Annotated in this window: 53 protein-coding genes and 1 riboswitch (1 of these 54 running past the window's edge); of the genes, 19 read left to right on the top strand and 34 right to left on the bottom strand. The window is 63.4% G+C overall.

Annotated elements, in window-relative coordinates; translation table 11 throughout:
* Positions 1–166 precede the first annotated feature (166 nt).
* The 4 genes from AC1Q6X_RS09115 to hppD form a co-directional block, all read right to left on the bottom strand.
* Entirely contained in the window at positions 167–2,890 is a 2,724-nt protein-coding gene (locus AC1Q6X_RS09115) for a TonB-dependent receptor plug domain-containing protein (protein WP_492496551.1), read from the bottom strand.
* A gap of 165 nt (positions 2,891–3,055) precedes the next feature.
* Positions 3,056–4,555, bottom strand: coding sequence for a S41 family peptidase (locus AC1Q6X_RS09120; RefSeq protein WP_492496553.1), 1,500 nt, complete (start codon positions 4,553–4,555; stop codon positions 3,056–3,058).
* Positions 4,556–4,679: 124 nt separating this feature from the next.
* Positions 4,680–8,276, bottom strand: coding sequence for an indolepyruvate ferredoxin oxidoreductase family protein (locus AC1Q6X_RS09125; protein WP_492496555.1), 3,597 nt, complete (start codon positions 8,274–8,276; stop codon positions 4,680–4,682).
* A gap of 358 nt (positions 8,277–8,634) precedes the next feature.
* Positions 8,635–9,762: a 4-hydroxyphenylpyruvate dioxygenase gene (gene hppD, locus AC1Q6X_RS09130; RefSeq protein ID WP_070313026.1), complete on the bottom strand. Its 1,128-nt coding sequence runs from the start codon at positions 9,760–9,762 to the stop codon at positions 8,635–8,637.
* A 125-nt stretch (positions 9,763–9,887) separates the two neighbouring features.
* Between hppD and AC1Q6X_RS09135 the strand changes: the two genes are divergently transcribed.
* A complete protein-coding gene (locus AC1Q6X_RS09135) occupies positions 9,888–10,412 on the top strand; it encodes an Lrp/AsnC family transcriptional regulator (protein ID WP_070220829.1) in 525 nt (174 codons plus the stop codon).
* On the opposite strand, the gene AC1Q6X_RS09140 is transcribed toward AC1Q6X_RS09135, so the two are convergent.
* The 4 genes from AC1Q6X_RS09140 to AC1Q6X_RS09155 all read right to left on the bottom strand — a co-directional run bounded on the left by AC1Q6X_RS09140 (position 10,404) and on the right by AC1Q6X_RS09155 (position 14,990).
* Complete coding sequence (locus AC1Q6X_RS09140; RefSeq protein WP_070220830.1) at positions 10,404–11,108, bottom strand: GNAT family N-acetyltransferase; 705 nt, start codon at positions 11,106–11,108, stop codon at positions 10,404–10,406. The two genes, AC1Q6X_RS09135 and AC1Q6X_RS09140, sit on opposite strands and share 9 nt — an antisense overlap.
* Before the next feature lie 87 nt (positions 11,109–11,195).
* Entirely contained in the window at positions 11,196–12,293 is a 1,098-nt protein-coding gene (locus AC1Q6X_RS09145) for a multifunctional CCA addition/repair protein (protein ID WP_492496558.1), read from the bottom strand.
* Between the two features lie 12 nt (positions 12,294–12,305).
* Positions 12,306–13,022, bottom strand: a complete 717-nt coding sequence (locus AC1Q6X_RS09150) for a glutathione S-transferase family protein (RefSeq protein ID WP_070220832.1) — start codon at positions 13,020–13,022, stop codon at positions 12,306–12,308.
* 12 nt (positions 13,023–13,034) lie between these two features.
* Positions 13,035–14,990: a lytic transglycosylase domain-containing protein gene (locus AC1Q6X_RS09155; RefSeq protein ID WP_492496560.1), complete on the bottom strand. Its 1,956-nt coding sequence runs from the start codon at positions 14,988–14,990 to the stop codon at positions 13,035–13,037.
* Positions 14,991–15,055: 65 nt separating this feature from the next.
* Between AC1Q6X_RS09155 and AC1Q6X_RS09160 the strand changes: the two genes are divergently transcribed.
* A complete protein-coding gene (locus tag AC1Q6X_RS09160) occupies positions 15,056–15,655 on the top strand; it encodes a 5-formyltetrahydrofolate cyclo-ligase (RefSeq protein WP_492496562.1) in 600 nt (199 codons plus the stop codon).
* Positions 15,656–15,669: 14 nt separating this feature from the next.
* On the opposite strand, the gene metF is transcribed toward AC1Q6X_RS09160, so the two are convergent.
* From metF to metK, 4 genes are all read right to left on the bottom strand, one after another.
* Positions 15,670–16,500, bottom strand: coding sequence for a methylenetetrahydrofolate reductase [NAD(P)H] (gene metF / locus AC1Q6X_RS09165; RefSeq protein WP_492496564.1), 831 nt, complete (start codon positions 16,498–16,500; stop codon positions 15,670–15,672).
* Positions 16,487–16,843 carry a phage holin family protein gene (locus tag AC1Q6X_RS09170; RefSeq protein ID WP_034783534.1) on the bottom strand — a complete coding sequence of 119 codons (357 nt, stop codon included), beginning with the start codon at positions 16,841–16,843 and terminating at the stop codon, positions 16,487–16,489. The genes metF and AC1Q6X_RS09170 overlap by 14 nt, the downstream gene beginning before the upstream one ends.
* Before the next feature lie 195 nt (positions 16,844–17,038).
* Positions 17,039–18,463 carry an adenosylhomocysteinase gene (gene ahcY, locus AC1Q6X_RS09175; protein WP_070289496.1) on the bottom strand — a complete coding sequence of 475 codons (1,425 nt, stop codon included), beginning with the start codon at positions 18,461–18,463 and terminating at the stop codon, positions 17,039–17,041.
* 24 nt (positions 18,464–18,487) lie between these two features.
* Positions 18,488–18,556, bottom strand: a riboswitch (S-adenosyl-L-homocysteine riboswitch).
* 126 nt (positions 18,557–18,682) lie between these two features.
* Complete coding sequence (gene metK / locus AC1Q6X_RS09180) at positions 18,683–19,849, bottom strand: methionine adenosyltransferase (protein WP_070220840.1); 1,167 nt, start codon at positions 19,847–19,849, stop codon at positions 18,683–18,685.
* Positions 19,850–20,037: 188 nt separating this feature from the next.
* On the opposite strand from metK, the gene AC1Q6X_RS09185 reads away from it, so the two are divergent.
* From AC1Q6X_RS09185 to dapF, 3 genes are read left to right on the top strand one after another with little or no spacing between them, the layout of a single operon-like run.
* Complete coding sequence (locus AC1Q6X_RS09185) at positions 20,038–20,907, top strand: lysophospholipid acyltransferase family protein (RefSeq protein ID WP_492496567.1); 870 nt, start codon at positions 20,038–20,040, stop codon at positions 20,905–20,907.
* A complete protein-coding gene (locus AC1Q6X_RS09190; protein ID WP_070289494.1) occupies positions 20,904–21,779 on the top strand; it encodes an LpxL/LpxP family acyltransferase in 876 nt (291 codons plus the stop codon). Before AC1Q6X_RS09185 ends, AC1Q6X_RS09190 begins: the two co-directional genes overlap by 4 nt.
* An 11-nt stretch (positions 21,780–21,790) precedes the next feature.
* Positions 21,791–22,654, top strand: coding sequence for a diaminopimelate epimerase (dapF, locus tag AC1Q6X_RS09195; protein WP_070289493.1), 864 nt, complete (start codon positions 21,791–21,793; stop codon positions 22,652–22,654).
* Between the two features lie 24 nt (positions 22,655–22,678).
* On the opposite strand, the gene AC1Q6X_RS09200 is transcribed toward dapF, so the two are convergent.
* A complete protein-coding gene (locus AC1Q6X_RS09200) occupies positions 22,679–24,181 on the bottom strand; it encodes a tetratricopeptide repeat protein (protein WP_492496569.1) in 1,503 nt (500 codons plus the stop codon).
* A gap of 416 nt (positions 24,182–24,597) precedes the next feature.
* Here AC1Q6X_RS09200 and AC1Q6X_RS09205 point away from each other — a divergent pair, with 416 nt between their 5' ends.
* From AC1Q6X_RS09205 to AC1Q6X_RS09240, 8 genes are all read left to right on the top strand, one after another.
* The gene (locus tag AC1Q6X_RS09205; RefSeq protein ID WP_070289491.1) at positions 24,598–25,686 is read left to right on the top strand and encodes a porin; all 1,089 of its coding nucleotides are present in this window, start codon (positions 24,598–24,600) and stop codon (positions 25,684–25,686) included.
* A 163-nt stretch (positions 25,687–25,849) separates the two neighbouring features.
* The gene (locus AC1Q6X_RS09210; protein WP_492496571.1) at positions 25,850–26,527 is read left to right on the top strand and encodes a DUF484 family protein; all 678 of its coding nucleotides are present in this window, start codon (positions 25,850–25,852) and stop codon (positions 26,525–26,527) included.
* A gap of 7 nt (positions 26,528–26,534) precedes the next feature.
* Positions 26,535–27,482: a tyrosine recombinase XerC gene (locus AC1Q6X_RS09215; RefSeq protein WP_070289489.1), complete on the top strand. Its 948-nt coding sequence runs from the start codon at positions 26,535–26,537 to the stop codon at positions 27,480–27,482.
* A 136-nt stretch (positions 27,483–27,618) separates the two neighbouring features.
* A complete protein-coding gene (locus AC1Q6X_RS09220; protein WP_492496573.1) occupies positions 27,619–28,725 on the top strand; it encodes a CobW family GTP-binding protein in 1,107 nt (368 codons plus the stop codon).
* A gap of 481 nt (positions 28,726–29,206) precedes the next feature.
* The gene (gene dksA / locus AC1Q6X_RS09225) at positions 29,207–29,659 is read left to right on the top strand and encodes an RNA polymerase-binding protein DksA (RefSeq protein ID WP_034753066.1); all 453 of its coding nucleotides are present in this window, start codon (positions 29,207–29,209) and stop codon (positions 29,657–29,659) included.
* 221 nt (positions 29,660–29,880) lie between these two features.
* Entirely contained in the window at positions 29,881–30,417 is a 537-nt protein-coding gene (gene hslV, locus AC1Q6X_RS09230) for an ATP-dependent protease subunit HslV (protein WP_492496576.1), read from the top strand.
* Positions 30,418–30,454: 37 nt separating this feature from the next.
* On the top strand, positions 30,455–31,807 hold the full coding sequence (gene hslU / locus AC1Q6X_RS09235; protein WP_070220905.1) for an ATP-dependent protease ATPase subunit HslU: 1,353 nt from the start codon (positions 30,455–30,457) through the stop codon (positions 31,805–31,807).
* Between the two features lie 14 nt (positions 31,808–31,821).
* A complete protein-coding gene (locus AC1Q6X_RS09240; RefSeq protein WP_070220858.1) occupies positions 31,822–32,016 on the top strand; it encodes a hypothetical protein in 195 nt (64 codons plus the stop codon).
* 65 nt (positions 32,017–32,081) lie between these two features.
* Here the strand turns inward: AC1Q6X_RS09240 and AC1Q6X_RS09245 are convergent, their stop codons facing one another.
* Positions 32,082–32,696, bottom strand: coding sequence for an outer membrane protein (locus tag AC1Q6X_RS09245; protein WP_070220860.1), 615 nt, complete (start codon positions 32,694–32,696; stop codon positions 32,082–32,084).
* Positions 32,697–32,864: 168 nt separating this feature from the next.
* On the opposite strand from AC1Q6X_RS09245, the gene AC1Q6X_RS09250 reads away from it, so the two are divergent.
* Positions 32,865–33,650 (top strand): helix-turn-helix domain-containing protein, encoded by a 786-nt coding sequence (locus AC1Q6X_RS09250; RefSeq protein WP_070313031.1) that lies wholly within the window; start codon positions 32,865–32,867, stop codon positions 33,648–33,650.
* On the opposite strand, the gene AC1Q6X_RS09255 is transcribed toward AC1Q6X_RS09250, so the two are convergent.
* The 17 genes from AC1Q6X_RS09255 to gpmA form a co-directional block, all read right to left on the bottom strand.
* Positions 33,623–35,881 (bottom strand): patatin-like phospholipase family protein, encoded by a 2,259-nt coding sequence (locus AC1Q6X_RS09255; protein WP_492496579.1) that lies wholly within the window; start codon positions 35,879–35,881, stop codon positions 33,623–33,625. The genes AC1Q6X_RS09250 and AC1Q6X_RS09255 overlap by 28 nt on opposite strands.
* Before the next feature lie 68 nt (positions 35,882–35,949).
* A complete protein-coding gene (locus AC1Q6X_RS09260) occupies positions 35,950–36,516 on the bottom strand; it encodes a type II secretion system protein N (RefSeq protein WP_099408037.1) in 567 nt (188 codons plus the stop codon).
* Between the two features lie 16 nt (positions 36,517–36,532).
* Entirely contained in the window at positions 36,533–37,753 is a 1,221-nt protein-coding gene (gspF, locus tag AC1Q6X_RS09265; protein WP_492496582.1) for a type II secretion system inner membrane protein GspF, read from the bottom strand.
* A gap of 10 nt (positions 37,754–37,763) precedes the next feature.
* Complete coding sequence (gspE, locus tag AC1Q6X_RS09270) at positions 37,764–39,185, bottom strand: type II secretion system ATPase GspE (protein ID WP_070313032.1); 1,422 nt, start codon at positions 39,183–39,185, stop codon at positions 37,764–37,766.
* A 10-nt stretch (positions 39,186–39,195) separates the two neighbouring features.
* Complete coding sequence (gene gspD, locus AC1Q6X_RS09275; protein ID WP_492496584.1) at positions 39,196–41,427, bottom strand: type II secretion system secretin GspD; 2,232 nt, start codon at positions 41,425–41,427, stop codon at positions 39,196–39,198.
* A complete protein-coding gene (locus AC1Q6X_RS09280) occupies positions 41,424–42,200 on the bottom strand; it encodes a type II secretion system protein N (RefSeq protein WP_070313033.1) in 777 nt (258 codons plus the stop codon). Before AC1Q6X_RS09280 ends, gspD begins: the two co-directional genes overlap by 4 nt.
* Complete coding sequence (locus tag AC1Q6X_RS09285) at positions 42,197–42,745, bottom strand: type II secretion system protein M (RefSeq protein WP_492496586.1); 549 nt, start codon at positions 42,743–42,745, stop codon at positions 42,197–42,199. Before AC1Q6X_RS09285 ends, AC1Q6X_RS09280 begins: the two co-directional genes overlap by 4 nt.
* On the bottom strand, positions 42,742–43,971 hold the full coding sequence (gspL, locus tag AC1Q6X_RS09290) for a type II secretion system protein GspL (RefSeq protein ID WP_492496588.1): 1,230 nt from the start codon (positions 43,969–43,971) through the stop codon (positions 42,742–42,744). Before gspL ends, AC1Q6X_RS09285 begins: the two co-directional genes overlap by 4 nt.
* 19 nt (positions 43,972–43,990) lie before the next feature.
* Positions 43,991–44,965 (bottom strand): type II secretion system minor pseudopilin GspK, encoded by a 975-nt coding sequence (gspK, locus tag AC1Q6X_RS09295; protein ID WP_099408042.1) that lies wholly within the window; start codon positions 44,963–44,965, stop codon positions 43,991–43,993.
* Positions 44,962–45,585, bottom strand: a complete 624-nt coding sequence (locus AC1Q6X_RS09300) for a PulJ/GspJ family protein (RefSeq protein WP_070220880.1) — start codon at positions 45,583–45,585, stop codon at positions 44,962–44,964. The genes gspK and AC1Q6X_RS09300 overlap by 4 nt, the downstream gene beginning before the upstream one ends.
* The gene (gene gspI, locus AC1Q6X_RS09305) at positions 45,585–45,962 is read right to left on the bottom strand and encodes a type II secretion system minor pseudopilin GspI (RefSeq protein ID WP_070289523.1); all 378 of its coding nucleotides are present in this window, start codon (positions 45,960–45,962) and stop codon (positions 45,585–45,587) included. The genes AC1Q6X_RS09300 and gspI overlap by 1 nt, the downstream gene beginning before the upstream one ends.
* Positions 45,962–46,456: a GspH/FimT family pseudopilin gene (locus AC1Q6X_RS09310; protein WP_046681998.1), complete on the bottom strand. Its 495-nt coding sequence runs from the start codon at positions 46,454–46,456 to the stop codon at positions 45,962–45,964. The genes gspI and AC1Q6X_RS09310 overlap by 1 nt, the downstream gene beginning before the upstream one ends.
* Before the next feature lie 12 nt (positions 46,457–46,468).
* The gene (gspG, locus tag AC1Q6X_RS09315) at positions 46,469–46,921 is read right to left on the bottom strand and encodes a type II secretion system major pseudopilin GspG (RefSeq protein WP_070220887.1); all 453 of its coding nucleotides are present in this window, start codon (positions 46,919–46,921) and stop codon (positions 46,469–46,471) included.
* Between the two features lie 94 nt (positions 46,922–47,015).
* On the bottom strand, positions 47,016–47,777 hold the full coding sequence (locus AC1Q6X_RS09320; RefSeq protein WP_492496592.1) for a HesA/MoeB/ThiF family protein: 762 nt from the start codon (positions 47,775–47,777) through the stop codon (positions 47,016–47,018).
* 8 nt (positions 47,778–47,785) lie between these two features.
* Complete coding sequence (locus tag AC1Q6X_RS09325; RefSeq protein WP_070220891.1) at positions 47,786–49,279, bottom strand: S41 family peptidase; 1,494 nt, start codon at positions 49,277–49,279, stop codon at positions 47,786–47,788.
* A 47-nt stretch (positions 49,280–49,326) separates the two neighbouring features.
* The gene (locus AC1Q6X_RS09330; protein WP_492496943.1) at positions 49,327–50,790 is read right to left on the bottom strand and encodes a murein hydrolase activator EnvC family protein; all 1,464 of its coding nucleotides are present in this window, start codon (positions 50,788–50,790) and stop codon (positions 49,327–49,329) included.
* A gap of 76 nt (positions 50,791–50,866) precedes the next feature.
* Complete coding sequence (gpmA, locus tag AC1Q6X_RS09335) at positions 50,867–51,613, bottom strand: 2,3-diphosphoglycerate-dependent phosphoglycerate mutase (RefSeq protein WP_070313039.1); 747 nt, start codon at positions 51,611–51,613, stop codon at positions 50,867–50,869.
* 106 nt (positions 51,614–51,719) lie between these two features.
* On the opposite strand from gpmA, the gene AC1Q6X_RS09340 reads away from it, so the two are divergent.
* The 5 genes from AC1Q6X_RS09340 (at position 51,720) to AC1Q6X_RS09360 (ending at position 54,716) form a co-directional block, all read left to right on the top strand.
* A complete protein-coding gene (locus tag AC1Q6X_RS09340) occupies positions 51,720–52,136 on the top strand; it encodes a rhodanese-like domain-containing protein (protein WP_046681994.1) in 417 nt (138 codons plus the stop codon).
* 27 nt (positions 52,137–52,163) lie between these two features.
* A complete protein-coding gene (grxC, locus tag AC1Q6X_RS09345; RefSeq protein ID WP_492496595.1) occupies positions 52,164–52,430 on the top strand; it encodes a glutaredoxin 3 in 267 nt (88 codons plus the stop codon).
* A 160-nt stretch (positions 52,431–52,590) separates the two neighbouring features.
* Positions 52,591–53,064: a protein-export chaperone SecB gene (gene secB / locus AC1Q6X_RS09350; protein WP_010394167.1), complete on the top strand. Its 474-nt coding sequence runs from the start codon at positions 52,591–52,593 to the stop codon at positions 53,062–53,064.
* A gap of 82 nt (positions 53,065–53,146) precedes the next feature.
* Entirely contained in the window at positions 53,147–53,608 is a 462-nt protein-coding gene (locus AC1Q6X_RS09355; RefSeq protein ID WP_070223762.1) for an SH3 domain-containing protein, read from the top strand.
* A gap of 67 nt (positions 53,609–53,675) precedes the next feature.
* Complete coding sequence (locus tag AC1Q6X_RS09360) at positions 53,676–54,716, top strand: NAD(P)H-dependent glycerol-3-phosphate dehydrogenase (RefSeq protein WP_492496598.1); 1,041 nt, start codon at positions 53,676–53,678, stop codon at positions 54,714–54,716.
* An 18-nt stretch (positions 54,717–54,734) separates the two neighbouring features.
* Here the strand turns inward: AC1Q6X_RS09360 and AC1Q6X_RS09365 are convergent, their stop codons facing one another.
* The 3 genes in view from AC1Q6X_RS09365 to AC1Q6X_RS09375 are tightly spaced (at most 21 nt apart) and all read right to left on the bottom strand, a layout consistent with a single transcriptional unit that may run on beyond the window.
* The gene (locus AC1Q6X_RS09365; protein WP_230504142.1) at positions 54,735–55,079 is read right to left on the bottom strand and encodes a cupin domain-containing protein; all 345 of its coding nucleotides are present in this window, start codon (positions 55,077–55,079) and stop codon (positions 54,735–54,737) included.
* A gap of 15 nt (positions 55,080–55,094) precedes the next feature.
* A complete protein-coding gene (locus AC1Q6X_RS09370; RefSeq protein WP_070223756.1) occupies positions 55,095–55,787 on the bottom strand; it encodes a DUF2461 domain-containing protein in 693 nt (230 codons plus the stop codon).
* Between the two features lie 21 nt (positions 55,788–55,808).
* A protein-coding gene (locus AC1Q6X_RS09375; RefSeq protein ID WP_071650259.1) for a Do family serine endopeptidase crosses the window boundary here: on the bottom strand, positions 55,809–56,405 show its 3' portion. It continues 564 nt past the right edge of the window; the window shows 597 of its 1,161 coding nt (coding positions 565–1,161); its start codon lies off the right edge, out of view; it ends in the stop codon at positions 55,809–55,811.

Genomic DNA, 56,405 nt, shown 5'->3' on the forward strand with positions numbered 1-56,405 from the left:
AAGTACAAAACGCCCGATGCGGTGCATCGGGCGTTTGTGCAGCAATAAATACTGTCAACCTATTTTAGGACTGGACACCTCCAACACCGCAAAGGCTGGGGTCAGACCCTCAATGCCGCTGACTCAGAGACTTGCGCCAACGTTCGCGGGGGTCTGGCCCCGGGTTTCAGCTACCGAAGTGGTAATTGAATTCGACCCATCCCTGGCGTCCCTGCGGGCTGTAGCTGCCCACCGGATAGTACGGCCAGCCGCCGCTGTCGTCGCGCTTGATCTTGTCGAATACGTTGTTGACGATCAGCGACAAGGTGGCTCGGTCGTTGATGCGGTACACGGTGCTGATGTTGGCCAGCGCCGTCGGCGTCAGATAGGCTTTGCCGGCGGCGTTCGGGATCTTGCTGTAGCGGCTGACCAGCAAGGTGTTCGACCAGTCGCCAGCGCTCCAGTTCACGCTCAGGTTGAGCTTGTCGCGCCAGTCCGAATTGTTCAGCGATTTGAGCTCGTCGATCTCTTCGTCGCCGACGAATTGCTGCGATTTATTGCTCAGCACCTTGGCGTAGTTGGCCTTGAAGGCAAAGCGGCCATAGTCCGTCGTGCGCAGCAAATACTTGACGCTGATGTCGATGCCGCTGCTGCTCTGCTTGGCCGCGTTGATCGGATTGACGGTGATGGTCTTGATCTCGCCGGCACGGTTCAGCGCATTGGCGGCAAAGCGCTCGACGCGGTTCAGGGTATCGACGCAGGTCGGCGAGTTGATGTCGGTCTTGCCCAGGCGGCAATCGGCTTCATCGCGCAGTATCTTGTCGGAGCTCAGGTTGGTTACCAGGTCGTCGATCTTGATATTCCAGTAGTCGACCGAGACGTCGAAATTGGATGTCGGCGACCAGACGGCGCCCACGCCGAACGACTTGCCCTTCTCCGACTGCAGATCCTTGCTGCCGTTCTGCACATAGTCGGCGCCCGGCGATTTGTTCGCGTAGTCGCAATCATCGATGGCCTGCCCGGCGACGCCGCAGCGGTAATAGTCGGTGGTGCTCGAGTAGTAACCGGTGCCGCGCGCCTTGTAGATGTAGTTCATGTCCGGCGCGCGGAAGCTGGTGGCGTAGTTGGCGCGAAATAGCAGCTCCGGCGCGGGACGCAGTTCCAGGCCGCCGTTATAGGTGAACTTGCCGTCATGGCGGCCGGCAAAGCTGTAGCGGTCGTAGCGGCCGGCCAGGGTGCCGGTCAGCTTTTCATGCAGCGGCAGGTTCACTTCCGCCCCCAGCGCATAGCGGGTGCGCGTGCCGGCCGTGATGTCGGACTTGGTGGCGACGTTGAAGTAACCTTCGTTCAGGCGCGCGTCGGGCACGTTGCTGAAGCCCTGCTTGCCCACTTCGGCGATGGTGGCGATCTTCGCCACGCCAGCGGGAAGCTGGAACAGGTCGCCGTTGGTAGCCAGACTCAGGGTATTCGTCCAGGCCTTGTCGTCGCTGTCGGAATTGCCCGTGATGCTGTCGAACTCGGCCGCCGTCACGCGGCGCGACAGGCGTGCCGGATCCGGCGCGTAGACCGGCACGCCGGCGGCATCGGTGCCCAGTTTCGGACCCAGGAAGAAGCTGTCGATATTGGCCAGCGCGCGCGGCGTGTGGCTTTCGCTCTTGTACACCGAGGCATTGTAATTGGCTTCGTATTGCCAGCTGCTGGTGCCCGGCACGCGGCCCTTGGCGCCCAGCGAGATGGCTGTGGCCAGGTCCTCCCACTTGCGGTTGTAGCGCTCCACGCCGCCCATTTCCTCGGGCGAGATGTAACGCGTCCACGCTTCGTAGCGATCGGTATTCTGGTTGCGGAAATAGCTGCTGCCCGTCGACGACGACGTCCACGTCGGGCCGCGCGTGTTGTTCTCGGTCGAGTTCTTGCCGATCAGGAAGTCGGCGAACAAGGTCGTTTCCGGCGACAGCTCATAGTTGGCGCTGCCGAACACGTTCTGGCTGCGGTTCTTGGTTTGCGTGGTCCAGTAAGTGGGGCCCACTTTCGGGCTGGCGCAATAGCTGCCGTTCTTCGCCTGATACTTGACGGTGCTGCCGCCGAACAGGTCGCCGAACTGCGTGCAGGTGTCGCCCAGGTCCACATAGGTGCCGGAAGTCCCCGCCTTTACCAAGCGACGCGACGCGATATTCGTCGGCGTGCCCGAGCGGGTGGCCATGAAGTCGCGCTGCAGGCTCGACAGCGGATCGCGCTGGCTCAGCTCCACGCTGAACAAGGTATGCAGCTTGTCGAAATTGCCGCCGCCCGTCAGCTGCACGCGCTGGTTGCCGGCGCCGCCGCGCGTGGTGCCGCCCGCCTTGACGTTGATATCGAAACCTTCCGTCTGCTTTTTCAGGATGACGTTGACCACGCCGGCGATCGCGTCGGAACCATAGATGGCCGAGGCGCCGCCGTTGAGGATCTCGATGCGGTCGACAATGCTCGACGGGATATTCGCCAGGTTGGTGAAGTTGACCGTGCCTTCGTAGGCGACGGGGAAGTCGGCCAGGCGGCGGCCATTGAGCAGGATCAGGGTGTGGTTCGGACCGAGGCCGCGCAGGCTGATGGTATTGGCCGACGGCGTAAACGTGTTGCCGAAGTCCTCGCCTTGCGTAAAGCCGCTGTTCTGTACCTGGTTGGTCAGCGCATCGAAGACGTTCTTGTACCCTTGCTTGGTGATTTCATCGCCCGTCAGGATGGTGACGGACGATGGTCCCTCCAGGCTGGCGCGGGGAATCCGCGAACCGGTGACCACGACGGCTGGCGGGGTGGCCGCCGGCTGCTGATCCGCTGCGGGCGCTTGCGTCTGCGCGTGCGCCTGCCATGCGGAACCGCCAAGGATGGCCAGTACGGCTACGGTGAGCGGTGGTAACTTGAATTGTATAGGCATCTTTGCGCTTCTCAAGGTTAGGGAGAAGGCGAAAGATATCAAGATGCCAGCAATTACAGAACGAATGGATTCGTCTTTCTATATATCATAATTGTTATATAGAAATATTTATGAGAAGAAAGATGCCCCACCCTCATCCAGGAAGGGGGGCAACATGGGGTTTTATCATTTCAATACAGCAATTTCCTTGTAGGCCGGGCGCAGCAGCCGCGCGGCCGTTTCGGCCGGACTCGCCATCGAACCCGGCAGCCTGAGCGCGCCCGTGGCCGGGGTACAGCTGCCGCTGCCGCGGTAGCGCAACGCCGCCGCCAGCATGGCTTCGGCAGGATCGCCCAGCGCGTGCTGGTAATCGTCCGTCACGTCGCACGTTGGCGCCATACCATCGGCAAAGTCGCCAAAGCCCTTGGCGTTGACACCCTGGAACTGCACGGCGAAATACGTGGTGCCGCAATTCGGCGTGGGATAGAAACCATAGGGCTTGCCGCACGTCGTGCCGCCGATCAGGTTGACCTGCACGTCGACGCCGCGCAAGCCGTTGATGATGGCTTCGCTGGCCGAACAGGTATTGCCCGTCGTCAGCAAGGTCACGCGCTTGAGGCCCAGCGAAGGCAAAGGCGTGCCCTTGGGCAAGGGATTCGGCCCGGCAAAGCCCTGGCTTTGCGTGTGGAATGGCACGGGCGCTTCCGGCCGCGTCTTGTCATTGGCCAGCACCTGCTCGAAGGTCTTGCCGGTGGTGACTTGCGGACCGGCAATCATGTAGGCGAGCTCGCTGGCGACATCGAGATAGCCGCCGCCGTTGTAGCGCACGTCAAGCACCAGGTCGCTGATGCCGGCCGCCTGGAAGCGGCGCATGGTCTCGACCAGCTGGCGTTCGGCCACGTTGTTGTGGGTGTTGAAGGTCAGGTAGCCCACCTTGCCCGTGGGCGTGTCGATGATGCGCTCGTTTTGCACGGCGCTCGTGCTCACTTCCACCGCCTGCAGGTTCGCCGAGAGGGGCGAGCCATTGCGGCTGAACGCCAGCGTGTGCGTGCCTTGCGCTGCAGGGAACAGGCCGGCGTTAATGATCTTCACGCTGGCAGCGTCGGGGGCATTGACGAAATCGGTGCCATCGACGGTTTGCAGCTCATCGCCGCGGCGCAAGCCCGCCAGGTCGGCCGGCGAGCCTGGCTCGACGATCGAGATCACGGCCTTGCGCGGCGGCGTGGTGCGCGTCAGCGCCAGCAACATGCCGTAACCGAGCTCCACGCCGTTGAGCGAGGCTTCCCATTCGGCCGTCGTATACGTGAAATGGAACTGGTCCTTCGGCTTGCCGGACGCCGTCGTGGCCGTTGTTTTGAGCACATCGAAATACGCCTTGGCCGTGGAAAAGCTTTGCGGCAGGTAGGTGGTCGGCACTTCGCGGTACCACAGATACGTTTCATCGATCCAGCTGCGCACCCACGTCTGCTCATCGAGCAAGCTGCCCGGCTTGTCGATGCTGCTGCCGCTGCGCGGCGCCTCGCAACGGTTCGCCACCGTGGAGGAGGCAACCAGCGCCGTCGGCCCTGTCGGAGTCACGGGCGGGACGACGGGCGCGCTGTCGCTGCTGCCGCCTCCGCCCCCGCCGCAGGCACTCAACACACATACGAGGGAAACAGCGAGGGAGCCAAGTCGCAGGAAATGCATGAGAAACTTTCCATAAAGAAATTATCGAAAAATTATAATGCGTTTCGCCAGCAAGCGTTGCTTTCTTTGATACAAAAAAAATGGCGCCCGCAGGCGCCATTGCTACAGCGAGGAACTCACTCCATCACGCCACAGTGGCCGCCACGGGTGCTGCCACGACGGGCGGCAGCGGCGTCGGCGCATTGAAGGCGATCAAGAGACTCGCTTCTTTCTCTTTCGCCGCCTTCAAATGACGCTCCTTCACGTGGCCATAGCCGCGGATGTCTTCCGGAATGCTGGCGATCGCCACGGCTTGCGCCAGCTTGGCCGTCGTCAGCTTCGGCAGCAAGCCGCCCACCGTCGCGCGGTATTCCGCGATCAGCGCACGCTCCATCTTGCGCTCGGCCGTATGGCCGAACACGTCGAAGGCCGTGCCGCGCAAGCCCTTGAACTTGGCCAGCACGCCGAAGGCCTTCAGCATCCACGGGCCATATTCCTTCTTGATCAGATGACCCTGGGCATCCGTTTTCGCCATGATCGGCGGCGCCAGGTGGAACTTGAGCTTGATGTCGCCTTCGAACATGGACGCGATCTTCGCCTGGAAGGCGCCGTCCGTGTACAGACGCGCCACTTCGTACTCGTCCTTGTAGGCCATCAGCTTGTAGAAGTAACGGGCCACGGCTTCCGTCAGGCGCAAGTGCGGACCGTTCAGTGCGCTTTCGGCGGCGCGCACCTGGCCGACGAAGTCCAGATACTGCTGCGCATACGCGCGGTCCTGGTAAGCCGTCAGCAGGGCCACGCGCTTTTCGATGATGTCGTCGAGCGTGTCGATGCGCTTGAATTCCACCACCTTCGCTGGCGTGGTCATGCGCACCAGACTGGCCGCATCGTGGGCGCCCGCGCGGCCCCAGTTGAAGGCCGCCTTGTTGAATGCCACCGAGACGTTGTTCAAGTCGATGGCCTTCATGATGGCCGCTTCGCTCAAGGGTACCTTGCCCTTTTGCCAGGCGTAACCGAGCATGAACATGTTCGTCGCGATGGAGTCGCCCATCAGCGCCGTGGCGATCTGGCCCGCGTCGATGAAGTCGACGTGGTCACTGCCGCAGGCCTTTTCGATTTCCATGCGCGCCGAAGCGCCGGGGAATTGCCAGTCCGGATTCTTCACGAAGGCGGCCGTCGACGAGCTGGTCGAGTTGATCATGGCCCAGCTGCGCCCCTCTCCCATGCGCGACAGGGCGTCGCGGCTGGCCGTGACGATCAAATCGCAGCCGATCACCAGGTCGGCCGCACCCGTGCCGACGCGCGTCGAGTGGATATCTTCCTGGCGGTCCGCCAGGCGCACGTGCGACATCACGGGGCCGCCCTTTTGCGCCAGGCCGCTCATGTCCAGCACGGAACAGCCCTTGCCTTCCACGTGGGCCGCCATGGCCAGGATCTGGCCGACGGTGACGACACCCGTGCCGCCGATGCCGGTCACCAGAATACCGAACGGCTCGGCCGTCGATGGAATGCTTGGCGTCGGCAAGGCCGGTGCGGCTGGCGCATCCTTGTCGGCGGCAGCCGCCTTTTTCGGCTTTTTCAGGCCGCCGCCTTCCACCGTCACGAAACTGGGGCAGAAACCCGTCGTGCACGAGAAATCCTTGTTGCACGACGACTGGTTGATCTGGCGCTTGCGCCCCAGTTCCGTTTCCAGCGGTTCCACCGACAGGCAGTTCGATTGTACGGAGCAGTCGCCGCAGCCTTCGCAGACGGCTTCGTTGATGACGGCGCGCTTGGCCGGGTCCGGGTATTCATTGCGTTTCCGGCGGCGGCGTTTTTCCGAGGCGCAGGTCTGGTCGTAGATCATGGCCGACACGCCGGGCATGTCGCGCAGCTCGCGCTGCACGTCCATCAGTTCGGAACGGTGGCGCACGGTGACGCCTTCGGCCCAGGCGTAATCGTCCGGGTATTTTTCCGGTTCGTCCGTGACGACGATGATGGGACCGACGCCTTCGGCGGCGATCTGGCGCGAAATGATGGCCGGAGATAATGGCCCGTCGAATTCCTGGCCGCCCGTCATGGCCACCGCATCGTTGAACAGAATCTTGTAGGTGATGTTGACCTTGGCCGAGACGGCCGCGCGGATGGCCAGGATGCCCGAGTGGAAATACGTGCCGTCGCCGAGGTTGGTAAACACGTGCTTTTCATTCGTGAACGGCGCCTGCCCCACCCAGGTGACGCCTTCGGCGCCCATGTGGGTAAAGGTCGACGTTTCGCGGTCCATCCACAGCACCATGTAATGGCAGCCGATGCCGGCCAGCGCGCGCGAGCCTTCCGGCACCTTGGTCGAGGTATTGTGCGGGCAGCCGGAGCAGAAGAACGGCGTGCGGTCCTTTTGCGGATCGGGTTTTACGCTGATGGCCTTGAGGACGTTTTCCTTCGCTTCCAGGTAGGCGATGCGTTCCTTCACGCGCTGCTCGACCGGATGGCCCGCGTAGTAGCGCGAAATGCGGCTGGCGATCGCGCGGGCGATCATGGCCGGGTTCAGTTCATACGTGGCCGGCAGCAGCCAGTCGCCGTGCCCCGTACCCTTCTGGTTGCTCCACTCGCCCGTGTCGTCGAACTTGCCGACCACGCGCGGACGCTCGCCGTCCTTCAGGTTGTACAGCTCTTCCTTCAGCGCGTATTCGAGGATTTGCCGCTTTTCTTCCACCACGAGGATTTCGTCGAGGCCCTTGGCGAATTCATGCACGCCGTCCGCTTCCAGCGGCCAGGTCATGCCGATCTTGTACAGGCGGATGCCGATGTCGGACGCCGTCTGCTCGTCGATGCCGAGATCCGCCAGCGCCTGGCGCGTGTCCAGATACGATTTGCCGGCCGTGATGATGCCGATGCGCGCCTTCGGGCTGTCCCAGATGATTTTATTGAGCTTGTTGGCACGCGCATACGCCAGCGCCGCATACCATTTGTAGCTGTTCATGCGGACTTCTTGTTCCAGCACCGTGTCGGGCCAGCGGATGTTCAGGCCGCCGGCCGGCATCTCGAAGTCCGTCGGCAGGGTGATCTGCACGCGGTCCGGGTCGAAATCGACGGCGGCGCCCGACTCGATGATGTCGGTCACGCATTTCATCGACACCCACAAGCCCGTGTAGCGGCTCATGGCCCAGGCATGCAAGCCGTAATCGATGTATTCCTGCACCGACGACGGGTACAGCACGGGGATGCCGCAAGCGTTCAGGATATGGTCGGACTGGTGCGCCGTGGACGACGATTTCGCCGCATGGTCGTCGCCGGCCAGCACCAGCACGCCGCCGTGCTTGGCGGAACCGGCGTTATTCGCGTGCTTGAAGACGTCGCCGCAGCGGTCGACGCCGGGACCCTTGCCGTACCACATGCCGAACACGCCGTCGTATTTCGCGTCTTCGAACAGATTCGTCTGCTGCGTGCCCCAGACGGCCGTCGCGGCCAGGTCTTCGTTCAGGCCCGGGTGGAATTTGACGTGGTGTTCATCGAGGTATTTCTTGGCCTTGATCGCCGTCATGTCGACGGACGTCACAGGCGAACCGCGGTAGCCGGTGATGTAGCCGGCCGTATTCAGGCCAGCTTTTACATCGCGCTCGCGCTGCAGCATGGGCAGGCGGATCAACGCTTGCGTGCCCGTCATGAAGGCGCGGCCACGCTCCAGGGTGTATTTGTCGTTCAGGGAAATTTCGGACGCGTGCGCGCCCGGCTCAAGACTCGAGCCCTTGATTGGTGCATTCATTACTTGTCTCCATTATTCTCTGTGCTACGCGTGCAGGTCGGTTGAACTCACACGTACCGGCCGCGCTTTATGAGCAATGCCGGTGCGGAAAAATGACTTGTTTGTCGTAGACTACCACAGGAAGGCGCGCAGTTCTTTGCTGCGCTGCACTCCCGTGTTCTTGCCTTTTTGCTGCTTCTTTTTCTGGCAATGTCGGCAATGTCGGATGACGCTGCGCTCATCCGACCTACAGATATTGGCCGCTTGCTGGCAATGTCGGATGACGCTGCGCCTCGGCGGCCCCGCTAATCCGGCCTACCGGGCCATTCGTGTAGGTCGGCTTAGCCGGAACGGCGTAAGCCGACAAACAGCCCCCGGCTTAGGCCGCGTTCGTATCTTTCAGCACGCCGCGCTTGATCTGGTCCAGCTCGATCGACTCGAACAGCGCGCGGAAGTTGCCTTCGCCGAAGCCCTGGTCGCCCTTGCGCTGGATGATCTCGAAGAAGATCGGACCGATCACCGTCTGCGTGAAGATCTGCAGCAGCAGTTCGCGTTCGTTTTCCGTGCTGTGGCCATCGATCAGGATGCGCAGCCGGCGCAGTTCTTCCAGCTGCTCGCCGTGGTTCGGCAGGCGGCGGTTGACCAGCTCATAGTACGTTTCAATCGTGTCCTGGAAATCGATACCCGTATCGCGCATGCCTTGCACGGAGGCATAGATATTGTCCGTGCCCAGGGCGATGTGCTGGATGCCTTCGCCATGGTACTGGTCCAGGTATTCGGCGATCTGCGACTTGTCGTCCGACGATTCGTTGATCGGGATGCGGATCTTGCCGCACGGCGAGGTCATGGCCTTCGATTTGAGGCCCGTCAGCTTGCCTTCGATGTCGAAGTAGCGCACTTCGCGGAAGTTGAACAGGTTTTCATAGAAGCTTGCCCATTCCTTCATGCGGCCACGGTGCACATTGTGCGTCAGGTGGTCGATGTAGGTCAGGCCATGGCCGACGGGATTGGCGACGGCGCCGGGAATGGCGACGAAATCGACGTCATAGATACTGATGTCGCCGATGCCGCCCGGTGCGGCCGCGTCCGGCTTGTCGGCGCCCTTGCCGCGCCAGCGGTCGACGAAGTACAGCAGCGAATCGCCCACGCCCTTGATGGCGGGGATATTCAGCTCCATCGGACCCGTTTTGTTATCGAAACCCCAGGCGCCCAGTTCCAGCGCGCGGCGGTACACGAAGGCCGCGTCGTCGACACGGATGGCGATGGCGCACACGGACGGGCCGTGATGGCGGGCAAAACGCTGCGCGAACGAATCTTGTTCGGCATTGATGATGAAATTGATGTCGCCCTGACGGTACAGGGTGACATCCTTGTGACGGTGGCGCGCGATGGCCGTGAATCCCATGTTCTCGAACAGCTTGCCCAATGCTTTTGGGTCTGGTGCTGCATACTCGACGAACTCGAAACCATCGGTACCCATCGGGTTATCCCAAGGCTGAAATTGCATGATGTCTCCTCCAAGAAGTAGCGCACAGTATAGGCGTGGGTCACGGGCATTAAATGCCAAAGATCTCCCGAACAATCATGATTTGCGCAATAATATTGCGTGAAATACGAACCACCGGAGGAAGCATGAGCAAAATTACGCTGGATAAAACGGATCGCAAGATCCTCGCCGTCCTGCAGGCCGATGGCCGCCTGTCGAATCAGGACGTGGCCGAGCAGGTCAGCCTGTCGCCGTCGCCATGCTTGCGCCGCGTCAAACGACTGGAAGAAGCGGGCGTGATCCGCCAGTACGTGGCCCTGCTGGACCCGGAAAAGATCGGCCTGGGCTTGCTGGCCTACGTGAACGTGCGGCTGGAAAAGCACAGCGACGCCACGGCCCACAGCACGGCCCGCGTGCTGGCGCCGAATCTGGTGACGAATACCTCGCCGCGCGCCGACTTCGCCGTGGCCGTGGCGCATTGGCCGGAAGTGGTGGCCTGCTATGCGATGACGGGCGAAATGGATTATCTGTTGCGCGTGCACGTGGAAGATATGGAGCACTTTTCGCGCTTCATGATGGCTACCTTGCTGCGCCACCCGGCCGTGCTGGACGTGAAATCGAGCTTTGCCTTGCAGCGCATCAAGGATACGACGGCCCTGCCCTTATTGTGATGGCGGCCCGGGCTGCTTCTTGCGCCCCGGCAAGCGTTCGAACAGTTTGCTGGCGGCGCGCGCATTCGCCTTGAACGTATAGTCGAACATGGCGAACTGCTCTTGCACGGCTTCCTGCAGCATGCTCGTCGGGTTCGGCGGCAACAGTTTCAAATAAGCATCAGCTTCGCCATAGTCGCGCTGGATTTCCATGCCCGCCTTCTTGGCGATATGCATCATCGTCTTGTTGGACGACAAACAATGCATGTACAGGGTATCGACATCGTTGTTGCGGCAGTGAATCGCCGCCCGCTCGAACAGTTTCGAACCCACGCCCATGCCGCGCATCGATTTCGACACGGACACGCCAAATTCCGCCACCTGCTCCTTGTCCGTCACCACGCTTTTCGCCGGCGACTGGTCCTTCGGCGCAAACGCCAGATGGCCCACGCCCACCAGTTTGAACAGGCTGTTGTAGACGCCGTAGATCATGTCGCGCGAGAAATCCATCTTTTGCACGTACTGCGCGACGAGTTCATCGGGCAAGGCGCTGCCGAAGCGCAGCAAACGGTCGCTTTTCTCGAGCGACAGAAAATGCTTCATCATGCGGCGCCGGTCGCGCTCATGCAACTGCTTGACGAGCACGGTCGGGCGCCCGCCGCCGCTACGGCTGAGCCAGCGGCGAAACGGGTTTTGAAACAGCTTGGGTAAGGTCACGTCGACTCCTGGGGGCGGTGCTGCGGCACGTCAGGCCGTTATTGTGCAGTGCAACATCATGGCGCCATTGTAGCCTATTCCCGCCGTTCAAGCCTGGGCCAGGAAGGCCGCCACGGCCGCCACCCGCGCCGCATGGATGACTTCGGGAATGCGTTTCGGCTCCGTACAGCCTTGCGCCAGCGCACCCGCATTCACGCCGCGCGCCGCGTCCAGCCCGCCCTGCAGCCGCGCCGCCTGGGGAAAGTCGCCGGTGACCAGTCCGTCGCAAGCCACGGCCTGCAGCAGTTGCACGAAGCGCTGCGGCTTGCGCAAGCCGTCGCAGCGTTCGCACAGACTGACGATGGCTTCGGCGCCCAAGTCCAGCGCGCCGTTGATATTGTCCCGCTCGCGCGCTGCCATGACGGCCAGTTCGCGGCACTCGTTGGGCACGCGCAGGCGCTCGCTCAGCTGCTCGATGGCATCCTTGCTCAAATGCAGCATCAAGGCGGCAAAGCGCACGGGCAAGTCATGACCTTGTGCGGCCGCGTGGTCGACGACCTGCAGCAAGCGCTCGCTGATGGTAATTTCCCCCATGATGCGCGCCAGGGCGCCGCACTCGTGCAGCACCGTCAGCATGCGCGCAGGATGGCTTTCCATCAGTCCCTTGGCCACTTCCTGCCACACGCGCTCGGCCACCAGGGCATCGACTTCTCCGTCCAGCACCATCCGGCGCATCAGCGCCATGGTGGCCGGTGCGACAGTGAAAGTATGAAAACGGGCGGCAAAGCGGGCCAGGCGCAAGATGCGCACGGGGTCTTCGCCGAACGCGTCGGAGACGTGACGGAAGATCTTGTTCTGGATATCCGCGACGCCGCCGAAAGGGTCGGTCAACGTCCCATCCTCGGCTTGCGCGATGGCGTTGATGGTCAGATCGCGCCGCACCAGATCGTCTTCCAGGGTGACGTCGGGCGCCGTGTGGAAGACGAAACCCCGGTAGCCGGGGGCCGTCTTGCGTTCCGTGCGGGCCAAGGCGTATTCTTCCTGCGTCTTCGGGTGCAGGAAGACGGGAAAATCCTTGCCGACGGGCCGGAAACCCTGGCGCAGCATGTCTTCCGGCGTGGCGCCCACGACGACGTGGTCGTGGTCTTTCACGGGCAAGCCCAGCAGTTGGTCGCGCACCGCGCCACCGACCGTGTAAATCTTCATGGTCACTTTTCTTTAATCGGGGAGTTCCGCGTCGTGCTTGGGCGCCGTTTCCGTTTCCGCCAGCGCTTCCGCGATCCAGCGGGCCACCGCCGGGTGCGCCTGCACGCGCTCGCAGTAGGCGTTCAGGGCCGGTGCCAGCGACACGCCATACGTGCGGAAACGCATGACGACAGGGGCGAAATATGCATCGGCGATGGAAAACTCGCCAAACAGGAACTGGTGGTGGCCAAAGCGCGACAGGCACTCTTCCCAGATTTCGCTGATGCGGCCGATGTCGGCCTGCGCGGCGGCCGTGCGGCCACGGCCCGGCAACTTCGCCTTGATATTCATCGACATATCCGTGCGCAAGCCGGTAAAGCCCGAATGCATTTCCGCACAGACACAACGCGCCATGGCGCGCGCGGCCACATCCTGCGGCCACAGGTGTTTATCTGGAAACTGCTCGGCCAGGTATTCGCAGATGGCCAGGCTGTCCCAGATCGTGATCTCGCCCGCCAGCAGCACGGGCACCCGGCCGCAAGCCGAATATTCGGCAATTTTGGTGGCCGTGTCGCTCTGGTCGAGCAGCACGCGTACTTCATGGAACGGAATACCGAAGGCCGTCATGGCCACCCACGGGCGCATCGACCACGACGAGTAATTCTTGTTGCCGATGATGAGGGTCAGGCCCGGCTCGCGGGCAGCGGCCAGGGTTTGCGTCAGGCTGGGGTCAAGGATGGTCGTTTGCATGGTCGGCTAGCTTTAGTTGGATGATGGCAAATCGGCCGCGACGGCGCTGTTTTTCGGCCCCACGGTGCCCAGGCGCGCTTTCAGCGATTGCGGGCTTTTTTCGAACAGGGCCGCGTAGTACGTGGCGTTGGCCATCACGTTCTTCACGTAGCCGCGCGTTTCCGTGTAGGGAATGATCTCGGCAAAGACGGCGCCTTCCAGCGGCCGCGTCATGGTGGCGCGCCAGATGCGCAAGCGCCCCGGCCCCGCGTTGTAGGCGGCGCTGGCCAGCACTTGCGAACCGTCCAGGCCACCGAGCACCATGTTCAGGTAATTCGTGCCCAGCAAGACGTTGGTGCGCACATCGCTCAAGGTTTCCGTGACGAAATCGGTCAGGCCGATCTTCTTGGCGACATACCGTGCCGTCGACGGCATGACCTGCATCAAACCGGACGCGCCCACGTGCGACTGCGCATCCATGATGAAGCGCGATTCCTGGCGGATCAAGCCGTACACCCAGGCCTTGTCCAGGCCCAGGGTTTGCGTGGCCGGATGCATGACGTCGTCGTGCGGCGTCGGATAGCGTTGCGTATAGTCCACTTCCAGGCGCGTGCGGTCGGAAGTATTGACCATGCGGTCGAGCACATTGTTCTGGCGCGCAAACTCCGCGGCGGCCAGATGTTGCCGGTCCGTCATCGAACGCAATTCCCAGTTCCACTCGCGCGTGCCCTCGAAGCGCAAGCGCATATTGAAGAATTTCAAGGCGCGCTGCAGCCCCGGATTGGCGGCCATGGCGGCGATTTCCGCCGGCGTGACGGGCTGGCCCGGCGGCGGCAAGACCAGGTGGTTGCCCAGCTCTTCATTGGCCAGCAAGCCGTAGAAATTCGATTGATCGCTGATCGTGCGGTACAGGGCGTCAGCCTGCGCATTCGGGCGGCCCGGCGTTTCCGCCTGCTGCGCGCGCGCCAGCCAGTACACCCAGGTCGGGTCCGCGCGCAGCGAGGCCGGCATGGCCTGAATCGTCGCCTTCACCTGGGGCCAGTTGCCTTCACGCAAGGCGATACGCGCCTTCCATTGCATCTGCTCCTGGGTCAGCGGTGCGCCATTGGTTTTTTGCCAATATTCGAATGCTTCCGGCGCCAGCGAATACGACGCCTGCAGGGCCAGGCTGGCCCAGCCGATAGCCTGTTCCTGCGCCGTCAGCTGCGCACTGGCCTTTTGCAGCGCCACCACGCCCAGTTTCAAGGTGCTTTTCGCCATGCGGCCCACCGCCACCAGGTACATCTCGTGGTCGGCACGGCTGGCGCCCGGCCCCTTGGCCAGCACCAGCGCGGGCAAATCGATCGCTTGCGCCATCTTCGCGTCGGACGCGCCCAGCAGCAGCGCGATGCGGCGCGCCGGGCCCGTGGCGTTGGTCTGGCCCGCCAGGCGGATCTGCGCCCACAGGTCGTTCGCGTCGAACTGGCCATTTTGCGCCAGTGCGGCGATCAGGCTGCCGCACGCTTCGCCATAGCCCGGTGGCGAGACGAGCAGCTTGCGCGCCTCGGACGCCACGTTCTGGCCCTTGGCGGCGCGCGACATCAGCGCATAGCACTTGAGCTGGGTATCGTCGTCGAGGGCGAATTGCGGATATTGTTCATCGAACACGACCCAGTCGCGCTTGCGGCCCAGTTCCAGCAGCCAGTCGTTGCGGAAACGGTCGGCGATGGCGCTGCCCTTGTAGCGGTTCAGGTAATCGCGAAATTGCGCCTCGGTCAGCAGTTTGATGCGCGGTTTCAGCCGATAATAGTCAACATACGAGGGAATCTGGTAATTCGTCAGGCGCCCCGCATAAAAGTCGGCTTTTTCGACGTCATCCTTGCGCGCGGCGTCGCGCAGCAGCAGGAAGGCATCGTCCTCGCTGCGCGTGTCGGGGGCGGCTGGGGGGACGGTGGCGGATACCTGGGCCAGGGCGGCCAGGGGAGACAAGGCCGATGCAACACACAGCATCGTGCCGGCAATCCATTTCAGTGGGGAAATCAATGTACGACTCTCAATCTTAACTTGATGGTGATATGAATAGCGACCCTAGAATAACATGCGATCCGGCTACACGGCCACCCATTGCGCCACAGGAAAAAGCCAGCTTGCGCAAAGCCTTGCTGGCGGCCAGGCGCGCCCTGCCCGAGACCACGCGAGCAAGGTGGGATGCGGCCATCGCGCAGCGCCTGCTCGACTGGTGCGCGCAAGAAAACGTCAAGGAACTGGGCGTGTACTGGCCCCTGCACGGCGAGCCGGACTTGCACGAGGCATATGCGCAGCTGGCCGCGCGCGGCGTGCAATTAAGCTTGCCGGTGGTGCTGGAAAAACATGCGCCGCTGGCATTTTCCGACTGGACGCCGGGCGAGCCCATGGTCAAGGATGGCATGGGCGTGGCCGTGCCCGAGCAATTGCGCCTGCGCCCGGCGCCCGCCACCCTGCTTGTGCCCTGCCTGGGTTTTAATCAGGAACGCTTTCGCCTCGGCTATGGCGGCGGCTATTACGACCGCACCCTGGCGGCCACGCCCCGTCCGCGCACCCTCGGCGTCGCCTATGCCTGCCTGGCGGCAAATTTTCCCAACGGCGAATACGACATCGCCCTCGATCACATCGTGACCGAGGGCGATCTGCTCTAACGCATCAGAACGGTTTATTTCACCAGGCGCTGCCACAAGGCCGTCGTGGGCGCCGCCTGGTTCATGCTATAGAAATGCAAGCCTGGCGCGCCGCCTTCCAGCAGGCGTTCGCACAGGCCCGTCACCACGTCCAGGCCAAAAGCCTTGATGGACGCGCTGTCGTCGCCGAAGCTGGCCAGTTTCAGACGCACCCAGCGTGGAATTTCCGCGCCGCACATGTCCGAAAAGCGCATCAGCTGCGTGTAGTTCGTGATCGGCATGATGCCGGCCACGATAGGCACGTTGATGCCCATCTTCTGCGTCTGCTCGACAAACTGGAAATACGCGTCGGCATTGTAGAAGTACTGGGTGATGGCGGCATTGGCGCCGGCCTGCACCTTGCGCGCGAACGCGTTCAGGTCGTCTTGCGGCGAACGGGCTTGCGGATGCACCTCCGGATAGGCGGCCACTTCGATATGGAAATGGTCGCCCGTCTCGGCGCGGATGAATTCCACCAGCTCGTTGGCGTAACGGAACTCGCCCGAGGCGCCGTAGCCGCTCGGCAAGTCGCCTCGCAAGGCCACGATACGCTTCACGCCGGCGGCCTTGAAGTCGGCCAGCACGGCGCGGATCGATGCACGCGAACCGCCGACGCAAGACAGGTGCGGCGCGGCCTGTTCGCCGGCCGCCAGGATTTCGCGCACGGTGTCCAGCGTGCCCTGCTGCGTGGTGCCGCCCGCGCCGAACGTCACCGAGAAATACTTCGGATGCAATTCAGACAACTTGACGCGCGTGGCGCGCAGCTTTTCCGCCCCTTCCGGGGTTTTCGGCGGGAAAAACTCAATACTGAAGTTATGCTTTTCCATCGTCGTTACTCAAAAGTAAGGTCGACAAGGCCCAGGAAATGATGCTGTACAGAATGGCGCCGCCCACGGCAGACCAGAAACTGGCGACATGGAAACCATCGATCACCTGCGCCACCAGCCAGAACAGGAATCCATTGATGATCAAAATGAACAGGCCCAGCGACAGGAACGTCACGGGCAGGGTCAGCAGGATCAGCAAGGGACGGATCAGCGCATTGACCAGCCCCAGCACGGCAGCGGCCAGCAGCGCGGTCCAGCCGCTGCTCATCGTCACCGAGTGCATCAAATACGGGACGGCAAACAGGGCTGCCGCATTGATAAACCAAATCAGTAGCAAGCGCATTTCTCTAGCCTGTCAAAAAAGAGGAGCAAGCCGGCATAGCCGGCCTTTTCAAAGTACACCGATCAGTCTTGTTGCCTCAGGAACCGTAGCGAGCGGATGCGCGGCGTGGCCGAGAAGCGCAGCTGTACGAAGGTACAGCGAGCATCGCCGGCCGCGCCCCGCGCCGCGCAGTAGGTTCCCGAGGCAAGCAACCGATTAATAGCGGTAGTGCTCGGGCTTGTAGGGGCCTTCCGTGCGCACGCCGATGTAGTCGGCTTGCTCTTGCGTCAGTTCCGTCAGCTGCGCATTCAACTTTTTGAGTTGCAAACGGGCGACTTTTTCATCGAGGTGTTTTGGCAGGGTGTACACGCCGACCGGGTAGTTGGCCGTGTTCGCGTACAGCTCGATCTGGGCGATCGTCTGGTTGGCAAACGACGAGCTCATCACGTACGACGGGTGGCCCGTGCCGCAACCGAGGTTGACCAGACGGCCTTCGGCCAGCAGGATGATGCGGCGGCCCGACGGGAAGATGATGTGGTCGACTTGCGGCTTGATGTTTTCCCACTCGTATTGTTTCAACGAAGCGACATCGATTTCATTGTCAAAGTGACCAATGTTGCAGACGATGGCCTGGTCTTTCATGCGCGTCAGGTGATCGTGCGTCAGGATGTGATAGTTGCCGGTGCAGGTGACGAAGATGTCGCCGTGTTCGCACGCGTAATCCATCGTGACCACGCGGTAGCCTTCCATTGCCGCCTGCAGTGCGCAGATCGGGTCGACTTCCGTCACCCATACTTGCGCCGACAGGGCGCGCATGGCTTGCGCCGAACCTTTACCGACATCACCGTAGCCGGCGATGACGGCCACTTTACCGGCGATCATCACGTCGGTTGCGCGCTTGATGCCGTCGACCAGGGACTCGCGGCAGCCGTACAGGTTGTCGAATTTCGATTTCGTGACGGAATCGTTGACGTTGATCGCAGGGAAAGCCAGCTTGCCTTCCTTGTGCATCTGGTACAAACGGTGCACGCCGGTCGTCGTTTCTTCCGTCACGCCCAAGATTTCCGGCAGGCGCTTCGAGTACCAGGTCGGATCGGCCAGCAAGTGCTTCTTGATCGAGTTGAACAGGCAGATTTCTTCGTCCGAACCGGGGTTGGCCAGCACCGACAGGTCGGTTTCCGCGCGCACGCCCAGGTGCAGCAGCAGGGTCGCATCGCCGCCATCGTCGAGGATCATGTTCGAGTAGACAGCCTTGCCGTCCGCATCCGGCCATTCGAAGATGCGGTGCGTGTATTCCCAGTAGTCGTCCAGCGACTCGCCCTTGACGGCGAACACGGGCGTGCCGGCGGCAGCGATGGCGGCGGCGGCGTGGTCTTGCGTCGAGTAAATGTTGCAAGATGCCCAACGCACTTGCGCGCCCAGTGCTTCCAGGGTCTGGATCAGCACGGCGGTCTGGATGGTCATGTGGATGGAACCGGTGATGCGCGCGCCCTTCAAAGGCTGCGCCGCCGCGAATTCTTCGCGGATGGCCATCAGGCCAGGCATTTCCGTTTCAGCAATCTTGATTTCTTTGTCGCCCCATGCGGCCAAGGTGATATCGGCGATGGTGTAGTCGTGTTGCGATTTGAGTACGGCGTTCATCACGCCCTCCTTTCAGTTGAAAAAGGTACGTGAGCGCGGTTGCAGGATATTCCGAGCCTGGCGAATTTCTTCGTCGCAACGCTCCTCGGACGGTGGATTTTAACATCGTCAATGCCGGCGCGCCAGCTTGTTCGCCATGCATTGCCAACTAACAACATATAAAAAAAAAAAGCGCCCGCGGCCAGCTGGCCGGGGCGCTTCTTTTGCAAGCGGGCTAGATTACTTCAGGCCGGCAGCGTCGCGCAGCAGGGCGACCTTGTCCGTGCGCTCCCACGTGAATTCCGGCTCTTCGCGGCCGAAGTGGCCGTAGGCGGCGCTCTTCTGGTAGATCGGGCGCAGCAGGTCGAGCATTTGCACGATGCCTTTTGGACGCAGATCAAAGTGCGCCAGCACCAGCTTGGCGATTTCCGCGTCGGGAATCACGCCCGTGCCTTCCGTGTAGACGGTGATGTTGATCGGCTTGGCCACGCCGATGGCGTAGCTGACCTGCACCTGGCATTGGCGCGCCAGGCCGGCCGCGACGATGTTTTTCGCCACATAGCGGGCCGCATACGCTGCCGAACGGTCGACTTTCGATGGGTCCTTGCCCGAGAACGCGCCGCCGCCGTGCGGGGCCGCGCCACCGTAGGTGTCGACGATGATCTTGCGCCCGGTCAAGCCGCAATCGCCTTGCGGACCGCCGATGACGAAACGGCCCGTCGGGTTGACGAGGAATTTGGTCTCCGTCAGCCATTCGCGCGGCAGGATGGGCTTGATGATTTCTTCGATGACGGCTTCTTCGATCTGCTTGTGCGAGATTTCCGGCGCATGCTGGGTCGACAGCACCACCGTGTGCACACCGACGGGGCGGCCGTCGACGTAGCGCAGGGTTACTTGCGATTTCGCATCCGGACGCAGCCATGGCAGACGGCCATCCTTGCGCAGTTGCGACTGGCGCTCGACCAGGCGGTGCGCGTAGTGGATGGCGGCAGGCATCAGCTCGGCCGTTTCATCGCAGGCGTAGCCGAACATCAGGCCCTGATCGCCGGCGCCTTGATCCAGGTCAATGCCCGCACCTTCATCGACGCCTTGCGCGATGTCCGGCGACTGCTTGTCGTAGGCCACCAGCACGGCGCAACCCTTGTAGTCGATACCGTATTCCGTGTTGTCGTAGCCGATGCGTTTGATGGTTTCGCGCGCAACTTGAATATAATCAACATTGGCGTGCGTGGTAATCTCGCCAGCCAGTACCACCAGACCCGTGTTGCACAGGGTTTCGGCGGCCACGCGGGCGCTCGGATCCTGGGCCAGGATGGCGTCAAGGATGGCGTCGGAAATTTGATCGGCAACCTTGTCGGGATGGCCTTCCGAAACGGATTCGGAAGTGAAGAGATAGTCGTTTGACATTGCAAGCTCCTGATTACTATGTGAATGTTCTGTCGCAGTAAAGAGGATTTTGCCTGCGACGCTTTAGCGATATTTATATTCCGCTTCGCAAGTTGTCTATTAACTCAGCGGTTACTGCATACGTGGTATTTTACGCTTCTTAAAAAATTTTGGCACGGCAACACGCCATTCTTGGAAACAGCTTATACATGTTAGTCCCAATTTTCCGCTTCTTGTCCGTCTTTCCCCTGCCCGTCCTGCATGGCCTTGGCGCTGTACTGGGCTGGGTGATTTACGCCATTTCCCCGTCCTACCGCCGCCGCATGCGCGAGAACATGCAAGGTGCGGGGTTTTCGCAACACTTGCACACGGCCGTGGCCGAAGCGGGCAAGAGCGTGCTGGAATTGCCCTTCATCTGGTGCGCCCCCGCCGAGCGCGTGGCGCGCCATGCGACGGTGGAAAACTGGGAACTGGTGGAAAAAGCGCTGCAGCATGGCCGCGGCATTGTCTTCCTGACACCACACCTGGGCTGCTTTGAAATCGTCGCCCAGCAGATTGCGCTGCGCACGCCGCTCACCGTGATGTACCGCCCGCCCAAGCGCGCCGCCCTGAAACCGCTGATCGAAGGGGCGCGCGCGCGCGAAAACCTGATGCTGGCGCCGGCGAACATGTCGGGCGTGCGCATCTTCGCCAAATGCCTGAAAAAGGGACAACCGATCGGCCTGCTGCCCGACCAGGTGCCGCAGGAAGGCGAAGGCGTGTGGGCCGATTTCTTCGGCCGCCCTGCCTACACCATGACCCTGCCCGCCAAGCTGGCGCAGATGGGCGGCGCCGAAGTCATCATCACCTACGCGGAACGCCTGCCGGGCGGGCGCGGCTATGTCGTGCATTTCGTGCCCTTCACCGAGTCGCTCGACAGCAGCTCGGCCGAACAGGCGCGCACCATCAATGCGGCCATGGAGCAATTGATCGCCCGCAGCCCGGCGCAATACCTGTGGAGCTACAACCGCTATAAAGTGCCGCGCGGCGCGCCGCCGCCCACGCCTGCCACGACCGCTGCCGCCGGGGAGCAGGCATGAGACTGCTGATCGCCTTCATGTGGCTGCTGCACTGGCTGCCTCTGCCCATCCTCGGCCGCTTCGGCGTGGCCGTCGGCAGCGTGCTGTTCATCGCCATGCCGAAACGGCGCGACATCGCCCTGACGAATCTGCGCCTGTGCATGCCGGAACTGACAGAAGCCCAGCGCGTGGCGCTGGCGCGCCAGCATTTCCAGGCCTATTCGCGCAGCGTGTGGGAACGCAGCATCCTGTGGTGGTCATCGGAAGCGCGATTAAACCGCCTGATCAAAAAGGTACCCGCCTTCCCGGGCCAGCAGATCGCTGCCAAGCCCACCATCTTGCTGTGCCCGCACTTCGTCTGCCTCGACGTGGCCGGTGCCGCCACGGCCATGGAAATTTCCGCTTCGTCAATGTACGTGCAGCAAAAGAATGCCGCCTTCGACCAGGCCTTGCGCAACGGCCGTTCGCGCTTCAAGCCGCCCAAGCTGTTTACGCGCCAGGACGGCATCAAGACGATTTTGCGCGCGCTGCGCGACGGCTTGCCGTATTTCATGCTGCCGGACATGGACTTCGGCGAAAAGGATGCGGAATTCGTGCCCTTCTTCGGCGTGCCAGCCGCCACCCTGACGGCCACGGCGCGCCTGGCGCTGGCCGCCAAGGCGCAGGTGATTCCCGTCATCGCCACTTTTTTACCCAATTACCAGGGCTGGCAAGTGACCTATTACCCGGCCTGGGACGATTATCCGGGCGACGACATCACGGCCGCCACGCGCCGCATGAACGAATTCATCGAAGAGCGCGTGCGCGAAGCGCCGGCCGAGTATTTCTGGACGCACAAACGCTTCAAGACGCGTCCGGAAGGCGAAGCCTCGTTCTATAACCAGCACAAGTGATACGGCAGAACATGAAACTCCACTTTACCAAGATGCACGGCGCGGGCAATGACTTCATCGTCATCGACGCCATCAATCAGGACATCGACTTCACGCCGGCCCAATGGCAGCGCCTGGCCGACCGCCGTTTCGGCATCGGCGCCGACCAGATCCTCGTGGTGGAAAAGCCGCGCCTGCCCGGCTGCGACTTCCGCTACCGCATCTATAACAACGATGGCGGCGAAGTGGAACAGTGCGGCAACGGCGCGCGCGCCTTCGTCAAGTTCGTCAGCGAAAAAGGCTTGTCCAGCAAGGCCAGCATCCGCGTGGAAACTATGGCCGGCGTCATCGCGCCGCGCCTGGAACTCGACGGCAGCATCACGGTCGACATGGGCGCGCCCGTGCTCGAGCCACAGCTGGTACCGTTCGATGCGGCCGGCCTCGCCGGTGTAGCGCAAGGCAACGACACCTTATGGCCGCTGGACCTGGCCTTGCCGGGCCACGCAGCTTCCGTGCTGGTATCCGTCGTCTCGATGGGCAATCCGCATGCCGTGCAAGTGGTCGACGATGTTGATGCGCAAGACCTGGAAGTGACGGGCCCGCTGATCGAGCACCACCCGCGCTTTCCCCGCCGGGTCAACGCCGGCTACATGCAGATCGTCGACCGCCAGCACGTGAAACTGCGCGTGTTCGAGCGGGGCGCGGGAGAAACCCTCGCGTGCGGCACGGGCGCCTGCGCCGCTGCCGTGGCCGGCATCCGTCGCGGCCTGCTCGATTCCCCCGTGCGCATCAGCGCGCGCGGCGGCGAACTGTCGATCGCCTGGCAAGGCCCCGGCCAGCCCGTCCTGATGACGGGCCCGGCAGTGACCGTGTTCGAGGGCACGATCGAGCTGTAGACGGGTGAAGGTCAGAAGTAAAAGTCAGGCGGCCAGGAACTGCTGTTCCTGTACCACATCGAGTTCCGCCAGATAGCACTTCAGGCGATACAGGCGCTGCCGGTAATTGCCTTCCGGCCCCGCCACGCCGCAATCGACGCGCTCGAACAGGCGCACTACCTGATCGAGCAGCTGGCGCTCCTGCGCCGTGCGGACCAGCACGAGGCGCCGCTTGCCGCGGCCATGCGTGGCGCTGATATCGATCAACAGACAATGGCCCTGGTCGGCCGCGTGGATGTCGAGCAGCAAGGCCTCGGCACGCGACAGATGAAAGCAGCGCGCCAGTTCCAGGCGCGCCGCCAGCAGGGGGTGGTTCTGGCCCAGCTGGCGCCCATGCCCGTCGGCGTGCATGGCGGCGCACTGGCCCCAGTCGCCGGGCTCGCCTCGAGGCGCGATTTTCGCCAGCGCCGCCTCCGCTTCACGGCTGCCTTGCGCCTGCGCCTGCAGCAGCCAATACGCGGCGCGCACATCGTTGTTGACGCCGTCGCGGCGGTTACGCCAGGCATGCATGCCGCACTCGAGCTGCGCCGGCCCATGCCCCAGGTCGGCCGCGCGCTCCAGGCAGAAATGCGCTTCGACGACATTGCGCTGGGAAAATTCCGGTTTCGTATAGATGCGCGACAGCACGAACCAGGCTTCGGCCAGTCCCTGCTCGCCCGCCTGCGTCAGCCAGCGCACGGCACGCTTGAAATTGGCGGCGCCGTTGCGCGTGGCCAGGCGCTGGCCGTGCGCATCCATGCGCGCATAGCCGAGTCCCAGCTCCAGCTGCGCCGTGCGGTCGCCGCCATGCGCGGCCAGCTCGCAGCACTGCCAGCCCTCGGCATCGCCGCCTGGCGCCAATGCCTGGGCGCAACGCGACAGCAACAGCACCTGCTGAGCGTCGAGGGCGATCGTGCGCGCCCCGGCGGCGGCCTGGCGCTGCAGCAGCTCGCGCGCCAGCGGCAAGCCTTGCGACAGAAAACCCGCATGGTTGCCCTGGCGCCAAGCCTGCTCCAGCCAGGCGTGCAGCGGCGCGTCGCCATCGAAGGCCTGCTCGCCAGCCACGCTGGTGGCCGGCCCCGGTGTTGCCGATGATTTTTCTTGTAGCGACAACAACCATTGCGCATCGGGCAAGCCGGCGCGTACGGCAGCGTCCAGCGCCACGCGCGCCTTGGCGCGCAAGGCTTCACAGTGACTGGCGGCGTTGCCCAGCACCAGTTGCGCCAGTACCAGGCCCGCCTGCACCAGGCCCGCATCGAACGCTTGCGCGTAATACGGAATCAGCGCCTTGGCTGCCGGTTGCGCGACTTCAAAAGGCACGTGGGTGCCAATCAGCCGGCACGCTTCCTCGCTATCCTCCTGGGCCGCCCGCGCCAGCCAGTGCAAGGCCGTCGGCAAGCTTTGCGGCACACCCTGTCCAAACAGATACACGCGTCCCAACGCCAGTTGGCAAGCCACGTCGCCAGCACGTGCCCCCTTGATCAATCCTAATGTTTCGCGATTTGCCATCGATTCTCGATATTGAGTCAATGATTCTAATAATAGTGAGTCGTCTCCAGGCCCATCAGTGCAGGCCGTCCCTTAGTGTAACGTCCTTGTGTCGTAAATCCGCCAAAGCGACCGCAAGAACTTGATTCAACGCAACAATCCCTCGGCCTGGACATGCCAAGATTGCAAGGCGCCGCTACGGTGGCGATGGGAGAACCTTGTCCATCGGCGCAGGACGGGCAGAAATCGCGCGTTACAAAAATACAACAGGGGCATGCAGTTATGCCGCTTTTCACCAATCTTTTCACGCATATTTGACCAATCCCGCGCGTCTTGCGCGCCGACGAATTAAGGTTCATTCATCGAAACGCGACAATCAGCGCATTTCAATCTGCTCGGATCTCGGACGGAACTCACTTTTAAATAGGGAAGAAGACATGAAAAAATCACTCGTTGCCCTCGCACTCTTCGGCGCCTTTGCCGCAACCGCACAAGCGCAGTCGTCCGTCCAAATCTACGGCACGATCGATGCAGGCCTGGGCAAAGCGACTGGTTCAACCACCGCTGTCACGAAGCGCGACAACAACAAACTGGGCTTCAAGGGTACGGAAGATCTGGGCAATGGCTTGAAAGCTATTTTCCAACTGGAAATTCGCTATGAGTCCGACACCGGCACCATTGAAAACACGTCGGGCAACAACTCGCGTCCACTCTTCCAGGGTCAAAGCCGCGTCGGCCTGCAAGGCGACTTCGGTACCGTACGCCTGGGCCGTGGCCTGACCGCATACCAGGAAGTGAGCACCTCGTTCGAACCATGGTCGGGCATGCCTACGCCAGCCGGTTTTCAGACCGACCTGACCGTCGCCGGCTACACCAGCGATCCGCTGAGCGCACCAGGCAACTCGCGTAACCGCTTCTCGAACGCCGTGTTCTACAACACGCCAGTGTTCAATGGCTTCCAGCTCAACGCCACCGTTGCTGCCAAGGAAGCTAATAACAACAGCGCAGTGCCAGCGCGCGCGCCGGGCAACTCGGTAACATTTGCTTCGGGCAACCGTGCCGTGGCAGCCAACGTGGCGCCGACGTCGACCCCGTACTCGATCTCCGCAACGTACACCTCGACTGGATTTGCTGCCATGGCTGCCTACGAGCGCAATGGCTTGCAAGCCAAGCTGTGGTCGGTTGCCGCCTCGGTCAATCCTATTCCTGAGCTGAAAGTCATGCTGTCGATCCAGCACCAGAAAGATGATGACTTCAAAATCATCAATACCGGCACCAAATCGTGGGTACTGGGCGCCAACTACGACGTAGGCCCAGGCAAGATCCGCGCCGGCTATGGCCAGAAAACGCCCGATGGCGTCGTCAAAACCAAGCAAGCATCGCTGGGCTATGACTACAATCTGTCGAAGCGCACCTACGTCTATGCAGATATCTCGAACAAAAAAGCCGCTGTTGCTGACAGTATCAACTACAACGTTGCGAAAAGCGTCAACTACGTCGGTATCGGCGTACATCACAACTTCTAATGGCATCGCGCGTCTCCCGCGACGGGTGACGTGACTCGCCAGACGGAGCAAGGCGGCATGGGCAACCATGCCGCTTTTTTCATGGGCGCACGCTTTTGCTCCATATTGCGGCGCACTCTCGGTTAGAATCAAGTGTTCATCCTTCTCTCTTCTGACACTATCAATGACCGCCACACTCGATTCCAGCACCGTCGCCCAGTACCTGAGCGAGCATCCGACGTTCTTCGAAGAGCATACCGCGCTGCTCGGCGAGGTCAAGCTGAGCAGCCCGCTGACGGGACGCACCATCTCGCTGCAGGAGCGGCAGATGGAAGTGATGCGCGACAAGTACAAGGCGCTCGAGCTGCGCATGTCCAAGCTGAGCCGCCTGGCCGAGGAAAATGGCGATATCGCCAGCAAGTTCCACGGCTGGAACCAGGCCATGCTGCAAGTGCGCAACGATGCGGACATGCCGCGCGTGCTGGTCGATGCCTTGCAAAGCAATTTCGACGTGCCCTACGTCAGCCTGCGCCTGTGGCAAGTACTGCCGGAACACGCCGACGGCTGGTTCACGGAAGATGTGACGGCCGACGTGCGCATGTTCGCCAACAGCCTGCAAACGCCGTACTGCGGCAGCAACCGCGATTTCGAAGCCGTGCACTGGCTGCAGGCTGACAAGATCGAATCGACCGTCATGATCGCCCTGCGCGCCCCGAACACCACGGGCACCTTCGGTTTGCTGGTGCTGGGTTCGCCGGACAGCGAACGCTTTACCTCGAGCATGGGCACGGATTTCCTCGTGCATATCGGCGCCACAGCCGGCGCCGCCCTGGCCGCGCTGCGCGCCGGCACGCCTGCCTGAATCAGCCATGCATGCGGCGCGCGGCAAGGCCGAGTGGCTCGATGCCTACCTGGCGCAGCTGGCCACGCAGCGCAAGCTGTCGCCGCATACGCTGGACGCTTACGGGCGCGACTTGCGCGCCTTGCTGGAACTGAGCGGCAATACGCCGTGGACGGCGCTGGCGCACAACGAAGTGCGCCGCTACACGGCCAAGCTGCATGCCGGCGGCCTGGACCCGCGCTCGATCGCCCGCAAGCTGTCGTCGTGGCGCGGCTTTTACAACTGGCTCAGCGGTGAAACGGCGCTCGACGCCAATCCCGTCGACGGCATCCGCGCGCCCAAGCGGGCCAAAACGTTACCGAAAGCCCTGTCGGTGGACGACGCCGTGCGCCTCGTGGCGCCCGCGCAACACCAGCAAGGCGCTGCCGAGCCGGAGCAACTGTGCAACCGCGCCATGTTCGAGCTGCTGTATTCGAGCGGCTTGCGCGTGTCCGAACTGACCAGCCTGGACACCCATTACTGCAAGGCCGAGAACGGCCGGGAGTCTTCGCTGGGCTGGCTCGACATGGCCAGCTTCGAAGTCATCGTCACAGGCAAGGGCAACAAGATGCGCAAGGTGCCCGTCGGCAAGGCGGCCCTCGTGGCCCTGACGGCCTGGCTGGCCGTGCGCCCGCCAGCGGCCGATGGCAGCGCTGCCTTGTTTCTCAGCACGCGCGGCACGCGCATCTCGCCGCGTGTACTGCAGCTGCGCCTGAAGGCGCACGCGCTGGCGACCGACATTCCCGCGAATGTGCACCCGCATGTGCTGCGCCACTCGTTCGCTTCGCATGTGCTGCAATCGTCGGGCGACTTGCGCGCCGTGCAGGAAATGCTGGGCCATTCCAGCATCACCTCGACCCAGGTCTACACGGCCCTCGATTTCCAGCACCTGGCGCACGTATACGACCAGGCGCACCCGCGCGCCAAGGTCAAGTAGGCCGCGCTCGTTGGCCAGCCTGATCCATATCAAGCGGATCGGCGCGCATTTGCAAGCTTTTGCAAAATTCCGGCATAATCGTCCGCATTCTTCCGCTTGCGCGGCGGCACCATCGATTACAGCATAGGCATCTCTCATGGCACTGATTCCAACCACCATCCTCACCGGTTTCCTCGGTGCCGGCAAAACCACCTTGCTCAACCGCATACTGCAGGAAGACCATGGCATGCGCATCGCCGTGATCGAAAACGAGTTTGGCCAGGAAAACATCGACAATGACATCCTGGTGCAGGATAGCAACGAGCACATCATCGAGATGAACAACGGCTGCATCTGCTGCACCGTGCGCGGCGACCTGATCGTGGGCTTGACGGAACTGGCGCGCAAGCGCGACGCCGGCCTGCTGGCGTTCGACCGCGTCGTCATCGAAACGACGGGCCTGGCCAATCCCGGCCCCGTGGCGCAGACCTTCTTTGTCGACGAAGAAGTGGGCAGCCACTACATGCTCGACGCCATCATCACGGTGGTCGATGCGCGTCATGCGATGAAGCAACTCGATGAATACGAGGAAGCCCAGCGGCAAGTGGGCTTTGCCGACAAGCTGCTGCTGTCGAAAACCGACCTCGTCAGTGAAGACGACGTGGCCGCCCTGACGCGCCGTTTGAAACGCATCAATCCCCGCGCGCCCATCGCCAAGGTCGATTTCGGCCGCGCACCGCTGGCCGAAGTGCTCGACATCCGCGGTTTCAACCTGAATGAAAAACTGGAGCTGGACCCGGATTTCCTGGAGACAGAGACGGCGCACGTCCACGATCACGACCATGCGCACGACCACGAGCACGCACATGAACACGGCAATGAGCACGGCCATGAGCACGCGCATGAGCACAGCGACGCCTGCTCCACCGATTGCGGTCATGCCGACCACCACCATGCGCAACACAGCGACGACATCGCCGCCTTTGTTTTCAAGAGCACGCAACCGTTCGACAGCGCCAAGCTCGACGAGTTCCTCGGCGGCCTGGTGCAAGTGTATGGCCCGCGCATGCTGCGCTACAAGGGCGTGCTGCTGATGCAGGGCGCCGAACGCAAGGTGGTCTTCCAGGGCGTGCACCAGCTGATGGGCAGCGACCTGGGCGCCAAATGGGGCGAACACGAAGTGCGTGGCAGCAAAATGGTCTTTATTGGCAAAAATCTACCAAAAGACATTTTTATTCGCGGACTCGAACAATGTTTGGTATAAACTAGCCGGGTTTTGCAAAGTATCCTTTGCAAAGCAGAAACAAAAGGGAAAGTTAAGCACGCTTTCCCGCTGCCCGACACCGATCTTGCTGGCATAAACCAACAAGTAGCCGTCCCTGATCGGCTAGTCAACAAATCGGGATGGCAATATAAGGCAAAGCGTGCCAAAATCAGCGACGAAAACGGCCCATGTCGTTAGCCTGTCATGAAATGCTGGCAAACTGCCGCTGGCCGCATGCCAGGCATGCAAGCGATCCACCCAACACGCCCGTTGTCGCGCACAGAGCGCGATTGGCATAGAGCGGTAAAAAGTTATCAACATGGCACCATGGCCGGCCGGTAGTCCTGGCTTTCGCCGGCAAGCCAAGGTCGCACGCAGTACAGCGGGACAGCAATGCCAAGCGGAACCTGTACAGTTGCTCGGTATCGCCGCGTCAACTGATCAATTTGAAAACTCTGTCGTATCGAAGGTAAGCGAAGTTATGACCAAAACTAATAAATCGACCCCGGCCGCCAACCAAGACATCCCTCTCATCAGCGAAGACCAAATTCGCGCCATGAGCGAAGATGACTACATGAATCCGGCACAACTGGCATTCTTCAAGGCGCGCCTGCAGCAGCTCGAGAAAGACCTGCTGAAAAACGCCGGCGAAACCACGGAACACTTGCGTGAAACCGTGCTCGTACCGGACCCTGCCGACCGCGCCACCATCGAGGAAGAGCATGCGCTGGAACTGCGCACGCGCGACCGCGAACGCAAATTGCTGAAGAAAGTACAGCAATCGATCGCCAGCATCGATGCCGGCGACTATGGCTGGTGCGAAGAAACGGGCGAGCCTATCGGCATCCCGCGCCTGATCGCCCGTCCGACCGCCACCCTGTCGCTGGAAGCCCAGCAACGGCGCGAACTGAAGCAAAAGCTGTACGGCGACTGATCACCCCTCCCCTTGCGCGGCCGCCCAAGCGGTCCCGCGCTGGCGATAAAAAGCACACGACTCCGGTTGCGTGCTTTTTTTTCGTCCCGCGCCGACTACACTGAAGCAAGCACGACAGCGGCACATGCCGCTTGCAATTGCCTTTTCCATCCCCACGTTTGAACCATGGGCGCGCAATCGCATGGCCTTGCACGCATCGGCACGAATCTTTTGAGGTCACTATGGAACAATTTCACGGCACCACCATCCTCTGCGTCCGGCGCGGCAAGCAAGTCGCCCTGGGTGGCGACGGCCAGGTAACGCTCGGCAACATCGTCATGAAGGGCACGGCCCGCAAAGTGCGTAAGTTGTATCAGGGCAAGGTCCTGGTCGGCTTTGCCGGCGGTACCGCCGACGCTTTTACCCTGCTCGACCGATTTGAAGGCAAGCTGGAAAAACACCAGGGCAATTTGCTGCGCGCCTCCGTCGAACTGGCCAAGGACTGGCGCACCGACCGCGTGCTGCGCCGCCTGGAAGCGATGCTGCTGGTGGCCGACAGCGAGTCGACCCTGGTCATCACGGGCAATGGCGACGTGCTGGAACCGGAAGACGGCATCGGCGCCATCGGCTCGGGCGGCGTCTACGCCCAATCCGCCGCCAAGGCGCTGCAGGAAAACACGGATTTGTCGCCGGCCGACGTGGTCAAGAAATCGCTGACCATCGCCGCCGAGCTGTGCATTTATACGAATATGTCGCACATCATCGAGACGCTCGACTAAGCGTCCGCGAGCAAAGAATAGAAAGCCAACTATGATCATGAACATGACCCCGTCGGAAATCGTCACCGAACTCGACAAGCACGTGGTGGGCCAGGCCAAGGCCAAGCGCGCCGTCGCCATCGCCCTGCGCAACCGCTGGCGCCGCCAGCAGGTGGCCGAGCCCCTGCGCCATGAAATCACGCCCAAGAACATCCTCATGATCGGCCCCACGGGCGTCGGCAAGACGGAAATCGCGCGCCGCCTGGCCAAGCTGGCCGAAGCGCCCTTCATCAAGATCGAAGCGACCAAATTTACGGAAGTCGGTTATGTGGGCCGCGACGTCGACACCATCATCCGCGACCTGATCGACATCGGCATCAAGCAGACGCGCGCGCTGGAAATGAAGAAAGTGCGCGCACGCGCCGAAGATGCGGCCGAAGACCGCGTGATCGACATTCTCGTGCCGCCGGCGCGCGACTTCGGCTTCACGCCGAATACGGCGGCGGCCGTGGACACGGGCAGCGGCGACAGCACGCGCCAGACCTTCCGCAAGCGCTTGCGCCAGGGCGAGCTCGATGACAAGGAAATCGAGATCGAGCTGGCCGAGGCGGGTCCGCAGATGGAAATCATGGCGCCGCCGGGCATGGAAGAAATGACGGAGCAGATCAAGTCCATGTTTTCGGGCGTGGGCGGGCAGCGCAAGAAGGCGCGCAAGGTCAAGATCAAGGAAGCGCTCAAATTGCTGGTCGAGGAAGAGGCGGCCAAGCTGCTCAACGAAGATGAGCTGAAACAGAAGGCCATCCAGAACGTCGAGCAGAACGGCATCGTGTTTTTGGACGAAATCGACAAGATCGCCTCGCGTTCGGAATCGGGCGGCGCCGACGTCTCGCGCGCCGGCGTGCAGCGCGACCTGCTGCCGCTGGTCGAGGGCACGACCGTCAACACGAAATATGGCATGATCCGCACGGACCACATCCTGTTCATCGCCTCGGGCGCCTTCCATTTGTCGAAGCCGTCGGACCTGATTCCCGAGCTGCAGGGGCGCTTCCCCATCCGCGTGGAGCTGGAATCGCTGTCGATTGCGGACTTCGAGCGCATTCTGACGAGCACTGACGCCTGCCTGACGATGCAGTACGAAGCCTTGCTGGCGACGGAAAACCTGAAACTGCAATTCGCGCCGGAAGGCATCACGCGCCTGGCGGAAATCGCCTATTCGGTCAACGAGCGCACGGAAAACATCGGCGCGCGCCGGCTGCACACGGTGATGGAAAAACTGCTGGAAGAAGTGTCGTTTACGGCCAGCGAAGGCAGCAGCAGCACGGAAAACCTGCTGGTGATCGATGCCGCCTACGTCAACGAACGCCTGGAAGCGCTGTCGGTCAACGAGGACCTGTCGCGCTACGTGCTGTAATCAAGGAGGGACCGATGGCAAACAAGGCATTGGCGACGCGGCAGAAAATGCAGTTCCGCGTCGAACCCTCGCAAAAACCGCGCAACCCCGTCGCCACGGCCGCCCTGCAGCGCACGGCCGGGGCGCACGTAAAGACCGTGTCCGGCCAGCGCCAGCAGGAAAAACGCCTGCTGGCGAAATTGCTGTTGAAAGTCGAGACGGACAAATAGGCCGCCCGCGGACACCCTTTTCATAGGGCGTCCGCCATCAGGCCATCGTCTGCTGAACGTCCCCCTTAGAAACGGTAGGACGCGCCCAGCGAAAACATGTCGACCTTGGTCGTTTGCTTGCTGCTGTATTTGACCGGCACGCGGTCCCAGTCGAGGTGCAGCGACCAGTTCTGGTTCAGCGCATACGCCGCGCCGATGCCGTAAGTCAGGCCGATCTTGTCCTTCTTGTCCGAACCGCCGCCCAGATAATCGACCTTGCCCTGCGTGTACGCCGCGCCGGCGCGCCCGCTCAGGGTAAAGGCGTCGAACTGGTAGCCGAGCACGCCCTGGATGCCGAGGCCCGTGAACTTGCCGCGGCCAGCGCGCTTGCCGGCGTCCGTATCGAAGCCGGACTTGACCTCGCCGCCCATGTACCCCACCAGCTCAACCGAAGGCAGGGCCACGCCGCCCTGAAACGGCAACGCGTCGAAACTGTAACCCAGGTAGGCCTTGCCATTGCGCTTGCTGCTTTTGTCGCAATCGCTTTGTCCGGCGATGCAATCGAGGCCTGTGCTGGCGCGAAAGCCGTAGCTGGCGCCCGCATAGAAGGGACCCGGCGCCGGTTCGGCGGCGGCGGCGTGCAAGGGAGCGATGGCGGCCAGCGCCAGCAGCGCTGCGGGGAAACGGAAAGATGGGAACATGGATAACCTCTACAAGTGGATGGATTGCCTGGTTGTAGCGCGCTGCGCGAGCCACAAGCGGGAGTGTCATCGCTTTTGCCGAAAAGTACTATCACCTTGTGCAAAGTTCCATTAAGGGCTACATTCGGTACCGCCACCCGCTACCAAACTTACCAAAAAGGATATTCCGTGAGTTCACCTGAACTGGTTTTGCGCGTGCTGCGCACCCAACTGCGTGCCGCCGGCATCACGTACAAGGTATTGGCCGAACGCATCGGCATGAGCGAGTCGAGCGTCAAGCGCATGTTTGGCCAGCACGACATGTCGCTGTCGCGCCTGGCCCTGATCTGCAAGGCATCGGGCATCGCCATGGAAGACGTGCTGCGCGGCGCGGCCGACATCACGCCGCATGCCGACACGCTCACCCTGGTGCAGGAAAAGTCGCTGGTGGCGCATCCGCGTCTGCTGCTGGTGGCGATCTGCTGCCTCGGCCACTGGAGCCTGGAGCAGGTGGTGGAAACGTATGCGCTGACGCAGGCCGAATGCATCGGCTGCCTGGCCGAACTGGACCGCCTGGGCTTGATCGAACTCAAACCGCTGAACCGCTACAGCCTGCGCGTCTCGAACGCCTTCCACTGGCTGGCCGACGGCCCGGTGCAACAGTACTTCCGCGAACACGTGGTGGCCGATTATTTCAGCGGGCATTTTGACGGCGCCGGCGAGACCCTGATGTGCATCCCGGCGCGCCTGTCGCTGTCGAGCGCGCAGGAGCTGGTACAGAAGATCCGCCAGCTGGCCGAGGAACTGGCGCGCCTGCATCAGAACGACCGCCGCCTGCCGCCGCAGGAACGCGACGGCTTTACCCTGCTGCTGGGCTTTCGCTCATGGGAATTTGCCGCCTTCACGGCCCTGCGCCGCAGCTCGGCGTCCGCCGCCCCGGCGGCGCCTTACCAGACCGGTCCCAGGAACAGGTAAAGCGTGCTCTCGCCGCCCTTCGATGCGCCCGAGGCCACGTACACGGGACCGAAGCGCGTATCGACCGAGATGAAGGCGCTGCTGGCCTGCGTGAACTTGGTGGCTTTCCAGCGCTCGCTCTGATCGAAGCCGCCGCCCATTTCCAGCGAAAAGCCGGCCCGCACGGCGCCACCCAGGGTGCTGGGCAGGGAACCGATGCGGCGCGCCATCACGAAGCGCGCCAGGGCCACGCTGCGCCCCGTCACCGACTCGAACTGCGTACCGGACAGGCGCAGGAAGCCGCCCAGGCTGAGCGGCGCCTCGCCCCGTTGCGCGCGCGCCCATTCGCCATACACATGGCCGGCCCAGTTGCCGCTGCCAAACGCCTTCAGGCCCGTGATGGCGGAGCGCCCCAGGCCCGACTCGCCCGTACCGGTGGTCGCGGAGCGCGTCCAGGTGGCGTCGAACAGCACGCCGCGCGTGGGGAAACCGGGCGAATCGAGCGTATCGACGCGGAACTGGACGAACTGGTTGGTGCCCAGCGCCCGCTCCTTGGGATAGCTCGGGTCGGCGGGGATGCTGACGTCCGCCTTGACTTCGCTGCGCGTGACGCCGAACTGCAGATCGCCCCAAAAACCGAACTGGCGCCCCAGCACCAGGCTGGCGCCCTGGCCGCTGTAGGCGACGCGCGCATTGCGCCGTCCCTTGTCGAACAGGTCGACCGCCTGGGAGGTGTACTGGAACGATGGCGCGATATACCACGGGTTGCCGGCGCCCAGCGGCTGCCAGTACTGCACCCCGAAATTGCGCGCCGTGCCGATCTGCACCATGCTGCGCAATTCGCCGCCCCAACTGTTCAAGTTCGAGCGCACATGCAGCAGCTTCAGGGCAAAGGTATTGCTGTCCCTGAAATCGCTGGCCATTTCCAGACCCACGCGCAAGCGGCTGCTGGCCCACGGCGCTTCGACCGCCTTGATGGTGACGGCGCGCTGCTCGCCTGCGTCGACCACTTCCGTCTCCACGCGCGCCACGTCGCCGCGGCCATACAGCCTGGCCGCCGCCTTGAGCACATCTTCCTGGCTGACGGCCTGCCCTTCCACCAGGCCCGATTGCGCCTGCAGGATGCGCGGATTGATATCGCCTTCGCTTTCCACGGCCAGGCGCGTGAGCGGCAAGGCCACGTCCAGCAGGGCCGGCGCCGCCAGGCGCAGCTGCTCGCGCGCCGCATACTGTTCCGGCGACAGCGCCAGCGGCGCCAGGCGGGCGGCCAGTGCCTGCGCCGCCTGTTCGCCGGCGCGCATGGCGCGCGCATAATTCTCGAAGTCGAGGAAACTGACGCCCGTCAGGTTGGGCGCCACCAGGATGTCCTGCGGCTGCAGCTCCTTGAGCGAGCGCTGCACGTTCTGCTCCGTGAGGATCTGCAGCATCTGCTGCGCCACGCCGATGGCGCTGCCCAGCTCTTTTTCCGGCGCCAGCGGCGTGCCCACGTTGACGGCGATGATGATGTCGGCGCCCATGGCGCGCGCCATGTCGACGGGCAGGTTGCGCACCAGGCCTCCGTCGACCACCAGGCGGTTGTTCACGCGCACGGGAGCAAACACGCCCGGCACGGCCAGCGAGGCGCGCATCGACAAGAACAGGGGCGTATCGACCAGCTCCACCAGCTCGCCATTGACCAGGTCCGACGCCACCGAGCGGAAAGGCAGCGGCAGCTGGCTGGCGGGACGGTCGCGCATGCCGGCCGGCAGCAGCCGGTTCAAGGCCATTTCCAGGGCCGCATTGCTGGCCGCCGCCGGCGGCGTGGAAATGCCGTTGCGGCTGGTGCCGAACTCGATGCGCGACGGCAGCAATAAATCTTCCTCGCGGCGGCGGAACGCCAGTTCGTCGCGCGGCGGCCGGTCGGCCACCACGCGCGCCCAGTTGGTCTCGCGCGCCATCTTTTCCAGGTCCGCCACGGAAGCGCCGGCCGCATACGCGCCGCCCACCACGCCGCCCATGCTGGTGCCCACCACCATGTCGATCGGCACGTGCAGCTCCTGCAGCACTTTCAATACGCCGATATGCGCGAGACCGCGCGCGCCGCCGCCCGACAGCACGAGGGCGATGCGCGGACGCGCCGGCGCCGGCGCAGAAACGGCCAGGGCGGGAGCGGAGGAAGCGGAGGCAGCGGGGACGTCGGCGGCGGCGCCGGCTTGCGGCAAGACGCACAGCGCCGCCACGCAGCCCGCCAGGACGGCACGGATCGAGAACATGAAGACTCCTGTCGCGACGGCGGCATGGCGCCATCGGCAAAATACGATAAGAACAGCGTTAATTGGCGTTAATTCGACGGCGGCGGCGTACTGGTCGTCACCTGCGGCGGCGCCGGCATCACGGTCGCCGGACGCTGCTGTTCCATCGGCAGCGGCGGCGGCACCAGGTTCGTTGCCGGCGCGGGGGCCGGTGCCGGCGCGGGGGTGGCGGACACCGGCCCCGGCAAGGCCAGCGCCTTGTCGTCGGCCACCAGGTCGATGCGTTTGCTTACGCCGCCATCGCGCAGCAGCACGTGGCGCGCATGCACTTCCAGCACCGTCACGCCGGGCACCACCTCGGCGCCTTCCGGCAAGGCGACGGAGGGCTTGCCATCGGTCGAGATGATGGCCACGCTGCCGCGGCCATTGCCGGCGGCGACCACGCCCTTGAGCTGGTAATTGCTGGCCGTGGCCACGCTGACCTGGCCGCCGAACAGCGAGGCGCCCGCCTCCACGCTGGCGTCCTGCACCACCGGTACGGCCGGTGGATTGATGGGGCGCTGCGGCGCCTTGAACAGCTGCATGGCCCAGTAGGCCAGCGACACGGACAGCGCCACGACGGCGAGCAAACTTGTAAATTGAGGCAAACGCTTCATGGCTTCCTTGGTTTTCTTATCTGACGAGCTGATTGATTTCGATAATCGGCATCAGCACGGCCAGCACGATCAGCAGCACCACCACGCCCATGGCCAGGATCAGGGCCGGCTCCAGCAGGCCCGCGATGGTCAGCGTGCGGCGCTCCAGGTCCTGCTCCTGCGCGCTGGCCGCGCGTTCCAGCATGGCCGGCAGCTCGCCCGTGATTTCGCCCGCGCGTATCATGTGGATCAGCATGGGCGGAAAATGCTTTTGCGCCGACAGCGCGCGCGCCAGGCTCACGCCTTCGCGCACGGCGCCGCTGGCATCGCTCACCAGTTCCTGCATCGCCACGTTGGTCAAGGTGTCGCGGCTGGTGTCGAGCGCGCGCAGGATAGGCACGCCGGAACCCGTGGTAATGGCCAGGGTGCTGGCAAAGCGCGCCGTATTCAGGCTGCGTTCGAACTTGCCGTACAAAGGCGCCGTCAGCAGCCAGGTATGCCAGCGCCGTTTCAATGCCGGCTGCTGCAGCGCGCGGCGCCAGGCGAACCAGGCGCCGGCGAGCGCAATGGCCACGACGATGCCGTAGTTGCGCACGAAGTCCGACAGCGCCAGCATGATCACGGTCAGCATGGGCAGCTTTTGCTTGGTATTGGCGAACACGGAGACGATCTGCGGCACCACGTAGGTGAGCAGGAAAATGACGATGGAAAACGCCACCACCGTGACGATGGCCGGATAGGTAAACGCCAGCTTGACCTTCTGCACCAGCGCATTGCGCCGCTCGATATAGTCGGCCAGGCGCGAGAGCACGCGCGACAAATGGCCGATCTGCTCGCCCGACGCCACCAGTGCCCGGTAAATCTCGGCGAAATCGCGCGGATGGCGCGCCAGCACGTCGGAGAACGCGGCGCCGCCGATCACTTCGGAGCGGATCGAGGCGATCAGGTCGCGCAGATACGGCCGCTCGGCCTGTTCCAGCAGCGCGGAAAACGCCTGCTCCAGCGGCAGGCCCGCTTCCAGCAAACTGGCCAGCTGGCGCGTAAACAGCGCCAGCTCGGTGCTGGACAGGCGCTCGCCGAAGCCGCGCCGCCTGGTGACGCCGGCGGCGTCGACCTGCGCGGCGATCGCTTCGACGGCCAGCGGCACCAGGCCTTGCACGCGCAACTCGGCGCGCGCGGAACGGGGACTGTCGGCATTGAGCACGCCCTTGCGGGTAGCGCCCTGGGCGTCGACGGCTTCATAGCGGAATGCGGGCATGGTGGCGGGCCTAGTCTTTGGTCACGCGCAGCAATTCGGCCTGCGTGGTGGTGCCGTCGCGCAGCCAGCGTTCGCCATCGTCGCGCATGCTCGTCATGCCGTCCTGCAGGGCGACGGCGCGCACTTCCGCTTCCGACGCGCGGTTGTGGATCTGCGCGCGGATCTGCTCCGTCGTGCGCAGCAATTCATATACGCCCACGCGGCCCTGGTAGCCCGTCTGGCCGCAATGCTCGCAGCCGACCGCCTGCCAGTACTGGCCATCGAAGGTCTTGCACGCGCCGCACAACTTGCGCACCAGCCGCTGCGCCAGCACGCCCAAGAGCGACGACGACAGCAGGAACGGTTCGATGCCCATGTCGAGCAAACGCGTGACGGCCGCCGAGGCGTCGTTCGTGTGCAGGGTCGCCAGCACCAGATGGCCCGTCAGCGACGCCTGCACGGCGATCTGCGCCGTTTCCAGGTCGCGGATCTCGCCGATCATGATCACGTCGGGATCCTGCCGCAAAATCGCCCGCAGCGCCTTGGCAAAGGTCATGTCGATGCGCGGATTGACTTGGGTCTGGCCCACGCCGGCCAGGTCGTACTCGATCGGGTCTTCCACCGTCAGGATATTCGTCGTCGTGGCGTTGAGCATCGACAGCGCCGCATACAAGGTCGTCGTCTTGCCCGAGCCGGTGGGACCGGTGACGAGCACGATGCCGTGCGGCTGCGTGATCAGACCATCGAACTGCGCCAGCATGGGCGCGCTCATGCCCAGGTGCTGCAGGTCGAGGCGGCCCGCTTCCTTGTCCAGCAAGCGCAATACGGCCCGTTCGCCATGTCCCGTGGGCAGGGTCGAGACGCGCACGTCGACGGGTTTGCCGCCCACGCGCAGGGTGATGCGGCCGTCCTGCGGCAGGCGTTTTTCCGCGATGTCGAGCTGCGCCATGATCTTGATACGCGAGATCAGCGAGCCGTGGATGGCTTTGCGGGGACGCACCACGTCGCGCAGGCTGCCGTCGATGCGGAAGCGCACGACAGACGTTTGCTCGAACGGCTCGATATGGATGTCGGACGCGCCTTCGCGCAGCGCCTGCGTCAGCAGCGCGTTGATCATGCGGATGACGGGCGCGTCGTCTGACGATTCGAGCAAGTCCTCGATGGCCGGCACGTCCTGCAGCAGCTTGGTGAGATCGAGGTCGGCGTCGAATTCATCGGCCATCTGCGACGCATCGCCGCCGCCGCCCGCGTAGGCGCCGGCAATGGCCGCATCGAGCTCGCCGCGCGGCAGCACCGTCAATTGAATCTGGCCGAAACGGCGCGACACTTCGGCAATCGCCGCCGGCGCCGTCGATGCGGCCACCAGTACCTCGACGGGGGCGCCGTCGACGGCGCCGGGCCGGGCCAGCAGGCCGAAATCGCGCGCGTAGGCGTAGGGAAGCAGATTGCTCATGACTGCCCCATCACTTCTGCGGCTGTTGCTGATACTGCTGCAGCAGCGGCTGCGGCGGCGTAGCGGCATTGGCCGGCGCGCCTGGCGGCGGCGTCGGTGCCGGCGGCACGGGACGCGTCACCATGTTGCCGCCCACGGGCTGGCCATCCTGCAGGGCCGGCAGCACGGGCGTACCGAGGTCTTTCAGCATCAGGTTGCCCGTGGCCGGCACGGCGGCCGTCTCGGCCGAGCGCATGTAGTCGTAGCGGTCGGCCGCCAGGCTGCCGCTCTGCTCCTTGTTGCGCACGATGACGGGGCGCAGGAAGATCATCAGATTGGTTTTCTTGCGCTCGCGCGTCTGGTACTTGAACAGGTTGCCCAGCACGGGAATATCGCCCAGGCCGCGCACCTTCTCGGCATTGTCGCCCGTGCTGTCCTCGATCAGGCCGCCGAGCACGATGATCTGGCCATCGTCGGCCAGCACATTGTTTTCGATCACGCGGTTGTTGATGGTAATGCCGCTGACGGCCGACGCCGTGGATTTGTCCACGCTCGACGTCTCGTGATAGATGCCCAGCTTGATCGTGCCGCCTTCGGAAATCTGCGGACGCACCTTCAGAGTCAGGCCCACTTCCTTGCGGTCGATGGTCTGGAACGGATTCGTGTTGGTGCCGGCCGTGCTCGTGTACTGGCCCGTCAGGATAGGCACGTTCTGGCCCACCTTGATGGTCGCCAGCTCGTTGTCCAGGGTGATCAGGTTCGGCGTCGACAGGATGTTGGCGTTGCCGTCCGATTCCAGCGCATGCGCCACGGCGCCCAGGCCCAGCGCGCCGTTGATCTGCTTGAAGATGCCCAAGGTCAGGCCGCCCGTCGGCAAGACCTTGCCGCCGCCCGTGGCGATGGCGCCGATGTTGTTGGTGGTGCCGCTGGCGAACGACTGCAGCGCGCCCACGCGGTAGTTGCTGGTGCTGTCGCCGGAAAGCCCCAGCCACTGCACGCCGAATTCGGACGCCTTGGCCGACGTCACTTCGACGATCAGCGCCTCGATGTAGACCTGGGCGCGGCGCACGTCGAGCTGGTCGATCACGGCGCGCAGGTTGCGGTAGACGGCTTCGTTGCAGGTCAGGATCAGGGTGTTGGTAGAAGCATCGGCCTGGATGAAACCGGCCGCCCCGCCCGACGACAGCTGCTGCGGCCCGTTGCTCAGCGATGCGCCGCCCGTGGTGCCGCTTTGCGTATTGCCGCCCAGGCCAGTGCTGTTCATGCCGCTGTTGTTCTGGCTGATCTGGTTATTCGTATTCTGGTTGCCGACGCCCTGCTGCGCCGTGGCGGCCGTGCCGTCCGACGTCACCACCGAGCGCAGGGTCTGCGCCAGCTTGGTGGCGTCCGCATTTTTCAGGTACACCACGTGCACATTGCCCAGCTGCGTGGTGGGCTGGTCCAGCTTCGAGATCAGCGACTTGGCCAGGTTGGCGCGCGCCGCCGACGGCGCGCGCAGCACCAGCGAATTGGTGCGCGGGTCGGCCAGCACGGAGACCTTGCCCGCGTCTGCCCCTGCGGCGGCGCCCGCATTTCCGCCTTCCATCAGTTTGTTCACCATCGAGGCCAGGTCGGATGCGATGGCATAGCGCACGGGGATCACGTCCAGGTCCGTCGAGGCGGGCACGTCGAGCGCGGCGATGATCTTCGCCAGGCGCTTGAGGTTATCGGCGTAATCGGTGATCACCAGCGAGTTGTTGCCCGGGTTGGCGTTGATCGTGTTGTTCGGCGAAATCAGGGGGCGCAGCACGGCCAGCAGGTTGGCCGACGATTCGTAGTTCAGGTAAAACACCTGGGTAGCGATCTGGTCGCCCTTCACCTGGCTGCTGCCGTTGCCCACCTGGGTCGGCACCGATTGCAGCTTGGCGTCCGCTTCGGGCACCACTTTCGCATAGCCGTCGCCGGAGACCACCGCGTAGCCCTGCAGGCGCAGCGCGGAAGCCAGCAGCCCGAACGCCTGCGTCTTGCTGATCGATTTTTCCGACACCAGGGTGATCGTGCCCTTGACGCGCGGGTCGATGACGAAATTGATGTTGGTGTAATGGCCCACCGCCTTGATCACCGATTCGATGTCGGCGCCGACGAAATTGAGCGCCGCCTCATCGCCGGGCGCGGCCCAGACGGGCGCTGGCATGCCGGCCACGGAACAGCACAGCAAGGCGGCGGCCGACAGGCGGCGCAGCGAGAAGGAGGAGGTAATTGGGCTCACGGATGGTTTTTTCATTGTCTGAACTCTAAGGCGATGATGTTTTTTTCGCTATTGCTACGGCGCTGTCCCAGCAAATTCAACAAACTCGCCAAGGTCTCTTCATATCCTGCTGCGGCCTGGGCCTGGCCGGAAAACTGCATGCGCCCCTGTTGCAGGCTGCCGCTGCCGTCAAGCAGCAGCGGTCCCTTGATGGAGCGCAGTGTCAACGTCGCCTGCTGCCCCTGCCAATCGAAATCGAGCTCGTAGCTGCCCAGCGGACGCAAGGACGACAGGCGCGAGGCCATGTCCGTCATCTGCAGGGTGGTACGGCCGATGGCGGAAAACTGCCGCTGCTCCAGGGCCAGCTGCAAGGTGCTCCACGACAGGCGCATGCTGCCCGTCGGCGCCACGGTATTTAACGGCGCACCGAGACCGCCGAGGCCATCGGCCGGCAGCAGCAGGGCTGCCGGGCTGACTTGCCAGTGCGACCACGAGCCGCGCAGGTTCACCGGCTGCGACAGCGCCTGCGGGTTCTGCAGTTCCACGTCCGCCGATCCCCACAGCACCGAGGGAGAAATGCGCCAGCTGAAACGCCCCGGCAGCAGGGGCGTCACGGCGCCGTTCGCACTGGCCGCCCCGCCGATAAAGGCCGAGCCGCGCCACAGGGTACCTTGCGCGTCGCCCAAGGTCAAACGTCCGCCCGTCTGCTTTTCCACGATGCCAGCGACCCAGCTGGCCGGGAAAAACACCAGCAGGGTGACGCAGACGCTGACGATGATGGCCAGCAGCCAGCCAAGCAGGCGCATCATCGTGACGCGCTCGGGCTCTGGTGCAGGGTCAGGCTGGCGTCGACCAGGCCAGCCACCGCCTTGTTCTGCACCGTCTGCGCCGTGATCTTCGCTTCCTGCACGGCGATGCGGCCTTCGCGGCGCAAGCCGTCCAGCCACAGCATGACGCTGGCGAACGGCACGCCGTTCAACTGCACGCGCGCATACTCTCCCGTCAGCGACAGCGATTGCGGCGCCAGGCCGCGCGCCTTGAGCGAGGCGTCGAGGCTGTCGCGGCTCATGGGTGCCACCTGCACGGGCGCCTGGCGCGCCAGTTCGCCCGCTTCACGCGCCAGCGCCTGCAACTGGGCCGCATTCTGGCGCAGCTCGGGCAAGCTCTTTTGCAAGGCGATGCGGCCCGTCCAGGCCGGCTCGAAAAACACGGCATAGACGAGGGCCAGCCCCGCCACCACGCCGCCGATGCTCAAGAGCTTGCGCTCCTGCTGCGTGCGCTCGGCCCAGAAGGCCTGCACGGCCTGCTGCTTGACCATCCACGCGGCGCGCGCCTTGTTCACTGCTGCACTCATGCTTTTGCTCCCGTGGCCGGCGTGATTTTCCACACGCCAGGCGCCGTTTCATTCAAGGCCAGCTTGCGCGCGGCCAGGCCGTCGCGCACCTGCGCCTGGGCGCTGGCGTCGACCATGTCCGGCTTCAGCTTGACGATCAGGCTGCGCTCGCGGTATTCCAGCGAGGCCACCACGCCGCGTCCGGCCAGGCCGCCCAGCGCCTCGCCCAGGGCCGCGCTCATGCTGGTGAAGTCATCCATGCTTGCCTGCCCGCTTTGCAGGCGGGCGGCGGCGATATTGCGCCGCATCTGCTCAGCTTCCAGCCCATACACGGGCGCTTCGTTCGGATACGCGGCCTTGAAGGTTTGCTGCATCGAGGTGCGCACGGTGGCGGCCTCGCGCTTCAAGCGCATCCATTCGATATTCATGCCGGCCAGGTTGACGACCACGGCCAGCAGCGCCAAGCGCAGCGGCCAGCGCCAGCGCCGCCACTCGGTGGCCGATCCCGTCGCCGTGCCCAGCGCAGGCGCCAGGTCCAGTCCCGCGCCCCTGGCGCCGGCGATCCAGTGCGCCCAGTGGTCGGATTCCACCGTCACGCCATCCATGTCGGCGGCCAGCTGTTGATACTGCGCCAACTCGGCCTGCGCCACATAGACCGTCAGGGGCACGTCGCCGGCAAACGCGCGCGTCGTCAGCAGCGCCTGCTGCGGCTGGGCCGGCAAGACCAGGCCCAGGCCCTCTTGCGGCGCCTGGCGCAAGGCCAGTTCCAGGCCGTCGCCGGCCGCGTGCAAGGATGCCGTCACGCTGCCCGGCTGCAAGGGCAGGCACAGCTGCGAAGGCAGCAGCGCCACCTTGCGCGCGCCCTGCGCCAGCAAGGCTTTCACGAGTACCTCGGCCCAGGCGCGCTGCGCCACGGCCACCGTGCGCATGCCGGACGCGTCGGGCGCGCCGGCGGCCAGCAGGCAATCCTGGGCGTCGCCGAGGATGTGTTCTTCCACCAGTCCCGGCAAGGCCGCGCGCAAACGGGCGCCGGCCAGCGGCGGGGTTTTCAGGCGCAGCAGGGTCACGTCGGCCGCCGCCAGCAGCAGCACCACCTGCTTCGCGCCGGCGATCAGCTGGCCCAGGCTGCCCAGCGGCGCGCTGCCCTGCTGCAGCAAGGCGCCGCCATCGCCGGCCAGCACGAAGGAGCAGGCGGGCGCGCTGTCGGTGGACGCCTTGGCCGTGTGACGGATGTACAATATTGTCAAAGTGACTCGCTTTCAGCTGTTAATTTTCCCGCAGCCAGACCAGGCTGGTGGTGCGTTGCGGATCCGTTTTTCGATTGACGAGCGCCACGGCATCGAGGGCGGCACGGTCCAGCCGCACGCGGATGACGGTAAGGAAGTAGCGGCTCTTCACGTCAAGCTCGACACCCTCAATCAGTGCAGCATTAATATTATTCTGGAAATTTAACTTATCGACAAACTTTTTACGCGGATTGCTCAAGGTCAGGGCACTGGCCTCGGACAAGGACATCATCGTCACGGCCGCCAGCACCTCGGCCGGCGCCGTATTCACGTTCACGGGCGTGAGCTCCGGCAGGACGATGACGAAGTCGCGCAGCTTCTCGATGGCCTGCGGCGTATAGCCGGGCACGGCCAGCAAATCCTCGACCTGCGTGAACGCCACCGGTTCGCTGCCGCCGCCCGTGGCGGGCTTGGCGGCGGGCGTCTTGCCGTCGGCGCCGCTGTCGGCGGTGCGTGGTTTCGGCCGCGCGCGCAGCACGGCATCTGCCGTCGCCTGCGCCAGGGAACTATCGAGCTGCAAGTTAGCCAGCAAGCGCTGGTATGCCTGCACGTTGGGCTGGCTGACGATGCCCGTCGCGGTGGCCAGGTTGGTGATATTGAAACGCGCCTGCGCATCGAGCGCGCGGCCCGAGACGGTGGCGTCGAATTTCTCCGTGTCGACCTTTTCGCGGTCCACGTAATCGTCGAGCCGCGCTTCCTCGATGGGTGTGGCCCAGACGCCATCGAGCGCCGTCAGCATGGGATTGTCCTGGCGCAGCCAGAAGCGGGCGAAGTCGACCATGCCGCGCATGGCCCACTGCGTCTGCAGGCGCAGGCGCTGGTTTTCCATCGAGCGCACCTGCACCTGCTGCTGCCAGAACAGGCTGGCGACGACGGTAATGGCCAGCGCCGTCAGCAGCAGGGCCGTGATGACAGCCACGCCGCGCTGGCGCACGGGGCGAGTAAACGGCTTCATCCCGGTCCCAATAAAAAGACTTTGGACAGGCCCGCATCCTGGCCCGGCATCTGCAAGGTCACTTCCAGACCCGGCACTTGCGTGGAGATGGTGGCGCCCGCCGTCAGCACGTTCCAGGCGCCATTGTTCCAGCCGCGCATGACCATGCTGTCGACGCCGCGCATCAGGGTCACGTCGGCGCTGGAGGTATCGGTATCGTCGCGCGCCGCCTGCCACAGGGTGTCGAGCACGGCCAGGTCGCGCGTGCCGTTCGACTCGCGCCGCGTCAGCACGCCGCCGCGCAGGCGGTAAGTGACCACTTGCAACTGCTGCGGCTCCTGCTCCGACGCGGCCAGGCGCACCAGGGTCAGGCGGTCGGTCTCGGCTGTCAGGTTGGTGCGGCCATTCAGCAGATTGTTGTTCTGGCCGGCGCCGGCCAGGTGATCGCAATCGCTTTGCATCTGGGCAAACGCCAGCTGCATGCCGCGCGCCTGCTCGAGCTGGCTGGTCAGCACTTCGCGCGAACGCATGATGCTGTCCAGGCCGCGCCAGCCCAATACGGCGACCATGGCCAGGATGCCGATCGCCACGAGCAGCTCGATCAGCGTGAAACCACCAGCAGGGACGGGGCGGCGCGCCATCAGTCGTTAAAGGAAAGCAAGACCAGGCGCACGATGCGCCGGGCCGGATATTGCACGTCATATACGTTGACGCGCACCTGGCGGATGCGGGGATTCGGCGTGGCCACCACTTCTTCCTCGCAGATGAGTTTTAAGTCGCCCTGCGGGCAGTCGACCGTGCGCTTGCCCGTCTGCGGGAACGTCTTCGCCAGGCGCAAGCGCACCAGGTGGTTTTCCGCCGACCAGGTGGCCATCATGGCGCTGCGCAAGCCGTCGCTGTTCTGCGTCAGGCTGCCCACGGCGCGCAAGGAGGCGCCCAGGGCCGTGCCGACGATGACGAGGGCGACCAGTACTTCCAGCAAGGTGAAGCCGCGCTGGCGGCGAAACGAGCGCCGCATCATTGCTCGACCGTGAAGTGGCCGATGCCGTCGGCGCGGATGGCCACGCTGCGCTCGCCGCTGGCCAGGGTCAGCACGAAAGGCTTGTCGACCGGTTCGCGGCCGAAGATGATGCGCAGCGGCTGGGCCACGCTATTCGATGGCTGCACGCTGAGCAGCATGGGGGTATTCGCAAACGCGCGCTCGCGCAGCAAATCGTCCTGCGTCACGGGTTGCCACAGCTTTTCATTGAGGACCAGGAAACGGTATTGATTTTCGTCCGCCTCGAACGCCACTTGCCGGCTGCGCACGATGGCTTCATCGCGCGCCAGCTGCAGCAGCAGGGCGATGCGCTCGGCTTCCTTTTGCAGCGCCTGCTGGCCGTTCGGCATGGCATTCAGCGACACCAGGCCCAGGGTGACGCCGATGATGACCATCACCACCAGCAGCTCGATCAGCGTGAAGCCGCTGGCGCGTGGCCGGGGCAGTGCGCGACCGGTGGTCATGGCAGGCATGCAATGGAAAACTTACAGTTCCCAGGAACCGATATCGGCATCGTCCCCGCTACCGCCAGGCTGGCCGTCGGCGCCCAGCGAGATCAGGTCAACTTCGCCCTTCACGCCCGGCGACAGGTACTGGTAAGGATTGCCCCATGGATCTTTCGGCATCTTTTCCAGATAGCCGCCCGCTTTCCAGCCATTCGCGGCCGGTCCCGTGGTCGGTTTTTCGATCAGCGCCTGCAAGCCCTGCTCGGTGGTCGGGTAGCGCTGGTTATCCAGGCGATACAGTTTCAAGGCTTGCATCACGGTGGCGATGTCGACTTTCGCCGCCGCCACTTTCGACTCGCCCGTGCGGGCGATCAGCTTGGGCACCACCAGCGAGGCAAGGATGCCCATGATCACCACCACGACCATGATTTCGATCAAAGTGAAGCCGCGCGCGCGGCGCTGGCGTATCGGATGGTTTGCTGCGTTTTGCATATGAAAGAGAGAAGAAGGTGAGTAATGAGAGCAGAGTATAAAGCGGAAATATGACAAAGCCTGTCATATGGGGGAAAAATTTGTGCGGCGGCCGTCAGGCGGGCAAGACCACTTCACCGCAAACGGCGCAGCCGGGGTCGCGCGCGACGCGCATGCTGCTCCATTCCATGTGCAAGCCGTCGAGCAGCAGCAGGCGCCCGGCCAAGGATGCACCCACGCCCATGATCAGTTTCAAGGCCTCGGCCGCCTGCATGGCGCCCACCACGCCCACCAGCGGCGCGAACACGCCCATGGTCGAGCACGCCTCGTCCGTGAACTGCTGCTCCTGCGGAAACAGGCAGGAATAACAGGGTTGCGTGCCCGTGCGCGGGTCGAACACGCTCACTTGCCCGTCGAAACGGATCACGGCGCCCGATACCAGCGGCACCCCAGCCGCCACGCAGGCGCGGTTGACGGCGTGGCGCGTGGCGAAGTTGTCGGTGCAGTCGAGCACCACCGTGCTGGAGCAGACCAGTTCGGCCAGGCGCGCGCCGTCGAGGCGCTCCTGCAAGGCGATGATGGCTATCTCGGGATTGATGCCGGTCAAGGTTTCGCGCGCCGACAGCACTTTCGGCTGGCCCACGCGGGCCGTCGTGTGGGCGATCTGGCGCTGCAGATTGGTCAGGTCGACCGCATCGTCATCGACCAGGGTCAGCTTGCCGACGCCGCTGGCGGCCAGGTACATGGCCGCCGGCGAGCCGAGCCCGCCCGCGCCGATCACCAGCACATGCGCATCGAGCAAGGCTTGCTGGCCTTCGATGCCGATCTCGTCTAACAGAATGTGGCGCGAATAGCGCAGCAGTTGGGCGTCGTTCATGGCGGCGACTACGGTTTGCGCACGGGAATCTTCTTGTCATCGGCCTTGATGTCGGAAGCGATTTCCGGCTTGGCGCCGATCTTCTCCACCTTCGGGTCCACCTTGGCCAGTTGCACCGGCAAGCCCTGGAAGTGGTTCAGGGCTTGTTGCAGCTGGAAATCGTCCTTGGCGCCGTATTCGAGCGGCTTGCGTTTTTTCGCCGTGGCGATCAGGCGCTGCTCTTCTTCCAATTGATCCTGCATGCCTTCCATCGTCGGCTTGGCCGCTTCCGGCTTGCCATCGTCGCTGCTCAAGTGTTTTTCCAGATCCGCTTCGCGCACGCGCAGGCTGTTCCAGCCGTCGCCTTCGGCCGTTTCATCGACCAGCAGGTCGGGCACGATGCCGCGCGCCTGGATGGCCCGGCCTTTCGGCGTGTAGTAGCGCGCCGTCGTCAGCTTGACGGCCGTGTCGGCCGTGATCTGGCGCAAGGTTTGCACGGAACCCTTGCCGAACGTCTGCGTGCCGATGACGGTGGCGCGCTGGTAATCCTGCAAGGCGCCGGCGACGATTTCCGAGGCGGACGCGGAACCGGCATTGACCAGCACCACCAGCGGCACGGTTTTCAGCGCGGCCGGCAGCTTGGCCAGCGGGTCGGCCTTGGCGCCCGGCGGCGCATAAAATTCGCGGCGGCCATAGAACACCTGTTTCGACTCGGGCAACTGGCCCTTGGTCGAGACGATCACGGAATTCCCCGGAAGAAATGCCGTCGCCACGCCGATCGCACCCGGCACGACGCCGCCGGGATCGTTGCGCAAGTCCAGCACCAGGCCCTTGAGCTTGGGGTCTTGCGCATACAGCGCGTTGATCTTTTTGACCATGTCATCGACGGTCGGTTCCTGGAACTGGGCGATGCGCAGCCAGGCATAGCCGGGCGCGACCATCTTGGCCTTCACGCTCTGCACACGGATTTCCTCGCGCACGATGGGGAAGACCAGCGGCTTGCTTTCACCCTTGCGCGACATGGTCAGCACCAGCTTGCTGCCCGGCTGGCCGCGCATCTTCTTGATGACTTCTTCCAGCTGCATGCCCTTCAGCGGCAGATTGTCGAGGCGGGTGATGAAATCGCCCGCCTGGATGCCGGCCTTGGCGGCGGGGCTGTCTTCGATGGGCGAGACGACTTTCACGTAGCCGTCTTCCATGCTCACTTCGATGCCGATGCCGACAAACTTGCCCTGCACGCTTTCGCGCATTTCCTTGAAGGCATTCTTATCGAGATAGACGGAATGCGGGTCCAGCGAGGACACCATGCCGGAAATGGCTTCCGTCAAGAGTTTCTTGTCTTCCACCTTCTCGACGTAATCGGTCTTGATCAGGCCGAAGACGTCGGACAGCTGGCGCAGCTCGTCGAGCGGCAGCGGGGCATTCGTGATTTTCTGCGCCACGGCCGGGAACTGCAGCGACATGCCGATGCCGGCCAGTACGCCCAGACCGATCAGGCCGATACTTTTGACTTTGATACCCATGTATTCTTCGCAATCTACAATTTTGCTGCCGCAGCAATGGTGGGAACTTAAAACTTCACCCAGGTGGCGGGGTCGAAGGCGCGGCCCTGATGACGCAATTCAAAGTATAGCCCTGATTCCTCGTTGCCGCCGCTGTTGCCCGCGCTGGCAATGGCGTCGCCGCCCTTGACGGCATCGCCCACGCGTTTCAGCAAGGATTGGTTATTGCCATAAATACTCATGTACTGGCCGCCATGGTCGACGATGATCAAATTGCCGAAACCGCGCAGCCAGTCGGAAAACACGACGCGGCCGCCGGCGATGGCGTGGATTTCGCTGCCTTCGCCCGTGCGGATGAACACGCCCTTCCAGCTGGGGCCGTCACCGCGCTTGCTGCCGAAGCGGGCGGCGATCTTGCCCGCCACGGGCGCGCGCAGCTGCCCTTTCATGCTGGCAAAGGCGCCGGCCGGCGCGGCCGGGCCCAGGCTTGGGCGTTCCGGCTCCGGTTCCGGCTTCGGCTCGGGTTTCGGCGCCACCTTGGCCACTTGCGGCGGCTCGTCGTCGTCGATCGGTTCGAGCTTCACGGGCGGCGCTGGCGGCGTCTGCGGCTTGATCTTGCCCGATTTATTTTGTTGCTCTTTCGCAAGGCGTTCGCGTTCGGCCTGCGCCTGGGCGGCCTTGGCGCGCGCGGCCAGCAGGCGTTCGCGTTTTTCCGCGGCAATCCTGGCATCAGCGGCGGCCTTGGCGGCGGCGCGCTGCTCGGCCAGCAATTGCTGGCGTTTCTTTTCGGCCGCGGCGGCCGCGGCTTGCTCTTCGATCAGTTTCGCCAGCTTGTCGACCAGGTTGCCCATGCGCTGTTCGTCGCGCTCGACATTGCCCACTTCCTTACGCTGCGCCACCAGGCGCTGCGACAAGCTCGTCAGCAAGGCGGCACGGCGCGCCTTCTCCTGCACCAGCAAGGCCTTCTGGTCGCGCTCTTCCTGCGCGATTTCTTCCAGCTCATCCTTGGCGTTCTGCGCGTCCGCCTGGTTTTTCTCCACGGCCAGCAAGTTGGCGCGCAAGGCATCGAGCAGGCGCGCCTGCGCCTGCGACACATACGCCATCAGTTGCAAGTCGCGGTTGATGCGGTTCGGGTTATCGCCCGACAAGAGCAGCTTGATGCGGTCTTCGTTGCCGGCGACATATTGTTCACGCAGCAACTTTGACAGCTGCGTCTTTTGTTTCTCGACGGTGGCCGTCAGCTGCTGGTGCTCCTGCCCCAGCGCCGTCAGCTTCACGCCCGTCTCGCTTTGTTCCTGCGCCAGGTCGCGCAAGGCGCGGTTGGCGTTGGAAATGGCCTCTTCCGACTCGGCCAGGGTATCGGCCGCGTCATCCTTGGCGCTTTCCGTGCGGCTGATGTCGCGCTTGAGCGCCGTCAGCTTTTGTTGCAATCCAGCACGTTGTGCTTCCGCGGCCGCTTTCTGCTTGCTGCGTTCGGTGGGCTTGGCACCCTGTGCGGCACCGCTCGAGAAGAGCAGCGCTGCGCACAGCATGGCGCCGGCGCGCCACGCCGGCAGGGGTCGTTCAGCAGAGGGGGCGATCGCTGTGCCGCGGAAGAAAGACAACAAGTTACTTGGCCTTCCCTTGGTTCGCCACGGCAGCTTGCGCTGCCGCAATCGCTGCCGGGTCGCCCAGGTAGTAATGACGGATCGGTTTCAGGTCGGCATCCAGTTCATACACGAGCGGCTGGCCGTTCGGGATGTTCAGGCCGACGATGTCGCTGTCGCTGATGCCATCGAGCATCTTGATCAGCGCGCGCAGGCTGTTGCCGTGGGCCGAAATGATGATTTTCTTGCCGGCGCGGATGGCCGGGGCGATTTCCTCATCCCAGGCCGGCATCACGCGCGCCACGGTGTCTTTCAGGCATTCGGTCAGCGGGATAGCCGCTTTCGGCAAGCCGGCATAGCGCGGGTCGTTGTACGAGGCACGGTCGTCGTTCGCTTCCAGCGGCGGCGGCGGCGTGTCGTAGCTGCGGCGCCACACCAGTACTTGCTCGTCGCCATACTTGGCGGCTGTCTCGCCCTTGTCCAGGCCTTGCAGGGCGCCGTAGTGACGCTCGTTCAAGCGCCAGTCGTTCTTGATCGGCAAATACATCATGTCCATCTCGTCGAGCGCCAGCCACAGGGTGCGGATGGCGCGCTTCAGGACGGAAGTGTAGGCCACGTCGAACGTAAAACCTTCCTGCTTGAGGATCTGGCCGGCGGCCTTGGCTTCGTTGACGCCCTTTTCCGTCAGATCGACGTCGGTCCAGCCGGTGAAGCGGTTATCGAGGTTCCAGGTGGACTCGCCGTGACGCATGAAAACGATTTTGTACATAGTTCTATCTTCTCAAGGGGTTCAAATCAAAAAAGCAAAACGTAAAAAGACCTCGTCCAGCTTCTATTTTATAATGCGCGGATTGACTTAAACCATTGGACCCTACGTGAAATTCATTATCGACCACATTTTTCTGTTTGCCATCGTCATTATTTCCGGCGGCGCCCTCCTCTGGCCACTGCTGTCGATGCGCGGCAAGCGCGCGACCGTGCTGGAAGTCACGCAACTGATCAACCGTGGCAAGACCATCATCGTCGACGTGCGCAGCGCGGAAGAATTCGCTACGGGCCACTTGCCTGACGCAAAAAATATTCCGCTGCCGGAACTGGCAAAACGCCTGGGCGAGCTGGAAAAATTCAAAACGCGCCCCATTGTAGTGGTTTGCCAGAAAGGTTCGCGTTCGGCAACCGCCGTCGGCCTGCTGGGCAAAGCCGGTTTCGCTGAGGCAACAAGCCTGGAAGGCGGCCTCGACGAATGGAAAAAGCAGGGTTTGCCATTGAAAACCCTGTCGCTGGCGAAGTAAGCCGGCATTTAACTAGAAGGAATCATCATGACCGTCCACGTAATTGTGTATAGCACCGCCGTGTGCCCGTATTGCGTGCGCGCCGAGCGCCTGTTGGAAGCCAAGGGCGTCGCCGTGCAAAAGATCCGCGTCGACCTCGACCCGGAAGAGCGCATCAAGATGATGGAACGCACGGGCCGCCGCACGGTGCCGCAAATCTATGTGGGCGACACCCACGTGGGCGGATTCGACGATTTGTATGCGCTCGATCAAGCTGGCAAGCTCGACCCCTTGTTAAATGGCACGGCAGCCTGATATAAAGCGGGTTCGAGAAATTGCTTGGTTTTTTGTCGTATTGTTTTGATACAATTGCCCTCGCACCTGATCTGGCCGCGCCTATCCGGCGCGGTTTGAATACCGCAAGCACCATATTTGAACGGTGTGCCGTTCTTGTCCTTTACAACGAAAGCGTTCCATGTCTGACGAAAACCTGCAACCAGTCTTCCAAATCCAACGCGTCTACCTGAAAGACATGTCGCTGGAACAACCAAATTCCCCAGCTATTTTCCTGGAACAAGAAGCGCCAGCGATCGAAGTAGCTCTGGACGTGGGCGCTGCACCTCTGGCCGACGGCATCTTCGAAGCCACCGTGACCATCACCGTCACCGCCAAAGTCGGCGATAAAGTCGCTTTCCTGGTCGAAGGCAAGCAAGCCGGTATCTTCGAAGCACGCAATATTCCTGCCGATCAACTCGATCCGCTGCTGGGAATCGGCTGCCCGAACATCATCTACCCTTACCTGCGCGCCAACATCGCCGACGTGATCACCCGTGCCGGCTTCCCGCCAGTGCACCTGGCCGAGATCAACTTCGAAGTGTTCTACCAACAACGTCTGCAAGCTATTGCTGACGCCGCTGCAGCAGCACCAGCAGCCAGCGAAACGCACTAAGCTCTTGCAAGACCCCGCCGGCCGTCAAGGCTGGCCTGACACGGCGGCCTGGCCGCCGTGTTTCGTTAAGGTTCAAAATATCATGTTGAAAAGTGCGCTCTTGAGCAAGTTCCGCTGGATGGCCGGCGCCGTACTGTTGCTGGCGACCGCCGCCAGCCACGCCGTCGATTTCAAGACGGTGGGCGCGACCCCCGTCATCCTGTATGACGCGCCGTCCTCAAAGGGCGGCAAGCTGTACGTGGCGCCGCGCGGCATGCCGCTGGAAGTCGTGCTCAGCTACGGCGACTGGGTCAAGGTGCGCGACGCCAGCGGCGAAATGGCCTGGACGGAAGCCAAGGGCTTGTCCGCCAAGCGCAACGTCGTGGCGCGCGCCGCGAACCTCAAGGTGCGCGCCAGCCCCGACGACACCGCCTCCGCCATCATCCTCGTCGACAAGGGTGTGCTGCTGGAAATGAGCGAGCAACCGAGCTCCGGCTGGGTCAAGGTGCGCCACAAGGATGGCCAGAGCGGCTACGTCAAGACCAGCGAAGTGTGGGGCCTGTAAGCCCCGCCCTGCGCACCGGCGACCGGCCCGGGCGCCGCACCCGTTTCTTCCGCCCCACTGAGGTTGCATGCAAGTTTCTCCAGATACATCTCCCGCCGCCAAGGCCCTGCCCCGCAAGATCACCATCCTCGGCGCCGGCGCCTGGGGCACGGCCGTGGCCATGGCCCTGGCCGGCCGCCACGACGTGCTGCTGTGGGGCCGCAACGGCGAGGCCATGTCCGCCATGGCCGCCAGCGGTGAAAACAGTTATTTACCGGGCTTTCCTTTGCCGCCGCAGCTGCGCATCAGCGCCGATTTCGACGCCGCCGTCGCGCATGCCGGCGGCGAGCATGGTCTCCTGATCGCCGCCTGTCCCGTGGCGGGCTTGCGGCCCATGCTGCATCAGCTGAAAGACAAGGCCATCGGCAGCCTGGTGTGGCTATGCAAGGGGTTTGAAGGCGGCACGGGCTTGCTGCCGCACCAGATCGTGCAGGAAGTGCTGGGCGACAATATCCCCGGCGGCGCCCTGTCCGGTCCCTCGTTCGCGCAGGAAGTGGCGCGCGGCTTGCCATGCGCGCTGACCATCGCCTCGCATAGCGCCACCTTGCGCGGCGCCGTCGTCTCGGCCTTGCATGGCGGCACCATCCGCGTGTATGCGAGCGAAGACCTGGTAGGCGTGGAAGTGGGCGGCGCCGTCAAGAACGTGCTGGCGATTGCCACGGGCGTGGCCGACGGCCTGGGCCTGGGTTTGAATGCGCGCGCCGCGCTGATCACGCGTGGGCTGGCGGAAATCACGCGCTTGGGCACGGCCCTGGGTGGTCAGGCGGAAACGTTCATGGGCTTGACGGGCATGGGCGACTTGATTCTGACGTGCACGGGCGACCTGTCGCGCAACCGCCGGGTCGGCCTGGGCCTGGCGCAAGGCAAAGCCCTCGATACCATCGTGGCCGAACTCGGTCACGTGGCCGAAGGCGTGCCGTGCGCCAAGGCCGTACGCGAACTGGCGCGCCGCATGGGCGTCGACATGCCGATCACCAATGCGGTGGCCGGCGTGCTGTTCGATGGCGATTTGCCGCACGTGATGGTGCAGCAGTTGCTGTCGCGCGATCCGCGCGCCGAGGCGGCCTGAGAATAAACCGGGCGGCGCCTAGCGGCCCGCCTTGTGCATGAGTATGGTGAGCAGCAATAAACTGTCTGCGCGCGCTTCCAGCGCGTGCGCCTGGCCGCCGAGCAGGTACAGCATCTGCCCCGGCCCCAGCAGGTGCTCGCCGCCATGCGCCGTCACCGCCACCTGCCCTTGCAGGCACAGCAAGGTGATTTCACCGAGCACATGATGCTCGGGCATGGTCTTGCCCTTGGGCATGCACATGCGGATCAATTCCAGTTCATCCGTCCTGGCCAGCGCGATGGCGGAAAACTGCGACAGGTCGTCGCCATCCCTGCGCAGCACCTCGATCACCTGTCCTGAACTTGCGTGCTCCAGTGCCATCATGTGCTCCTTCGGCAATTACTCGGTGACTTCCTCCGGCTCTTTCGCGCCGCGCATCCACTCGACCAGCGGCCACGCATCCTTCAAGCCTTCCGCCAGGGTCGGCAGCAGTTTCTCGGGTGCGTTCACGGGCAGCGGCACTTCAGTCCAGACAAAAAAGCTTTTCAGCTTGATGAATTCGATATGTTCGGCGTCCGCCTCGAAGCCCTTGGGCGGGCGCTGCAGCTTGCCCTCGTTCTGGATGGTGCCGAAACGGGCCTTCAAGCGCTTATTTTTCAGCACTTTGGAAAAACCTGGCGCGTCGTTGACCATGTGTTCGCGCAGCGCCTTCAGGCGGCCCGGCGGCGGCATGTATTCGCCGGCGCCGAACAGCAGGTTGCCCTGGCCATCGATCTGCAGATAATACGTGGGACCGCCCGCCTTGCTGGGACGGCGCATGTCGTTCGGCGCGATGGCGGCCGAAAAACGCGTTTTATACGGGCTCTTGTCGTGCGCGAAACGTACGTCGCGGTTGATGCGGAACAAGGCCTTCTTCGGATTGCAGTATTTCACGGCCGGATCGAACTTGCCCAGCTCGCCGATCAGCGACGTCACCAGCGCAAGGAATTCCTCGCGCAGGATGTCGTAGCGGGGCTTGTTCATGACAAACCAGGGACGGTTGTTGTTGTCGCTCAGTTCACGTAAAAATTGGGTCAAATCACGCACATGCATGTGTCAAATTCCGATCAGCAACTATTTGGAAAGCTCTTTCGGGATGGGGCGCTTGCCCACCATCACGTCGAGTGCCGCTTCGCGATTCTTGCGCAGCACCGTCATTTTAGCTTTTTCGCCGGGCGGCAGTTGGGCGATCAGGTTGAGCATTTCCGTCGTGTCGCCGACGGGCTTGCCTTGCACCGTCAGCAGGATATCGCCGGGCACAATGCCCGCCTTGTCGGCCGGGCCGTTGCGCACCACGCCGGCGATGATGGCGCCGCTGGTGCGCTGCAGGTTGAAGCTTTGCGCCAGCTCGGGCGTGATGTCCTGCGTTTCCACGCCGATCCAGCCGCGCACCACGTGACCATCCTTGATGATGGCTTCCATCACGGTCTTGGCCGTCGAAACGGGAATGGCGAAGCCGATGCCGACGGAGCCGCCGCTTTGCGAGTAAATCGCCGTATTGATGCCGATCAAGTTGCCGCGCGTATCGACCAGGGCGCCGCCCGAATTGCCGAAGTTAATCGCCGCATCCGTCTGGATGAAGTTTTCAAAGCTGTTGATGTGCAGGTTGTTGCGGCCCAGAGCGGAGATGATGCCCATGGTCACCGTCTGGCCCACGCCGAACGGGTTGCC

It is taken from the genome of Janthinobacterium sp. GW823-FHT06H09, from assembly GCF_058794735.1.

Bases quoted from the DNA above. Each gene is read 5' to 3' on its own strand.
- AC1Q6X_RS09115 (WP_492496551.1), bottom strand. From the start codon at position 2,890: ATGCCTATACAATTCAAGTTACCACCGCTCACCGTAGCCGTACTGGCC.
- AC1Q6X_RS09120 (WP_492496553.1), bottom strand. From the start codon at position 4,555: ATGCATTTCCTGCGACTTGGCTCCCTCGCTGTTTCCCTCGTATGTGTG.
- AC1Q6X_RS09125 (WP_492496555.1), bottom strand. From the start codon at position 8,276: ATGAATGCACCAATCAAGGGCTCGAGTCTTGAGCCGGGCGCGCACGCG.
- hppD (WP_070313026.1), bottom strand. From the start codon at position 9,762: ATGCAATTTCAGCCTTGGGATAACCCGATGGGTACCGATGGTTTCGAG.
- AC1Q6X_RS09135 (WP_070220829.1), top strand. From the start codon at position 9,888: ATGAGCAAAATTACGCTGGATAAAACGGATCGCAAGATCCTCGCCGTC.
- AC1Q6X_RS09145 (WP_492496558.1), bottom strand. From the start codon at position 12,293: ATGAAGATTTACACGGTCGGTGGCGCGGTGCGCGACCAACTGCTGGGC.
- AC1Q6X_RS09150 (WP_070220832.1), bottom strand. From the start codon at position 13,022: ATGCAAACGACCATCCTTGACCCCAGCCTGACGCAAACCCTGGCCGCT.
- AC1Q6X_RS09155 (WP_492496560.1), bottom strand. From the start codon at position 14,990: ATGCTGTGTGTTGCATCGGCCTTGTCTCCCCTGGCCGCCCTGGCCCAG.
- AC1Q6X_RS09160 (WP_492496562.1), top strand. From the start codon at position 15,056: ATGAATAGCGACCCTAGAATAACATGCGATCCGGCTACACGGCCACCC.
- metF (WP_492496564.1), bottom strand. From the start codon at position 16,500: ATGGAAAAGCATAACTTCAGTATTGAGTTTTTCCCGCCGAAAACCCCG.
- AC1Q6X_RS09170 (WP_034783534.1), bottom strand. From the start codon at position 16,843: ATGCGCTTGCTACTGATTTGGTTTATCAATGCGGCAGCCCTGTTTGCC.
- ahcY (WP_070289496.1), bottom strand. From the start codon at position 18,463: ATGAACGCCGTACTCAAATCGCAACACGACTACACCATCGCCGATATC.
- metK (WP_070220840.1), bottom strand. From the start codon at position 19,849: ATGTCAAACGACTATCTCTTCACTTCCGAATCCGTTTCGGAAGGCCAT.
- AC1Q6X_RS09185 (WP_492496567.1), top strand. From the start codon at position 20,038: ATGTTAGTCCCAATTTTCCGCTTCTTGTCCGTCTTTCCCCTGCCCGTC.
- AC1Q6X_RS09190 (WP_070289494.1), top strand. From the start codon at position 20,904: ATGAGACTGCTGATCGCCTTCATGTGGCTGCTGCACTGGCTGCCTCTG.
- dapF (WP_070289493.1), top strand. From the start codon at position 21,791: ATGAAACTCCACTTTACCAAGATGCACGGCGCGGGCAATGACTTCATC.
- AC1Q6X_RS09200 (WP_492496569.1), bottom strand. From the start codon at position 24,181: ATGGCAAATCGCGAAACATTAGGATTGATCAAGGGGGCACGTGCTGGC.
- AC1Q6X_RS09205 (WP_070289491.1), top strand. From the start codon at position 24,598: ATGAAAAAATCACTCGTTGCCCTCGCACTCTTCGGCGCCTTTGCCGCA.
- AC1Q6X_RS09210 (WP_492496571.1), top strand. From the start codon at position 25,850: ATGACCGCCACACTCGATTCCAGCACCGTCGCCCAGTACCTGAGCGAG.
- AC1Q6X_RS09215 (WP_070289489.1), top strand. From the start codon at position 26,535: ATGCATGCGGCGCGCGGCAAGGCCGAGTGGCTCGATGCCTACCTGGCG.
- AC1Q6X_RS09220 (WP_492496573.1), top strand. From the start codon at position 27,619: ATGGCACTGATTCCAACCACCATCCTCACCGGTTTCCTCGGTGCCGGC.
- dksA (WP_034753066.1), top strand. From the start codon at position 29,207: ATGACCAAAACTAATAAATCGACCCCGGCCGCCAACCAAGACATCCCT.
- hslV (WP_492496576.1), top strand. From the start codon at position 29,881: ATGGAACAATTTCACGGCACCACCATCCTCTGCGTCCGGCGCGGCAAG.
- hslU (WP_070220905.1), top strand. From the start codon at position 30,455: ATGAACATGACCCCGTCGGAAATCGTCACCGAACTCGACAAGCACGTG.
- AC1Q6X_RS09240 (WP_070220858.1), top strand. From the start codon at position 31,822: ATGGCAAACAAGGCATTGGCGACGCGGCAGAAAATGCAGTTCCGCGTC.
- AC1Q6X_RS09245 (WP_070220860.1), bottom strand. From the start codon at position 32,696: ATGTTCCCATCTTTCCGTTTCCCCGCAGCGCTGCTGGCGCTGGCCGCC.
- AC1Q6X_RS09255 (WP_492496579.1), bottom strand. From the start codon at position 35,881: ATGTTCTCGATCCGTGCCGTCCTGGCGGGCTGCGTGGCGGCGCTGTGC.
- AC1Q6X_RS09260 (WP_099408037.1), bottom strand. From the start codon at position 36,516: ATGAAGCGTTTGCCTCAATTTACAAGTTTGCTCGCCGTCGTGGCGCTG.
- gspF (WP_492496582.1), bottom strand. From the start codon at position 37,753: ATGCCCGCATTCCGCTATGAAGCCGTCGACGCCCAGGGCGCTACCCGC.
- gspE (WP_070313032.1), bottom strand. From the start codon at position 39,185: ATGAGCAATCTGCTTCCCTACGCCTACGCGCGCGATTTCGGCCTGCTG.
- gspD (WP_492496584.1), bottom strand. From the start codon at position 41,427: ATGAAAAAACCATCCGTGAGCCCAATTACCTCCTCCTTCTCGCTGCGC.
- AC1Q6X_RS09280 (WP_070313033.1), bottom strand. From the start codon at position 42,200: ATGATGCGCCTGCTTGGCTGGCTGCTGGCCATCATCGTCAGCGTCTGC.
- AC1Q6X_RS09285 (WP_492496586.1), bottom strand. From the start codon at position 42,745: ATGAGTGCAGCAGTGAACAAGGCGCGCGCCGCGTGGATGGTCAAGCAG.
- gspK (WP_099408042.1), bottom strand. From the start codon at position 44,965: ATGAAGCCGTTTACTCGCCCCGTGCGCCAGCGCGGCGTGGCTGTCATC.
- AC1Q6X_RS09300 (WP_070220880.1), bottom strand. From the start codon at position 45,585: ATGGCGCGCCGCCCCGTCCCTGCTGGTGGTTTCACGCTGATCGAGCTG.
- gspI (WP_070289523.1), bottom strand. From the start codon at position 45,962: ATGCGGCGCTCGTTTCGCCGCCAGCGCGGCTTCACCTTGCTGGAAGTA.
- AC1Q6X_RS09310 (WP_046681998.1), bottom strand. From the start codon at position 46,456: ATGCCTGCCATGACCACCGGTCGCGCACTGCCCCGGCCACGCGCCAGC.
- gspG (WP_070220887.1), bottom strand. From the start codon at position 46,921: ATGCAAAACGCAGCAAACCATCCGATACGCCAGCGCCGCGCGCGCGGC.
- AC1Q6X_RS09320 (WP_492496592.1), bottom strand. From the start codon at position 47,777: ATGAACGACGCCCAACTGCTGCGCTATTCGCGCCACATTCTGTTAGAC.
- AC1Q6X_RS09325 (WP_070220891.1), bottom strand. From the start codon at position 49,279: ATGGGTATCAAAGTCAAAAGTATCGGCCTGATCGGTCTGGGCGTACTG.
- AC1Q6X_RS09330 (WP_492496943.1), bottom strand. From the start codon at position 50,790: ATGCTGTGCGCAGCGCTGCTCTTCTCGAGCGGTGCCGCACAGGGTGCC.
- gpmA (WP_070313039.1), bottom strand. From the start codon at position 51,613: ATGTACAAAATCGTTTTCATGCGTCACGGCGAGTCCACCTGGAACCTC.
- grxC (WP_492496595.1), top strand. From the start codon at position 52,164: ATGACCGTCCACGTAATTGTGTATAGCACCGCCGTGTGCCCGTATTGC.
- secB (WP_010394167.1), top strand. From the start codon at position 52,591: ATGTCTGACGAAAACCTGCAACCAGTCTTCCAAATCCAACGCGTCTAC.
- AC1Q6X_RS09355 (WP_070223762.1), top strand. From the start codon at position 53,147: ATGTTGAAAAGTGCGCTCTTGAGCAAGTTCCGCTGGATGGCCGGCGCC.
- AC1Q6X_RS09360 (WP_492496598.1), top strand. From the start codon at position 53,676: ATGCAAGTTTCTCCAGATACATCTCCCGCCGCCAAGGCCCTGCCCCGC.
- AC1Q6X_RS09365 (WP_230504142.1), bottom strand. From the start codon at position 55,079: ATGATGGCACTGGAGCACGCAAGTTCAGGACAGGTGATCGAGGTGCTG.
- AC1Q6X_RS09370 (WP_070223756.1), bottom strand. From the start codon at position 55,787: ATGCATGTGCGTGATTTGACCCAATTTTTACGTGAACTGAGCGACAAC.